Here is a 57,671-nt window from a genome sequence, read left to right as displayed (position 1 = left end):
TGCTTATTTGGAAAATTCCTTCGGAATTTTCTCGCGTTCGTTTTTGTTTACTAAATTAGTTGCTGAAACACGCAACTAACCATACACAAAACCGTTGGCAATAATTATGAAGAAACTGATGAACAAGCTATTTTATCTTTCGTTTTTAATGATAAGTTTCCTTGCTTGTAAAACGGAAACTAAAACTGGAATTGAAAATCTGGAGCAACTGAAAACCGAAAAGATTAATAGTTTAGGAAATCGCTATCTTGAATTAAACCGATTTAGTGGAGTTATATTGGTAACTAAAGGAGATTCAATTCTATACAGTAATAACTTTGGTTTAGCCGATTATGAAAACAATAAACCTTTTTCAAATAAAACCTCTTTTAGAGTTGGCAAAATTTCGGAATTAATAATTGTTAATATTATTCGTGAAATGGTTATTGAAGACAAATTTCAATTATCAGACAACATATCTAAATACATTCCAGAAACAAAATCTGAATTAACAATAAATGACTTACTAAATCATAAACCCAATTCAGTAATAGAATCTTCGGGAAAATCTGAGGAGAGTGATTTAGACTATAATAGTTTAGGATTACTTATTGAAAACATAAGCGGAAAAAGTTTCCAAGAAAACATTGAGGAATATAGTAACAATTTGGAATTGGAAAATACATATTTCCAAAAGGCAAGTTCGGATTTAGCTATTGGTTATCTTTATCATAACTATCAAGGCAATGGACTTGAATTACAAAAATCACCAGTTTCAAATTCGGAAAACACATTCAGCAATGGACTAAAATCAACGGCAAATGATTTGGCAAAAATCATTAGTTCAAATTCCGAAAATAAATTAGAGATAGAGGGTTATATAGAAGATGATGGCTTCAGTTATTCAGCAGTAAATAATCCACAAAATAAAACATCAATAATTGTTTTAAGCAACCGAAGGCATCCTGTTGCAAAGGAAATTTCAAATAGTATTGGTTCAATACTTGAGGATAAAGAATATAGACTTCCTTTATCAAGAATACCATTTGATATAGATAAAACTATTTTGAAAGATTTTATTGGTAACTATTCGCTAAATGAAAATGTAAATTTTGAAGTACTACATTCAAATGATAGTCTATTTGTGTTAATGGGACCTAACAAAACATATCTTGTACCCCAATCTACAAATCAATTTTATATGCAACAAATGGATGCTTCTATGCGATTTTTGAGAGATTCGACAGAAGTAGTTAATAGAGTTGCTCTTTTAAATGGATTTATTGAAAGTGAACAAACGGCGAATCGAATAAAATAACTATTGCCAACAATGTGTATAATTCATTGCTAGTTAGAGCTTACTTACGAAAATTCCGCTGGAATTTTCTATCAGTGATTTGTTTGCTAACTTTATTGCTGAAACACGCAACGAAACCATACACGAAGACGTTGGCAATAATTATGAGCAACTTTTCGAAAAATATAAAATATCTAGCTCTCATTAGTTCATTTTTCGTCAATTTTAGCTGTAATTCGGAATCTCAACCTGAACTATTAGAATATAATTCTAGTGAATGCCAAGAAGAAATATATTTTGAAAATTTATATAAATTACAAAATCGAATTTTAGAGATTAATAAGGACAATGATTATCATCTATACAAAATTTTTGCAGTAGCTAACTGTATTGGAACTCAAGAAGGCGAAATCGAACTGAAAAATGACACACTAAATTTAAACTTTCACGGTAAAAGAGAACGTCGAATTTATAAAGAGAAACAGAGTGATTCTACTGAAATTATTACTGAAGAATGGACTGAACCACGAGCCGATTGTGATTGTGTATTTAATCTATCTTATAAGATAAGTGGACTTGAAAACAAAGATTATGTTATAATTCTAAACGGAAAAAAAATAACCCAATCTAAACATAAATTTAAAGTAATTAGAAAACGACCAGCATTTTCAGTTATAGACAATGATACCATAAACTTTGTTGACATTTTCGGCTTAAAACAAGGATTACATATTCATAATAGAAAAGACGGAAAACAATATTCGAGAATTGAATATGTAAATGATGAAAAAGTAAATGGGTTAACAAATACTCATTACAATTTTGAAGGGTTTGACAAAGTAGAAACCTTTATGAAAAATAGAAAATATACCATCAAAAAATATTATAAAAACGGAAAGTTAATTAAGACTTGTGATACTGATGGTTCTTTTGACGAAGGAACTAATTGTAAATATGAAAAATAACTATTGCCAGCAACGTGTATAGTTCATTGCTCGGAAATTCCTATCGGAATTTCTTTCGCTTCTGAACAATGGGTTCTCCTCTATTTGCTATCTTAGTGCAGATGCAACGGCATCATACACGAACACGTTGCCATTCATTGGCGAAAAAAACCGAAAAACTAACTAAACTTAATTTTATGACAACAAAAAACAAAAAAACTTTATTCTTAATATCTGGAATTTTAACTGGAATAGTATTTATTAGCTCGATTTTCGATTCTGAACCTGGTTCATTATTTGGAAGTATTTGGCTTTTTAGATTAGGATGGTTAATTATGACTGTTTCATCTTTTGCAAGTTATTACAATATAAAAAAGTCTGAAAAAGAATCTAGTTAAACTCTGAATTCTCACTCAAATGTTGATTAAAGTTAATTCTGACTTTTTAGCTTGCTTGCGGAATCAGAATTTGATTTGAAAAAACCTAATTGAAAGCGGAATTTAGCAAGTTGCGGAATATAACGCTGACCGAATTCACTTAAATACTGAAAATCGGAAATCGGAACTGAATTGGAAAATTTGAACTATGAAAAACAACGAAATGGCAACAACGTGTATAATTAATTGCTAGTACTCGCCTACTTACGAAAATCCTCACGGATTTTCTATTCGGTTTGTATTTACTAATTTAGTTGCTGAAACACGCAACGAAATCATACACTAGACCGTTACCCAACATTTGATGAAACTAATAGAATTTTTACAAAACATTGAGGAAATTGATGAAGAATCTGTTCTTTATGTCAAAAGAATTGGTGATCAGTTTCTTCCTGATTCAGAAGTTACGATCCTGAATTTAACTGAAGAAGAGTTGGAATGGAAAACTTTTGAAGTCACAGAAAAGAAATGTCCTGGTTTCGAATATTTTATGGAAGCTTTCTTAATAAAAGAATTTATGGAAGGTGTATCTCCACAATATCCCACTCTTGAAAAAAAATGCGACCGATTAATACATTATGTGGAATTTGATGCTTAATAATTGAAAAAGGAAAACCTCGAACAAAGTTTAAGAGAAGCCACTTCTTCCCTATTAGAAATGGCGAGAAATTCTTGTTGGAATAAAATTTCAGATAATACTAGTTACATAATTTCGGAAATAATAAATGACGAGCGGAACTTTTTTGATAGACGAATTGAACGTAAAAAAGTAAACGAAAAGAAAAAAACCAAATCGCTTGAGCAAATAACGGCTGAATTAAAAGACATTTATGAAAATCTGTACGATATAAACTTGTACGTATATAAAAGCAAAAAGGAAAGTACAATAATTGAAATTCAGTACTATCCGAAATCATCACTTGAGTCTGACTTTTATGAAACAGTAAAAGAGAATAATCCAATGTTACATTGTAAAATCGGACTTCCAAATTATCGAAAAAATGATACCAAAAAATTTGACGTGAATTGGGAATTGGGCGGAATTCGTCACGAATGGAATTCATTTTGGAGTCGATTGAAATTCAAATGGAAATATAGAAATCGAATAAAAAACGTTGGTTAACACCGTGTATAATTAATTGCTAGGTTACTACCGACTTACGAAAATTGCTGCGCCAGTTCGCTTCACTCGTGTCCGCTGGAATTTTCAATCTGTGATTTGTTTACTAACTTAGTTGCTTAACCACGCAACTAACCATGCACAATACCGTTGGCTATAACTCAAGGACAACCGAAAAATCATTAAACAGATGAAAGTGAAATTGAACATATTTATTTTTTTCAACGCATTGATTTTATTGACATCTTGTAATGGACAGACCTCAAACAAACAAGTTAAGACTGAAAACATTGTTAAGGGTGATACTGTGTCAGTACTTGGTAATAGCGTAATGGTAATTTTTCAAGACAGTAAGAACGATTATTGGTTTGGTAGCTGGGAAACTGGAGTATATAAATACGATGGAAAAACAATAGTTAATTACACAACAAAACACGGTTTGCTAAACAACAGAATAGATGAAATAAAAGAAGATAAATTTGGCAACATTTATTTTTCAAGCGCAAACGCAACCTCGGAAATATCAAAGTTTAACGGAAAGATATTCACAACTTTGAAGGCAATTCCCAGTGAGAACTGGAAACTTGATTCCACAGATATGTGGTTTAAATACTCTTATGGAAATACAGGGAAAGTATATCGTTATAATGGTACTACTTTATTTGAATTGCAGCTGCCAAATCCACCAAACCTCTCAAACCCTTTTGCTGTTTACAGTATCTACAAAGATAAAGAAGAGAATATTTGGTTTGGTACAAACCCTGTTGGAGTTTGTCGGTACAATGGAAAGTCGTTTGACTGGATTACAGAAGAAGACATAACCGAATTTCGCAACGAAGGTGCAAACGGAGTACGTTCAATTGCGGAAGACAAAAATGGCGACTTTTGGTTCAATACCGAATATCGTTATAGTGTTTACGACGGCACAACATTAAAAGGCAACAAGTTTTACACAAGACATCAAAGCATAGGCAGTTTGGATGGGAAAAAGGATAGCGGTTTGGATGAGTATCTTTCAACAGTAAGTGACAACAATAATAATTTGTGGTTTGTAACCTATCTTGATGGTGTTTGGAAATATGATGGAACGAAAATTACACATTATGCCGTTCAAGACAATGCCAAACAGATTGCTTTATTCAGCATATACAAAGATAACAAAGGTGACCTTTGGCTTGGAACTCACGAAAACGGAGCATATAAATTCAATGGAACAACATTTGAAAAATTCATAAAATAACGAATGAAAAAGCCACAGCTAACACCGTGTATAAATTATACACGAAGACGTTGTAAACAATTAAAATAAGACAGAAGTATTCATGCGAATTTCACCCGAAAACATTCAAAAAGTTCTTTACGAACTTTTCGTTAAGTATAAATTCACCACAGAAAAAGCCCAATTAATTGCTAATATTTTTACAGAAAGCACATTAGATGGTGTGAGTTCTCATGGAATCAATCGTGTGCCTCTTTTTATTGAATATATTGAAAAAGGAGTAATTAAAATTGATGCAGAAGCAGAAAAAGTGGCTTCTTTTGGCAACATAGAACGTTGGGATGGTAATCTAGGTCCTGGTATTATAAATGCAACAAAGTGCACAAAAAGAGCTATAGAATTAGCAAAACAGCATGGAATGGGAATGGTTGCATTGCGCAACACCAATCATTGGATGAGAGGTGGAACATATGGAAAACAAGCCGCTAATGACAATTGTATTTCGATTCTTTTTACAAATACTAAACCAAATATGCCGCCTTGGGGTGGAAAAGACAGCAGAATAGGCAATAATCCCTTTGTTGTATCCATACCAAGAAAAAAGGGGCATATTGTATTAGACATGGCAATGTCACAATTTGCATTCGGTAAGATTAACGATTATAAATTAAGAGGTCAAAAGTTGCCTTACCATGGAGGTTGGGATGACAACAATGAACTCTCTAATGATCCTGAAAAAATTTTATTAAAAGAACGCGGATTACCAATCGGTTACTGGAAAGGGTCTGCCCTTTCTATTATACTAGATATGTTGGCCACTATACTATCTGCAGGAAACTCTACCTGCAAAATAAGTTCAAAAGAAATTGAGACCGCCATTTCTCAAGTTTATATCTGCATCTACCCTGAAGTTTTTAATGATAAAGGGCTACAGCAAAAACTAATAGAAGAAATCATTGATTTTACTCATGACGTAGAACCTATAATCCCGGGAGACAATATTTACTATCCAGGAGAACGAAGTTCACAAACCAGAACTAAAAACTTAAAAGAAGGGGTTTTGGTCAACGAAAATATTTGGGAAAAGATTATGGCACTATCAAAAAAATAAGTAAACAAACAACTTATTGAAAGCATATTGTCAAAAACTATTTACAACAATGCATAACAGCAATTACAGCAGATTCGACTACGTCCGAATGCACTCGGAATTGCTAAAGTCTGTGCCAATCCGAAAATAAACGCTAATTTAACCCATAACTAAAGGTTATAGGAGACTATTATGGTTAATGCCGAAAACCTACAAATTTGAATGAACAAAACAATATTTGAAATTACGAAAATGGACTGTCCATCGGAGGAAAATTTAATCCGTATGAAATTGGACAGAATTTCGAGTATTGTGAATTTGGACTTTGACATTCCGAATAGAAAGTTGACCGTTTTTCACAGCGGGGAAATTGACCAAATCGAAAAGTCAGTTATAGAACTGAATTTAGGCGGAAAGAAAATCTCAACGGAACAAACCGACCAAAAAGAATTTAAAGAAAATGAAAATCAGAAAAAACTACTTTGGTCTGTACTTGCCATAAATTTTGCTTTTTTTATAATCGAAATGACAACTGGAATTATTTCAAAATCAATGGGACTTGTTGCCGATAGTTTGGATATGCTTGCAGACAGTTTTGTGTACGGAATTAGTTTGCTTGCCGTTGGCCGAACGTTGATAAAGAAAAAGCGGATTGCTAAACTTGCCGGTTATTTTCAAATTACTCTTGCGATTATTGGATTCGTAGAAGTTTTAAGACGGTTTTTAGGAGACGAGAAACTTCCTGATTTTTCGACAATGATAATCGTTTCGATTTTCGCACTTATTGCAAACGGAATTTGTCTTTACATTTTGCAAAAGTCAAAGAGCAAAGACGAGGCACATATGAAAGCAAGTATGATTTTCACCTCGAATGATGTGATTATCAATTTAGGTGTCATAATTGCAGGACTTTTGGTAAATTGGTTAAGTTCAAGCAAACCTGATTTGATAATTGGAACAATCGTTTTTGTTTTGGTAATTCAAGGTGCAATTAGAATTTTAAAATTGAGCAATTAAGCAAAAAAACACTACTTACAACACTGTGTATAATTAATTGCTTTGGCAAGTGCTTATTTGGAAAATTCCTTCGGAATTTTTTCTGGTTCGTTTTTGTTTACTAATTTAGTTACTTAACCACGCAACTAACCATACACAACAACGTTTAGCAAAATTTGAATGAAACGAATTGTAGGCTACATATTATTTACTTTATTGAGTGGTTGCTATGTTCCAAATGATATTCCGAATTCGGAATTCAGCTTCGAATTTAACGGTAGAGTTGAGAAATTGGAAGATGCTTTTTTCAACTCTAACTTGAACTATAAAGATATTCCTTCAAACGGATTTCAAAAAAGACCTGAATACAAATTCCATATCAAAAGAAATGATTCTATAATTGATTACAATGTAGCATTAAGTGATTGTCAATCCATTTATTCATTGGTCAAATGGAATGATGACTGGAATTGCAAATCGAGTTACTTACAAGTATGGAATTTCACGCATAATCTCGATTCACTGTCGATTAAAAAAGCAAGAGAAATTTTCAATGACGAAGTAATCACGAAACTGAAACCTATTTTTAAAAGTCTGACTAACGTATACAGATGGGAAGTTAAAAGATTTAGTGAAGATTCCGTTTATGTAGACATATTGAACCAAAAAGGTGAATTACGCAAAAGACATTATTACTCGATGGACACTATCGAAAATTCTATTGTCAACAAGAAAATCGTGAGCTTTGTGGGCGATTCTGTGACTATCTATAGAAAGAACGCATCACAACGATATATGTATTTTGAATCCAAAAAAACTTTGCACAACAACTTGTATAATTAATTACTAGTTTTAGTATAATTACGAAAATTCCACTGGAATTTTCTACCTGTGATTTGTTTGCTAACTTAGTTGCTTAAACAAGCAACCATACACAAACACGTTCGCAAACATTTGAATGGAACAACGAAAGAAAATATCATCTAATATAAAATTCCGAAAATACTTCCTTTCTTGGTTTGTGTTATTACTAGCTTTTATAGTAACTGAATTTTTTAATTTAAGTCGATTTTGGGGTTATACAACTTGGATTATTGCATTACTAACGTTCACCTTGTTTATAGCTTTAAAGAAAGTAGAATTTTCAAAAAGTGCGGTTTATTTTGACAATAAAAGAGTTGAATACGAATCAATAATTGATTTAAAAATATTCGAAGTTCAGCAGAGACCTTTCTATCTTTTTAAAACAAACTCGGAGAATATATTCAAACGATATTACCTCACTCAATTAGGAGGTATTGGTTATTTTTCCATTATTAAAATTTTATTTTCGAGAAAAAATGCATCTGAATTACCACTTGCTGAATTTTTAGCTCTTTTGGATGAGAAATCGAATATATCAAAAAACTAATAACGAATAAAAAGCGATTTGCTAAAACCGTGTATAATTAATTACTAGATCACTGCAGAATTACGAAAATTCCGCTGGAATTTTCTATCTGTGATTTGTTTGCTAAATTAGTTACTTAAATACGTTAGCCTCAATAAACTTCAATAAAAGAATGAAAAAAAATACTCTTATAATATTAACAATCTGTTCAATATTTATTTTGCATCAAGAAATAATCGGACAATCAGAGACAATCGAATTAGAAATTGTAGATAGCCTATTTTCAACATCACTTGAGGAAAATCGTGAATTTTGGGTAAAGCTTCCTGAGAATTACGAACCAAATGGAGACCAAAAATATCCTGTGGTGTATTTACTAGATGGATTCTCTCTACAAAATACTTTGGAAACTGTATATGATAATTATTGGGGGCATTATTTACCTCATATGATACTTGTTGGGATTTCAAATAAAAATAATAGAATAAAAGACCTAACCACTTCCCAAGTTAAAATGAGACGAGGAAGTAGCATGGACGCTGAAACAGGAGGAGCAGAAATATTCACTCAATTTATAGAGAGAGAACTTATTCCACATATTGACAATACATACCCTACAACACCATATAGAACCTTAATTGGCCATTCCTATGCTGGCTTATTTACCATAAACACGCTCATCAATCATAATCATCTATTTGAAAATTACATAGCAATAGATCCAAGTATGGATTGGGATGATCAAAAATTATTGAAACAGGCGAAAGAAAAACTAAAGACAAAAAGTTTTAAAGGAAAATCACTTTATGTATCTCTTGCCGCAGAACAACTCCATATGTTCGATGAAAAAATAACAATAGATAATATTATGACCGATACCTCAGAATATACACTGTTTGCTCGTTCAATAATCGATTTTTCAAAATTTATGGAATCTCGGACTGAAAGTGGATTAAATTTCTCTTGGAAAATTTATCCGGAAGACCTACATGGAACGGTACCCTTACCTTCAATGAGAGATGGATTTATTTTTCTTTTTAACTGGTATCAGTTTAAAACCCCAGAGAAATATAACAACCCGGACACAACCGTGGAAGAATTAACTGAATTATTAAAAAAACAAGAAGAGATATATTTAGCCCATTTTGGTTATCATGTACCTCCAATGATTGAGGAATTGTTAAATGGTTATGGCCATATGAATATGCAAATGGGGCAAACTGAAAGGGCACATATGTTTTTTAAAATGAACGTCCACTATTACCCCAAAAGTGCAAATGGCTATGATTCAATGGCGGGTTATTATGAAGCTCAAAATGATATTCCTAATGCACTAAAGTTTGCTCAAAAGGCTGCTGAATTAAGTGATAATGAATACTATAAAACTAGAATTCAAGAATTGAAAAATAAATAACAGAGGCTAACAATGTATATAAGCCATACCCTTCGGGATACGACTCATACACAAACACGTTGTACCCAAGCTGAAGAATGAAATACGAAAGAAACAAAATAGAACTAGAAGAAAATGGATATTCCGTTTTAGCTGACTTGTATTCGGACAACGAAATAAGCGGAATTTTAGCTTGTATCGAGAATACTGAACAAGACGGAAATTCGTTTATGAAAACAAAGGATTTGTTTGCGATTAGACAATTAATCAAAAATGTACCTGAATTGAGTAAGTTGTTGTTTAACAGAAAACTGACTGAATTAATTGCTGACCTTTCCGAATCCGAATATTTCCTGACAAAAGCCATTTATTTTGACAAACCAAGCGAATCTAATTGGTTTGTGGCTTATCACCAAGATTTAAGCATTTCAGTTGACATAAAAGCCGATTTGGAAAATTATAAGAATTGGACTTTTAAAAAAGGACAACACGGAGTTCAACCACCAATTGAGATTTTACAAGACACAATAACAATCAGAATTCATTTAGACAAAACGGACGAAAACAACGGAGCATTAAAAGTAATCCCAAAATCTCATTTAATGGGAATAGTTCGTGCTGACTCAAAAGATTGGAACATAGAAAACGAATTTGTTTGTGAAGTAGAAAAAGGAGGTGCAATGCTAATGAAACCTCTGACTTTACACGCATCAAACAGAACAACAAATAGAAAGAAAAGACGAGTAATACATTTAGAATTTAATAAACATAATCTGACTGAACCGCTGGCTTGGTTAGAACATTATGAAATAAAGGCAAGTCCACAACAATGGCTATAAGTAATTCCATGTTCTCGTTTACTTCTGAAAATTTTTGCGGATTTTCAGTTGGGTGTGTACTTGCAATGTTAAGTGCTAAACCATGTAATTACTCATAGACAAACACGTTGTACGCAAGCTCAAAAAATCGTTATTGAAATGAAAAATGAACCCAATTGAAAAGTTTAGAAAATGGTATTATAAAGAGACTGAAAAAAGTTCGGTAAAAATACCTTCTGCATGCTGTCTATCTTCTATTGGTATGGACGGATATCCAAATTCGAGATTTGTTTCACTTAAGGAAATTTTAGATAATAAGTTTGTCATAACTGGCCCTCTAAATTCAAAAAAGGGAATAGAATTATTATCTAATCCGAAAGCCTCTCTGACTTTTTGGTGGACAGAAACTGAAAGGCAAATAAGGATACAAGGTGATGCTGTACAAATTGAAGATGAACTTGCAGATAAATATTTTGCAGAACGAAATAAAGAATCACGAATAGTTAGCCAAATAAGTAAGCAAGGTACCGAAATAGAAAGCCTAACAGAACTTATTACATTATTTGAAGAGCAAAAGATTAAGTATGATACCGTTGAAATAAAAAGACCGAATGACTGGTCTGGGTTTTATATTATTCCAAAACGAATTGAATTTATGGAGTTTAAAAAAAACAGATTTCATATTCGTGAATTATTTATTAGGGAAAACAACAATTGGGACAAAATATTGTTACAACCCTAAATACCAGTACATGAAGACGTATATTAGTTGTAAGTAGTAATAAACTCAGAATAAATGACAAAATCAAATAAAACAGTATTAATCATAACGATGCTGACGTGTTTTTTATTCTTTAAATCTTACGCACAAAATTTAGAAATGCACAAATGGAAGAATAGAGTTTTAATCGTTAAGACGTTGGATGCAAATTCTGAAAAGTATCAAGATCAAATAAAAGAATTTAAAAACTCAACTAAAGAACTTATTGATAGAAAATTTGTACTGTATCAGATAGTGACAAAAGATTACGTACTGATAAATTATCAAAATAATGAGTTAAATCATTCTGGCAAAATATCAAAAAAACTTGCTGAAGAAATTTTAAATGAAAAAGCAAATTTTGAAATCATTTTAATAGGTTTAGACGGAGAGATAAAACTGAAACAAACAGAAGTATTGATGAAGGAGGATCTTTATAAAATAGTAGATTCAATGCCAATGAGAAAAAATGAATTAAGAAGAAATAGAACAAAAAATTGAAAACTTAAAGTTATGAAAAAGACAATTTTTATTATAACAATATTGATTTGTGCTCTAACATCTTGCAAACAAAGTACTGCAAGTTATGAAGCGTCGTCAATAAAAGAAACAAAGAAAGTATTTGAAGAAATTAGTTTTATAACCAAGGACAGTATAAAAGTTTATGGAGACTTATACGAAAAAGATAAATCTGCTCCTACTCTTTTGATATTTCACCAAGGTGGTTCTAACACCAGAGCAGAATATAAATCCATAATTCCTGTATTAGAAAAAGAAGGCTTTAATATCCTAACCATAGACCAACGTGTTGGTGGTCAATATTTTTATGGAGGCTATAACAGAACTGTTGCCGAAATTTCTAAAAACGAGTTTCACTATTGTGACGCCTATCCAGATATGGTATCTGCCTTAGAATATATAATAAATAAGGGTTTTACAGGTAAAAAAATACTTTGGGGAAGTAGTTATAGTGCAACATTAGCACTGCAACTCGCTGATGAAAATAAGGATGTTATAGATGGCGTTTTAGCATTCTCTCCGGCTTCTGGAGACGCAATGAAAGATTGCCAACCAATTCCTTATATAGAATCTCTAAAACTGCCTTTACTTTTAATGAAACCTACTTCCGAAATGCAAAGTGAGCGTTCACAAGATCAGATAAAACGAGCTAAGGAAAATGGACATGAAACTTATATTGCAGAAAATGGAGTGCATGGTTCTTCTATGCTAGATGATAATCGGGTTGAAGGTAGCACCGATGATGCTTGGCACATTGTGAAAACTTTTTTATCTCAATTTAAATAATATGCCAAAAGTCCTATATCGTATCTATGTTATAGAATTATCTAAGCGTGTATTTACAGAGAATGCCAAATTTAGAAATGCTAATCCACAGTTTAATGGTGTATTAGAATGTCTCTATGTAGGCATGACGAGCAAGACTCCCAAAGAACGTTTTAAACAACATAAAACAGGTTACAGGACTAAGAAAGGGCATAAAATATCATCCAATATTGTTGAAAAATATGGTTTATATCTGCTCCCTAGTCTATATAATCATATTGACCCATTTTTTACAAGAGCCGAAGCTGTTATTGCTGAAGAGCAAATTGCGTTAGAATTACGCAGAGCACGCTATGCGGTTTGGTATAACTAACTAACTAGAAATTTTTTTAGAGTTTCTTCATAAATCGCTTCGTACATTGGCACTATATTATGCAAATCGAATTTCTTAGATTGCGTTTTAGCATTGGCTTTAAAACGATTTAAAGTATCATTATCTGATAAGATTTTTATCGCATTTCTAGACATATCCTCAACGGCATTTACTTCGCTTAAATATCCGGAATATCCGTCTTCATTAACCTCTGGTAACCCACCAGTATTTGTTGAAATTACGGGTACGCTACTTGCCATGGCTTCTAGAGCTGCCAAACCAAAACTTTCAGTTTGCGAAGGCAATAAAAACAAATCACTAAAGCATAGTATCCTGTCAATCTCATTACTATTTCCAAAGAAAACAACCTTGTCTTGTATGCCAAGTTTTTCTACTAATAGCTCTGCACCTTCTTTCTCAGGCCCTTCACCGACCAACATTAATTTTGCTGGTAATTCTTTTTGAATATTGTAAAAAATCTTTATCACATCAGGTATTTGCTTCACTTCCCGCATATTACTTATATGAGTAATAATACGCTCGTTATCATTAGCCATCATTTCGCGTTGGCAATCTGTAAAGTTATTTAAGTGTTTGTCTAAGTCTATAAAATTTGGTACTACATTAATATCTTTTTTAATATCAAACAAACGCAACGTATCCTTCTTCAAACTTTCAGAAACCGATGTTACGGCATCAGACTTATTAATACTAAAAGTTACTGCAGGTTTGTAGAAAGGGTGGCTTCCAACAAGTGTAATATCGGTACCATGCAATGTGGTTACAATAGGAACAATAATACCTTCATCTAGAAGCATTTGCTGAGCCATATAAGCTGCATAAGCATGAGGGATAGCATAATGTACATGTAATAATTGAATACCATGTAATTTTACCATGTCAACCAATTTACTGGACAAAGCTAATTCATAAGGCTGATAATGAAATAATGGATATTCTGGTACATGTACTTCGTGAAAGTGAACATTGTTACTCAATAGTTCTAATCTAACTGGTTGGCTATATGTTATAAAATGAATTTCGTGACCACGTTTTGAGAGTTCTAGACCTAATTCTGTGGCTACCACTCCACTACCACCAAATGTTGGGTAACAAACAATTCCTATTTTCATGCAAAATTTTTAAAAAATTAAAGTTAAATAAAGTTATAAGTGTCTAAAGTTAAAAATTGCCTAAAGTTTTATGTAGTGTTAGTCAGAGGTTGTTCTTATTACTTACAATTTCGAATACTACTTATTCAATAATAGCTTCGTAGATTAAACGTTGAATCTCGGTTCTAATATTTTCTCTTAGCAGTAAATTTTTACCAGCCTGTGGATAGGTTCGGTTGGCCAAGAAAATATAGACGATTTCTTCCTCAGGATCTGCCCAAGCGTAAGTTCCCGTAAAACCAGAATGCCCAAAACTTGTCATAGATATACAACCACAAGTAGGTCCTTCTTCTCCTAACTGTGGTTTATCAAAACCTATACCTCGTCTATTATCTGCGTGGCAGTAATGGCATTTGGTAAATTTATCTAAAGTTTTGGTTTTAAAATAACGCTTACCTCCATAAAAGCCTTTTTGCATATACATCTGCATTATTTTGGCCACATCATTAGCATTACTAAAAACACCTGCATGTCCACCAATTCCGCCTTGCATTGCTGCTCCCATATCGTGCACATAGCCATGTATCTTCTTGTAGCGATAATAATTATCAACTTCTGTAGGTACTATGTCTTTAAGACTGAATTTTCTTCGTGGATTGTATGTTGTATAATTGGCACCTAAAGATTTATAAAAGCGATCTTGTGTAATTTCATCCAAAGATTTATCATAAAAACCTTCAAGGTAATTTTTAAGAATATAATAAGGTAAATCACTATAGCGATATCGTAATCTTGATAGTAGCTCACTCTCAAGTATTGTTTTTTGAATAGAATCCTTGTAATCATTTCGCATAAAAAGTGTATTCGTCACTTCTACATTAAATTCTTTACTACGCTTTTTTCTATAATATTTTGGGTCTGGTTTTTTTGTTACTGTATCTAAAGTTGAATAGTAAAACGGAATCCAAGGCTTTAATTGTGCATAGTGTGATAGCATTTTTTTGAGTGTAACATTCTTTTTATTTGAAGTTTTATACTCAGCAATTAAATTACCCAATTTGTCATCGAGTGATACTGACCCCTTTTGTTCTAACTCCATTAAAATTGGAAGAGTAGCTAATATTTTTGTCAAAGAGGCAAGATCATAGATATCATCTGAATCAACTTTGTTTTTTTTAGAATAGGTATGATAGCCAAAGTTCTTGTTATATATCACTTTACCTTTTCTTGCTACTAATAATTGAATACCAGGTGTCATTCTATTATTTACTGCATGATTAGCTATAGAATCAATTCGGCTAAGACGTTGTGAGTCCATACCAACACGTTCTGGCAATCCATAACTTAGGTTTAATAGTGCGTTGTAGGTTTCTCCTGTTCCAACCGGGAAAAATTGACCTGTACTAACCGGCAACTTTCCTTTTGCACCAATAGCACCAAAAATAAGTTGTGCTGATTTTTCTTGAGCAATCTTGCTATTTTGATAACTCATTACTATACCTTCAATATTTTCAATAGATAGTAAATCATTTAACGCATAAGGTCTAGCAAAAACATCTAAAATTACAGTATTAGTTCTTGCGATTTCATATAACCAAGCCATTTCCTTTTGTGAAAATTTATATCTCTCCCAAGGGTCATCATTAGATTTATGAAATCCAACTATAACAGTATTATAATTTTGAAGTTTAGTAATTACCCCATCAAGCTTGTCAGCTTTTATTTGATGCACTTTAGTGTATTTTTTTAACTCATCCAAAAAAACTGAGCCTTTAGCGTCACCAAGTGCTACATATGCTATTTTTTTAGTTTCTAAATCACGAAGTGGTAATAACGAAGTTGTGTTTTTTACAACAGTAATTGCACTTTCCATAAGTTGCTCATACAAGACGTCATCTTTTACCCTGTTTAGTTCTTTAGATAAATTGTACAATCCTACCGGAGAATAATTGTGCAATCCAACCTTATACTTAGCCATTAATATCTTCTTAACTGAATGCGATAAACGCTCTTCAGTAATCTCACCTTTGTTGTAAGCTTCTAGGATTTTTTTAGTACCAATTCTAACATCCTCAGACATTAAGAGTACATCATTTCCTGCTAAAAACGCAGCTAAATCTATTGCTCCGGTTTCGTTAAAGTTAGCCGCACCTTTCATGGTTAAAGCATCTGTAAAAATTAATCCTTCAAAGCCTAGTGAGTCTTTTAGAATATCGGTAACAATATGTTTAGAAAGAGAAGATGGTAAGCCAGATTGTTTCTCTAAACTCGGCACATTTAAATGCGCAACCATTACACTAGATAATCCTTCCTTTATGAGTTTTTTATAAGGATATAGCTCAATTGAGTCTATACGCTTGGCACTAAAATTGATTGTCGGTAATTTATGATGAGAATCGTCTTCTGTATCACCATGACCTGGAAAATGCTTTGCATTAGCCAATGTACCGGCACTTTGCATGCCTTTCATAAACGCCAATCCTTTTTCAGTAACATTATCTCTATCTTCACCAAAAGAACGGTTACCTATAATTGGATTTTTAGGATTAGTGTTAATATCCACAGCAGGTGCAAAATTAAAATGTACTCCTAATCGTTTGCAATGCTCCCCAATTAGTCTTCCGGTTTCTTCTACTAATTTATTGTCTGAAATGGCTCCAAGTGTCATATTCCAAGGAAACGCATAAGTAGAATCTAAACGCATACTCAAACCCCATTCTGCATCCATTCCAACTAATAGTGGAATTTTGGAAGCAGCCTGCAACTTGTTATTTAACTTGGCTTGTCGGTATGGTCCACCATTAGAATAAATAACTCCTCCAATATGCTGTTTTTTAATAAGATCAACAACTTTGTCATTAACAGCATCGCTATTTTCGGACATAACTTGAACCATGTATAGCTGACCTATACGTTCTTCAACTGACATGCTATTGTATAAGCTATCAACCCATTTTTGCTGTTGAATAGGATCTTGAGATTGTAAAGGATTACTGATTTGTTCTTGTGCACAATTAAATTGAAAACAAGAGCATATAAGGATAAGGGACAAATAGCGCATTGATATCTTTTATTATTTATAAGTTCGTTTATATGAACTAATATTGTGCCAAAATAGCATAATTAATAAGAAGTTAAAAGACTTTAGGATACTTTTATAAACTGCTTAATTAACAGTTTTAGTCAACATAAAAAGCGTTTTAAACTAAATCTATATGACGATCATGGTATCCTAATAAATATAAAACGCCATCTAAACCTATACTAGAAATAGAACTTTGTGCATTGTCTTTTACTTTAGGCTTTGCATGGTAGGCAATCCCTAAACCAGCAAGGTTTAGCATTTGTAAATCATTAGCACCATCTCCAACAGCAATTGTTTGACCTATATCTATTCCCATATTATTGGCAAGTAATTTGAGATATTCAGCTTTTTTGTTACCATCAACAATTTCACCAATATAACCACCTGTTAGAGTACCATTTATAATCTCTAATTGATTAGCATACACAAAATCGATATCTAATTTTTCTTGAAGATAATGTCCGAAATACGTAAATCCGCCTGAAAGAATGGCTGTTTTGTAACCATAATAATGGAGTGTATCAATTAATCGTTTTGCACCTTTTGTAATAGGAAGATTTTCTGCAACATCATGCAAGACCTCTTCGCTTAAGCCTTCTAAAAGTCTCATTCGCTTTTTAAAACTTTCGTTAAAATCAATTTCACCTTGCATAGCCGACTCTGTAATAGCTCTGACTTCTTCACCTACTCCTGCCCTCTCTGCCAGTTCATCAATGACTTCAGTTTGTATTAAAGTAGAATCCATATCAAAACAGACCAAACGTCTGTTACGTCTAAACATACTATCTTCTTGAAAAGCAATATCAACATCCAATTCCTTAGATATCTCCATAAATTTTGAAGTAAACTCAGTTTTATCACCCAATTTACCTCTTATTGATAATTGAATTGAAGCTCTAGGATATTCCTCCTTTTTAATCAAAGAAGTACGACCAGTAAGACGCTTTATTGAATCGATATTAAGATTCTTTTCTGAAATTACCTTAGTGACCTCTGAGATTTGCTGTGCAGATAGCTTTTCTCCTAATATTGTAATGATGTAACGGTCTTTACCTTGAAGATTAACCCATTTTTCATAGTCGTCTCCAGAAATTGGAGTAAACTTAGCCGTAATACCTAACTCGTAGGCTTTAAAAAGCAAATCCTTTAAAACAGCTGCAGATTTTTTTCCAGATTTAATTTCGAATAATATACCGAGTGATAATGTATCATGAATATTTGCCTGACCTATATCTAATACTTTGGCATCATATTCTGATAGTACACCTGTAAGACCAGAAGTTAAACCTGGTTTATCCTGTCCTGAAATATTTAGTAAAAAAATATCTGTAGCCACTTTTTATAGTTTATGATTGTGGGTTGTAAAATTGACTATTCTATCTGAAATAAGAAAATTTTTTTATGACGTATCACTTAACAAATCTACTATGCCAGCTTTCACTGGCTGGTACTTCCCAATTGTCATTAAATTCTGCGATGTTATTAACTAGATTATTAAATACAATAGTTTTTTTTGATACCGCTTTTTGCTGTGCCATCTTTTTGAAATCAATCAACGGCTTATAAGCAATAAACTCACCTTGTTTGTACGATACATTCATTTTATCCATTAAATCCACGTTGTATTGCTTTTCTAATTCTTGGATAAAATGAACTGAGGCATCTATTGAACAACCAGTAGCACTATTTAAGTTTTGATTTAAAGCAATAACTATAAAGCGCTTATAGACAATTTTATAGCCAGATTGCAAATCTTTTCCATGAGCAGTCCATGCTTCAATAAACGTATCAAGCTGTTCTTTAAGTTGCTTTATTTCTTCATCAGAAAACGAACGGTTGGCTTGGTAGATCCAAACTCTAGACTCTACTGGTAAAGTATCAAAATCAACTAGCATATTATAGCGCTTCTAACTTAGTGATCACTTTCTTGGTGATATATTGCTTCTCACTTAAATCGAATAACTCCACCTCTTTATAAGTTATGGTAAATGATTTACCAAAATTAGATTTTTTGAGCAATTCATAGCCTTCAAACTCTTCTGTAATTAAGAAAATATGGCTTTTATCAAAATCATCCTTAGTTTCAATATATGATATAGCATCATTATTCATAGATTGCAATTCAACTTCTATAGAAAGATTGTCTTCATCAGAACTTTTAAATCCAATGGTATCTTCTTCTTCGTCTTCGATAATATCTACCAATTCTTCAGAAGAAAAAATTGATAAAAATTCCTCTCCACATTTTGTAGCCATTACCATACCAACTTCCTCACCAATTTTCTCAAAATTAGCTGTTTTTTGTTTGCTAAAGTATCTAGACTTTGATTTATGTTCGTTGTAGCTTTGAATTAAGCATAGACCTAATGCCATCTGCTTTTCATCCATGGTATCAGAAGTTTTTATCTTTTTCTTAGAAAGACACTGACATGTATCTTCTGCCATAAGATCAAGGACTTCTTCTTTTGATTTTTTCTGTGCGTTAAGGTTTAATCCTATTAGTAAGACTAGAGCGATTGTAATTCTTTTCATTTAGTTATTATTTAAGCGTTTGCAATTAATTCAGCAATATCCATTACTGATATGTCGTTCTCTTTTTCTTTGGCTTTTATACCATCTGTCATCATAGTGTTGCAGTAAGGGCAACCTGTAGCGATAATTTCAGGATTTGTTTCTAAAGCATCTTGGGTTCTGAGTACATTAATGTCCATATCACCTTTTTCTGGTTCTTTGAACATTTGCGCGCCTCCTGCACCACAACAAAGTGCTGTTTGCTTATGACGCTTCATCTCTACTAAAGTCGCATTAGTTTTACTAAGAACGTCTCTAGGTGCATCATATTCATTATTGGCTCTACCTAAGTAACAGGGATCGTGAAATGTTATACGTTTGCCTTTATAAGTATTGCCTTCTAAGGTTAGGCGACCAGAATCCATCAATTCTTTTATATATTGAGTATGATGAATCACATCATAATTTCCACCTAAACTTGGATATTCATTTTTTAGACAATTGAATGAATGTGGATCGCAAGTTACGATGCGTTTTACTTCATAAGCATTAAGCACTTCAATATTCATAACCGCTTGCATTTGGAATAAAAACTCGTTTCCAGCACGCTTAGCCAAATCACCTGTATTACTTTCTTCTGTTCCTAATACAGCAAAATCAACATTGGCTTTATTCAAAATCTTTACAAAGGCCTTAGTAATTTTTTTAGCTCGGTCATCATAGCTACCAGCTGAACCAACCCAAAATAAAATTTCTGGTTGCTTGCCTTCTGCCATAAATTCTGCCATTGTTGGCACTTTAAGTTGCTCGCTCATATAGCTCAACATTTATTTGTTAAAAGTTAATGCGTTGATTTATTCATCTTTCCAGTTCAAACGGTCCATTTGGTTATAAGGCCAAGGTGCTCCGTTATTTTCAATATTGGTCATCATGTTATTCAATTCCATCGGTGCAGCACTTTGCTCCATCACTAAATAACGACGCATTTCTAATATAATTGATAATGGATTAATACTCACAGGACACTCTTCTACGCAAGCATTACAAGTCGTACAAGCCCATAATTCTTCGTTTAGTATATAATCACCGAGTAGTTGTTTACCATCATCTTTAAACTCACCGTTATTGGCATCAATATTTTTACCGACTTCCTCTAAACGATCTCTTGTGTCCATCATTATCTTACGAGGCGATAACTTTTTACCTGTTAGATTTGCAGGACAAGCGGATGTACAGCGTCCACATTCTGTACAGGTGTATGCATTTAGCAATTGAATTTGGTTTAAATCCATAACATCACTTGCTCCAAACTTAGCTGGTACTTCATCATCTGCAGTTTCAGCTGGTGCAGCATAAGGATCTGCATCTGGATCCATCATTAGCTTCACTTCGTTGGTAACAGCTTCAAGATTATTGAATTTACCCTTTGGTTCAACGCTACCGTAATAAGTATTCGGAAAAGCTAAGAGTATATGCAAATGCTTAGAGAAGTATAAATAATTTAAGAAAATCAGAATTCCAACAATATGTAACCACCAAGCTGTACGCTCAATGATATGAAGTGTTTCTGGCGCCACATCACTAAACCATGGTGCTATAAATTGAGAAATGATATTTCCATAATTCATATCTTGAAATGATGTATCTGTAGCGTTCATCAGTAAGAATAAACACATTAAAACAACTTCAAAATATAAGATGATATTACCATCACTTTTTGGCCAGCCTTTCATCTCATTAGCCATAAAACGTCTTAGTTTAATGACGTTTCGTCTTAACCAAAATACAACTACTGAAATTAGTACTAAAACCGCTAATATTTCGAAAGCATCAATTAAAAATCCGTAAACTGATACTGGTAGCACTTCTAAACCTATACGATGTGTTCCGAATAAGCCATCGATAATAATTTCTAAGACTTCAATATTAATGATGATAAAACCAACATAAACAATAATATGAAGAAACCCAGCAATTGGTCGCTTTACCATTTTACTCTGACCTAATGCAATGCGCGCCATGTTTTTCCAGCGTTGCGACTTATTATCGCTAGCATCGACCTTTCGACCTAGTTTAATATTACGGATGAGTTTTCTAATATTCTTGGCAAAATAGCCAACACCAACAAAAAGAATTATGGCAAAAATTATATTTGGTAAATATTGCATGAAAATTGACTCTAATTATTTTTTAATTGCTCTTGAGTTGGTTCCTCGTAAGGAATCTCTTTTTTCGATAAAATACGTCTATATCTTGCAGGATGTAGTTTAATATCTAGTAACAATAATTGTAATTCTTTTGAAGCTTTATCTAAGTTTTCGTAGAGAGACGCATCTTTGAGAAGCTTACCTATAGTGCCTTCTCCACTATCTATACTAGATAACATGCTTTGCATACTCACTAAGGTTTTATCGAGGTCTTCAACAGTTTTAGAAAGTCCTGCATTTTTTAATTCTGTAGATAATTCACTTAAATCTTTACTAGTTTTATCAAAATTATCTAAAATGGACGCTATTTTCTTATCGTTCTCTTTTATTACTCCTTGTATGGAATAAGATAAATCTTTAAATGATTTTAAAGTAGAATTTAACTCTGATATGGCGCTTTTTAAACCCTTATCAGAATCATCGATTAACAAAGCGTTTAAGCTATTTACCAATGTATCTGTAGAACGCAGTGTTCCATCTAAGCCTGCTGTAACTTTAGGCAAATCAGTTTCTATGGTAGACATTAACCCTTGCTTAATTTCTGATTCAATAAAATCTCCTGACTTTGCCAATTGTCCGTCATCGGCATCCATTATTTCCAAGGCATTTCCTCCCATTAAGCCTGTTGGATAAAGCCTTATCTTACTGTTCTTAGAAAATTTTAGTTCAGGCGCTACGGTAAATTCAACACGTGTTTTACCAGAATCAAAATCGTATTTAATGTCTTCAACTTTACCTACTTTGTTTCCTTTTATTGTCACTGGTGAAGAAGTACCTAGTGCGTTATACTCAAATTCGGTATAATAGGTATCTGTATCGGAAAACAAGTTTTTTCCGTTGAGGAATGTAAATAAGTATATGAAAAGAGCAATACCAGATAATACTAAGATTGCTGTTTTGACTTCTCTAGAAACTTTCAAATGGTTTGTCTTTGGTTAGAAACAAAATTAGGAATAAATATATGAATAATGATTCTAATTAGAAGCAGATTTTAATTTGAAGTAGATTTCAATTTAGGTTGTGATTTTAACACTTCAGCCAGATCGGTTTTTTCATTACCCTTAAATGCTACAATAAAAGCATCAGAATAGCCATTGGATTTAGCCACACTTTGGAGTTCTTCGATTTTGTTATAATCTGAAGTTTTTCCACTAAAATACTTGTATATATTCCCTTCTTTTTGTCTTGAAATATCACGCAATCCTTTGAAATTATAAGACTTTGCTTCCAATTCTTTGAAACTTGCCGCTATCTGTACTTTAAATGTTATATTTTCATAAATCTTAGGCTCATTCTCTTCTTCAGTAGTGGTTTCAGTACCTTCTACCCTAATATGGTTTCCAACATTTTGGTCTAATTCTTCTTTGTAATCGATGATGGCGTCTTTAATGGCAGTCGCAATTTTAGTCTGACCCGTTTTTGAGTTTAAATATGCTCCTTCGTTTTTATTCGTTATAAATCCTGTTTCAATCAATACACTAGGCATATAAGTGTTATGCAAAACCCATAGACTTAATTGTTTTATACCTCTACTCTTTCTCTTAAGTTTTCCTCCAAAATTATCTTCAACTTTACGTGCAAGAATAACACTCTGTTCTACATAAAACTCCTGCTCAACATCTAGCGCAATTCCAGACTCTGGTGAGCTAGGATCAAATCCGGCATAGTTTTCTTCATAATTATCTTCTAAAAATATAACCTCATTTTCAGCTTTAGCAACTGCCATATTTCGTTCTGAATTCTTAGCACCCAAAACATAAGTTTCGGTACCATAAGCTTGTGTATGATGTGCATTACAATGCACAGAAATAAACAAATCGGCATCTGCTTTATTGGCAATTGCAGAACGTTCACGAAGTTCTAAAAACACATCTGTTTTTCTGGTGTAAATGACTTTAAAATCAGGATTCTTTTCTAATTGTTTACCTATTTCTAGTACTACTTTAAGTGCTATATGTTTTTCTTTATAACCATTTTTAGTAGGACGACCAGGATCTTTACCTCCATGACCAGCATCTAATACCACAACAAATTTATCATCTTGTGCATATAATGACGCGTTAGATGTTAAAGAAGTGATAAATGTAATCACTAAGAATACTATTATATATTTAGGCTTCGTTTGCATATTTAATTTAACGGTTAATTGGCTTGACTTATTACACGTTCCACAAGTAAAACAGTATTTTTAAACTTTATTATTTTAGTAAACTAATCATAAAAAATAGCTGTACTTTTGGCGTTTCAAAAACCGAGCCATACTTTTACAAAAATACATTTAAAAGGATTGCGTACAAATAGTCTATACATACTTTTTGCCTTGAGTTTTACAGTGTTTATCAACACTTTTAGCTTCGCACAAGAAATAAAAATAAAGAAGCCGCCTATTCCTGCTGAGAAAGTAAAGGATTCTACAAACATTTCTGCTAATTCTATTTTAAATAAACCTCTAAATACAAAGCAGGTCGATTCTACTAAACAAGATTCATTAAAACAGAATGAGTATTTAAAGGATATTGTAAAGTATAAAGCAACAGACTATGTCTCTATAAATCAAAAACAACAGAAAATATTCTTATACAATGAAGCCGAAGTTTTGTATGAAGACATGCAAATTACTGCTGGTGTTATTGTCATTGATTATAGTAAAAACTTAGTCTATGCAGGTCGTTTAAAAGATTCAACAGGTTATTCTCAACGACCAGTTTTTACGCAAGGTTCTAACGTTATTGAGCCAGACTCTATTATTTTTAATACCGATTCTAAAAAAGCCTTAGTCTATAATACACGTACCGAACAACAAGGTTTTAACGTCTATTCTCCTAAAACCAAAAAAGAGAACGACTCCACTTATTTTATGGCAGATGCGCGTTTTACGACAGCAGAAGACGAAGATGATCCAGAATACCAATTTGTGACTTCTAAAATGAAATTTGTTCCTGGAAAAAAGATGGTTGTCGGTCCAACCTATATGGAAATTTATGGTGTACCTACACCAATTGCATTGCCATTTGCGTTTTTTCCTATGACCAAAAAGCAAACTTCTGGTATTATCCTTCCAACTTTTGGTGAAGATACTGGTAACGATAGAGGTTATTTTTTACAGAATGGTGGATATTATTTTGCCATAAGCGACTATGTAGATTTGGCTGTACTTGGAGATTATTACACCAATGGTAGTTATGGTCTGCGTTTAGAGAGTAGCTATGCCTTACGTTATAAATTTAGAGGAAACGTAGGCTTTAGATACGAAAATCTATTAACTAGCGAACGTGGCTTCCCAGACTTTGCAAAAAACACAATCTATAATATTAGGTGGTCGCATAGTCAAGATTCTAAAGCGAGTCCTAGTTCTCGTTTCTCGGCTTCGGTTAACTTAGGTAGTAGTCAATATTACCAACAATCTGTCAACCAGATTAATCAGGCTAATTTTTTAAATAATACTTTGGCGTCTTCAGTATCGTACTCAACAGTATTTCAGGGAGAACCGCAAGTTAATCTAAGTCTCTCTGCAACACACTCACAAAACACCAATACACAGGCCATTAATTTAACCTTGCCAACCATGCAAGCGTCTATGAGTAGAGTTTTTCCTTTTGCACCTAAAACAGGAACTAAAAAAGGAGCTATTCAAAATATTAATTTTCAAGTCAATACCAGAGGTGAATATCGTATTAATACAACTGATTCTTTATTCGGAAAAAGTGAAATGTTTGACGATGCTGTAGCAGGCATGCGCCATAGTATTCCTCTAACGACAAACTTTAAGGTTTTTGATTATTTTAGTGTGAGTACCAGTGCCAATTTTGAAGAAACCTGGACCTTAAATACAGTGAATAGATCATGGAACCAAGCAGAGCAACAAGAAATAGAAATTAACCAAAACGGATTCGATCGTTTTCTTACTTATAACTTAGGAGCCAGTGTTGGGACAACGGTTTATGGTATGTACGACTTTACAGGAGAAGGCAAAGACCCAAAAATACAAGCGATACGGCATGTTATGAGGCCATCTATAAGCTATTCCATTAATCCTGCTTTTGACCAATACTACGAAACTTATGATGTCATTGATGCCGATGGTACAACGACTGACCAAGTAGAATATACACGTTTTGAAAATTCATTATTTGGAAGACCAGGCAACCAATATTCTAGTAGTTTAGGAATATCTATAGGTAATAATATCGAAGCTAAAATACGCTCTAAAGATTCTACTAAAACTGAACCTGAAAAAGTATTTTTACTGAATAATTTAAATTTTTCTACAGCTTATAATCTAGCTGCAGATTCCCTGAACTGGAGTCCTGTACGTGTTTCTGGTGGAACACAAATTTTGGACAAAAAAATGAGTATCAATTTTGCAATGACGCTCAATCCTTATGCTCTAGATAGTAACAACAATGTTATAAACACTTTTAATATTGATAATGGTGGTAGTTTATTTCGTTTAACTTCTGCTAATATTAATATGAGCTATACACTAAGCAATGAGAGTTTTTCTGGTGAAGAATCTGATGATGATAAAGCCTCAGCTCAAGAAGCTGCACGTTCTGGTGGAAGAACCGACGGTCTGTTTGGTAAAACTCAAGATTTTGCAGACAAAAGACTTTCAGATAAAAAGAAAGACAAGGGAGATGAAGAAGAAAACAACGACTTTTACACTTACAAACTGCCTTGGTCTATTCGGTTTGCGTATGCAGCAAATTACACCAATACACGACGGCAAAACCAAATATCCTCACATTCGCTAATGTTTTCTGGTGATGTAGAATTGTCTCCACGCTGGAGTGTTGGTGCATCTTCTGGTTATGACTTTTTAAATCAAGGATTTACCTATACTCAATTACGTTTTGAACGCGATTTATTGAGTTGGCGTATGAATTTTACATGGATACCTTTTAGTACGCGTTCGTCATGGAATTTCTTTATTGGTATTAAATCTAATATTCTTAAAGATTTAAAATACGATCAACGTCGTCAACCAGACCAACGTGTTGGGAATTAAATATTTACTTACCACAAAATTTTTGTCATTCTGAACTTGGTTCAGAATCTAAACACCATAAAAAAGAGATGCTGAACCAAGTTCAGCATGACAAGAAGAGAACTTTGAATGTTTGAGAATTCAGTACTAACCTTAAAATCATTAAAAACTATTACCTAAATTTGTATTCATATCAACCATTAATAAGAGTCCTGCTGTCGTAGGAAGTAAACATGAAAAAAATAATAAACACCACAAAGGCTCCTGCTCCAATAGGACCATACAATCAAGCTGTTTTAACAGGAAACACATTATACACGTCTGGGCAAATTGCCTTACATCCTGAAACTATGGAATTGATTACTGACGATATAAAAACAGAAACCAAGCAAGTGATGGAAAACATGAAAGCGGTTTTAGCAGCGGCAGACATGACCTTTGAAAACGTTATTAAGTCATCCATTTTTATTAGTGACATGAATAACTTCTCTCAAATAAATGAGGTCTATGGTAAATATTTTGATGAAGCTACTGCACCAGCAAGAGAAACCGTTGAAGTCGCTAACTTGCCTAAGTTTGTCAATGTTGAGATTAGCATGATTGCGGTGAAGTAATGCAAAACGCTTACTATCATTCAAATTGAATGTCGCCATCTTGGTTTATTATAGGTTTAAACCATTTCATGTAACTAAATGCGTTCTTTCTTATGTAATACATTAAATAAATTCCAACAGATAGAATTACACTATATATCAAAGCAAAAATATATCCAAATTTTAAATCCGCATCTTCTACTAAATCAGGTGCACCTAATTCGCTGAACATACGAATAATTGTAAATGAAAACCAAACTATTCCTGGCAGGAAAAAACGACCATCAAATTTCCAAATATTAAAAGTAACATACATTGAAAGGAGAAGTGAGGCTAATAATTTAATATCAAATGACATCATGAGGTCAAATATTCCGGTTAGCTCAAAAAGAATAAAAACTCCCCAAATAAGTGAAAGCATTAGATGTGCTACTTTAAATTTCTTCCAGTGTTCGTAAGAAGGTCTTGTTGCTAATATGCTTCTTAATGTTTCATCTTTAATTTCTGTTTTGTAGTATTCATAAAGTGATGACTTTGACTCACCTTGACTAATTCTTTTTGTAATCTCTAATCGTATCTCTTTTTCTGTCATAAATATTATAAAACTACATGCCATTGTATTCGTCCAAAATATAAGAAACTTAATTAAATTACATAGACTATTAGTACTTAAATAGATTGCTATAACCATTTATTAATAAAACAATTTTGTATCTTATAACTTAAGAACTCGTATTTTTATAGTAACAAAATTTTCTCTCAAAATGCGCATAGAACACGATATAAAACTAGGCTTTAAAGACGTGATGATTCGTCCAAAACGCTCTACACTAAAAAGTAGATCTCAGGTCACTTTAGAGCGTAGTTTTGCCTTTTTAAATAGTACAGCCACTTGGAAAGGCGTCCCAATTATGGCAGCCAATATGGATACCGTTGGTACTTTTGAAATGGCTTTAGCCTTAGCAGATCAAAAGTTATTTACTGCGATACATAAGCATTACTCAACAGAGCAATGGAACAGCTTTTTATCCAAAGCTCCAGAAGGCATTGAAGATTATATAGCCATTAGTACAGGTTCTGGTAACGATGATTTAAAAAAACTCAAAGCCGTTTTTAATAACAACCCAAAGCTAAAATTTATATGCATTGATGTTGCCAATGGCTACTCGGAGCATTTTGCAGACTTTGTACAACAAACACGAGAGCAATATCCAGAAAAGGTGATTATTGCTGGTAATGTGGTCACAGGTGAAATGGTAGAACAACTCCTCCTCTCTGGTGCAGACATTGTAAAGGTAGGTATTGGTCCTGGCAGTGTATGTACCACACGTGTAAAAACAGGTGTAGGTTATCCGCAATTATCAGCTATTATAGAATGTGCAGATGCAGCACATGGTTTAGGTGGACAAATTATTAGCGATGGTGGTTGTGCCACTCCTGGTGATGTTGCCAAAGCTTTTGGTGCAGGAGCTGACTTTGTAATGTTAGGAGGCATGTTTGCTGGCCATACCGAAAGTGGTGGAGAACTCATTCTACGCCATGGTGAGCAATACAAACAGTTTTATGGGATGAGCTCTTCTACTGCTATGGACAAGTATGTTGGTGGAGTTGCAGATTATAGAGCTAGCGAAGGTAAAACTGTTGAAGTTCCTTTTAAAGGAGATGTAAAAGACACACTACAAGATATTTTAGGAGGTTTACGTAGCACGTGCACTTATGTTGGTGCACAACGTTTAAAAGAGTTGACAAAACGGACGACTTTTATCCGGGTAGCTGAACAAGAAAACCAAGTTTATAATTCTTAAATTTAAAAGCATTAAAATAGCTAGTTAATAATATGGATGATATCATAGTAAAGAAGTGGAATTTATCTCAGAGATTTTTTTTAAGATTCATTTTTCTTTATTTTATACTTTATGTCTGTCCATATGGCTTAGAATACATCTACAAGCTAAACACCAATAGTTTTACTTTCTGGAATGATATTACCATATGGTTTGGTGAGTTAGTCTATAACTGGGAGTTCAATAAAGACTACCTCTACCCTTTTTCTGACTCAAAATTTGAGTATAGCAGATTAACTTTAATTATTCTCATATCTTCTGTAGGATCGCTTATTTGGACGTTCTTAATTGATTTAAAATTCAAAATAGATTACGACACTAAACTCAAAACTTTATTAATAACACTAATACGATATCACGTAGGTTTCGTATTAATCAATTTTGGGCTCTCAAAAGTGTTTGGCATTCAGTTTGGAGAAATGAGTTTAGATACACTCGAAAGTCAAATTGGAGATAATTATGGAATGACATTACTCTGGAGTTTCATGAGTTATTCTAAATTCTTTACCTATGCAGCAGGTTTTTCGCAACTCATAGGTGGTGTTCTCTTACTCTTTAGAAAAACAGCTTTTATTGGTGCCTTAATATGTTTTATAACAATGGTTAATGTTGTTCTAATGAATATTGGTTACAACGTCACCATAAAAATAGTAGCTATCCATCTTTTAGTAATGACTATTATCTTATTACAACAGCATATAAAACGAATGATAGATTTTTTCATTCTTAATAAACCTACATCACCACAGATTAGGAGATGGTTATTTGATAATACTAGGTTTAAAAAAACTGGTCTTATTCTAAAAATTATTGTGCTAGGATACTTTACTATTACGAAGTCCTTTAGTCTTAACGAGTCATTAAATTCTTATGTAAAAAATGATTATGAGTATATGACCGCTTTCCACAAAATTGAAACTTTTGTAGTTAATGGTGATACCATACCAGATACAAAATCGAATAAAGACCGATGGAGATCACTATCCTTTAATGGCACATCTTATTATCCTGAGGTATTTGCAGTTATAACTAATAACAAATGGAACCCAAAGCGCTATACATTTAAAGCAGATACACTCAACAAAACTATTACCTACTATCCATTAGGCACTTCAGAAAAGGAGCTAGAGCATATCACTAAAAATCAATTAACATATAAGATTGTACCAGGAAAAAGGGAATATATATTTAATGGCATCCATGAAAGTGATACAATATGGTTTAAAACCAAATTTAAAACTGTAGAAGACTATGAATTGACGAATCCTAATAACAAACTCCATTGGATTGTCGATTAATAGCATAAAAAATGGCAACTCATAGTATATACGAATTGCCATTTACTAACTAACAATCTAAATCAACCTTAAAACTTATTTCTTTTTCATAGCAATTTTTTCAAGGCAATGACAAAACCTAAGACGGTTAAGTTCATTATGGATTTATAAACCCAAAACTAGGGCTTCTATCTATATAACAACTGAGTCTATGATTCTCCTCAATAAAAGAGAAATTATTTTGTGAAGTTGATTTGTAATTGAGAATTGGTATTATACCTGACCTATTCGTGAATAAAGAACTATCAGTTATATAAGTTGTTAGGTGTAGTTTTAGTAATAGACTTTTTTTAAATGATACTTTTTGGCAATATCAAAATCAATTTCATTAATAATCTTATATAGTTCCATTGTTATTTTTTCCACATACTTGAAATCGAAGTTTAAATATAAATCTTTTTCAAATTCTTGACTTGGAAATTCTTGCACAAAATTCTTCGAAATTTTCGCTCTGTTATGTACTGCTAAATTTCTCTGTTTCACAAGAAGGTTTATTTCTTTGAAATTTTCTTTAAAAATCTCAATGTTCAATTTTTTTAAAAAATAATCTTTAATGTCATTAATCCCATGATAGAAGAGCGATTCAACCTTTTTCTCGGTTATAGCATTTACTAACTCTTCGAAATTTTCAAATGATAAAATAAACTCAAGAGTTTCTTTTTCGTTTGATTTTAGTATTTGTGGTTTTGTAAGTACAACTTCTGAGATAATTTCTTTGAAATAATTTATGAAATTATCAATAGTTCTAATATACATCATAGTTGCTAGTGAATGCTCATAAGTTTCTATGTTTAGAAAGTCCTCTTCTTTTGCTCTATAAAAATTATATGGAACTTCTAATTTTTCGTTGTACTCTTTAAGTTTTTTTATTGAGAGTTCAATATTATCATTGATGCGGAAATTACTAACTTTAAGATAAAGTAAAATTCGTTCGATCCTTTCGAATTCATTTGCCGAATTAACAAACGATTGAGTAGCTCCAGTTTTATTTTCTTCCATTATTTTTTTTAGAAATAACAATGACAGTTGTCGCCATGAGTAGTTTCATGATTTAGCAGTTAAAAGTACAAAACAAGTTGAAAATTCCTGCGGAATTTTCAAAGTAGGCGAGAACAAGCAATTACTTATAGCCATTTTTGGGTACAGTACTTTTATTCGTTTTTGTCAATTATAACTCTTCTTTCAAATTCATAAGGATAGTGTTTACGTTCTCTTTTAAACTCTCCTTTATCTGTTAAAAAGTTCAAAAACTTTTCTAAAGTGTCTTTCATAGCTTGGTTGATACTCAATTCTTCATTTTCCTTAAATACAACCCCATCATTCAGCATTTCGTTGATTACTGACCAGTCTTCTCCACCAATTCTGTATCTTCTATATTCTTTACTTTTGACCTGTTCCGAGAGTTCCTTATAGGTGTCATTTAATTCTTTGTCATTTTCAATCAATTTTGACATTCTCTTAAGTTCAAAACCGCCATTATCTAAATATCTGTCAAAAATGGCGTCATCCATTCTTGTGTATTGATATGTTTTTAAATTTTTAAATTCGCTTAAATTTTTCTTTTTTCGTTTCTTTTCCCTTGTTGAGTCAATTTTTTGGGATGTTAGAGCAAAAACAGCAATGATTAATATAGCTATGATGAAATATGAAATCAATCGTAGTAATTGTGTCCATACGTTACCGTAATATACTTTTTTCAAGAAAGTCATTTCTTCTTTTACATCAACTGCATTAACGACATCAATTTTTTGTTGTCCTGCTATTTTTCCATAAGATTTAATTTGAGGAATGTTACTGTTTTTGTGTAAGACGAGTAGTTTGATAGTGAAAAATTCACCTGATTCAATTATAACATTTGAAAATAAAAAGCCTTCGTTTTCGGTTTTAATAAACTTTACATTTCTTTTTAAATAATCATTACTTGATTGAATGATTTCTGGTTTTTCAATTATCTTACCTGAAGTTATTTTAATACCAACAGGTTCATTTTCATCGTAGAATTCTTTGATTATGTTTTCTTGTCCGTTGTTGACTATTTTTACGGTGTAAATTCTTAAGTTTTCGCCAGTTTTTTTTAGACTCGTACTATCGTAAAGTACTTCAAGTTTATTGATGTCGGCATTAAAGTCAAGTACATTTGTATTAGCGATTATTTCGTATCTTAAGTCTACACTTTTCTCTTGCCAATATGCGTAGATTGTCACAAAGGCTGCGACTAAACCAAATAACGTAATTATTGTTTTTGACGCATAATTATCTAAATATTTTCCAAAAGTATTTTCGCTCATCTATTTGTTTTTCGTATTGTACCCAACTAAGTGATATGACGCCGTTTTAATGACTTATATCAGACGTTACTGAAACAAGTTCAGCACAAGTAAGCGAAGTTAGTTTTTTCCTAGTAGATTATCAATACGTAGAACTACGTATATTTTTATAAAAACTTGGTTTATTTTTGTTGCACAAATAAGATCTTAGCATTGAAACTCAAAAAAGCAGAACTCAAAGATTTCCTAGACACTAAAGTTACGCTTTATAACCATCCAAAATTTATTGAGAGCGACCCAATACAAATACCACATCAATTCTCTAAAAAAGAGGATATAGAAATCGCTGCCTTTTTAACCGCAACGATTGCTTGGGGAAATCGTAAAAGCATTATTAATAATGCCAACAAAATGATGGAGTTACTAGACCACTCCCCTTTTGAGTTTGTCACCCAACACCAGGACACCGACTTAGACCGTTTTGAGGGTTTTGTACATCGTACCTTTAATAGTGAGGATTTAAAGCAGTTTGTTAAAAGCTTACAACATATCTACAAAAAGCATAAAGGCTTAGAACACCTATTTGCCAAACATGCAAAGGAAAAATCGCTTCAACCGAGTATTCATCAATTTAAAAGCATCTTTTTTGAGGTACCACATTTAGAGCGTACTAAAAAACACGTCAGTGATCCGCTTAAAAATTCGGCTGCCAAACGTATTAATATGTTTTTGCGTTGGATGGTTCGTAACGATACTAATGGTGTGGATTTTGGGATATGGCAAAGCCTCTCTCCTGCCCAACTCAGTTGTCCTTTAGATGTACATTCTGGTAATGTTGCTCGCAAATTAGGCCTACTAAAACGCAAGCAAAATGATGGTAAAGCCTTAGCTGAGTTAGATAAAGCCTTAAGACGATTAGACCCAAATGATCCTGTAAAATATGATTTTGCATTGTTTGGTTTGGGAGTTTTTGAGGGATTCTAAGTATAAGGTTTTCTTGTTATCTTTAAATTTTAAAAATAGATTCTGAAACAAGTTCAGAATGACAAAGATTTAACAAGTCAACAAATAACTAACTTGTCATGCTGAACTGGTTTCAGCATCTCAAAGAAATAAACGATACACATGAAATTCCGCTTCACAATTTTACTTCTTACTTGCTTTACATTAAGTTTTTCGCAAGATTTAAAAATTCCAGTCGATACAACTGTTGTAACTACAAATTCTGTAACTATTAAAGGTAAACAGATTAACTACACAGCAGAAACCGGATTTCAACCTGTTTGGGATAAAGATGGAAAGATCATTGCGGCTTTATATTATACCTACTACAAGCGCACTAATGATGCAAAAGGGAATAACAGACCTATCATCTATTCATTTAATGGTGGACCAGGTTCTGCTTCCGTTTGGATGCATATTGCTTACACAGGACCAAAAATTTTAAAGATTGATGATGAAGGCTATCCTGTACAACCTTATGGTATAAAAGACAACCCGAATTCTATTTTAGATGTTGCAGATATTGTATTTATAAACCCAGTAAATACAGGTTACTCAAGAAAGGTAGCAGATAAGGATGGCAAAATGCCAGAGGATAAACTCTTTTTTGGAGTCAATGCTGATATTAAATATTTAGCAGGTTGGATGAACACCTTTACAACACGTCATAACCGTTGGGAATCTCCAAAATATATTATCGGAGAAAGTTATGGTGGTACACGTGTTATGGGCTTGTCTTTAGAATTACAAGAAAGTCAATGGATGTATCTTAATGGAGTTATTATGGTCTCACCTGCAGATTATAAAGTGTTGCGTGTTGGTGGACCATTATCATCGAGTTTAAATTTACCTTACTACACAGCAGCAGCTTGGTATCATAAGATGTTGCCTTCAGAATTACAGAATAAAGACTTACTAGATATTCTGCCAGAAGCAGAAGAATTTGCTGTTAACGATTTAATGCCAGCGCTTGCAAAAGGTGGTTTTATTGGTGAAACAGAAAAGAATGCCATTGCTAAGCAGATGAGTTACTATTCAGGTTTATCTGAAAAGGTCATTTTACAACAAAACTTAGATGTACCCAATCGTTTCTTCTGGAAAGAATTGCTAAGAGACAAAACCGGAGAAACTATAGGGCGTTTAGATTCCAGATACATTGGAATTGACAAAGTAGAAACTGGTACGAGTCCTGATTATAGTGCCGAATTAACGTCTTGGTTGCATTCTTTTACTCCTGCTATTAACTACTACATTCAGAATGAACTCGGTTTTAAAACCGACGTAAAATATAATGTGTTTGGTAATGTAGGTAATTGGGATAGAACCAATGATAATACAAGAGAAAACTTAAGACAGGCTATGGCCCAGAATCCGTATTTAAAAGCACTGACACAATCGGGTTACTATGACGGAGCAACAACATATTTCTCTGCGAAATACTCACAATGGCAAATAGATCCTAGTGGAAAAATGAAAGATCGTTTTTCTTTTGAAGGTTATAGAAGTGGCCACATGATGTACTTACGAAATGAGGATTTGATAAAAGCTAATGAGGATTTGAGAGCTTTTATTGAAAGCTCTTCACCTAAAGGGAAATCTGCTAAGTATTAATGCCTTTTGTCATGCTGAACTAGTTTCAGCATCTTAAACTTAAATTGATCCCTAAACAGACTAGATCCTGAAATAAATTCAGGATGACAAACAAAAGGCTTGTAGTTTTCATTAGTTAAATGTATGACACACAATAGTTGTCATGCTGAACTGGTTTCAGCATCTTAAACTAACCATCAGCATCTAAAAACATAGACAGTGCCAAAAAGAGATTACCATAATTATTGGGTTTACATAATAACTAACAAACCAAAAGGTGTTTTATATACAGGTTTTACAGGTGGTATTGATGATAGAATGGAAAGACATAATGATGGTCAAGGCAGTTCATTTACTTCAAAATATAGATTAAAAAGACTCGTTTATTTTGAAGAATTTCAATATGTTGAAGATGCTATTAAACGAGAAAAGCAGATAAAAAATTGGAGACGTCAATGGAAAATTAATCTTATTGAGAAGTCTAATCCCAATTGGGATGATTTATGGAATCGATTAGACTCCAGATCCTGAAACAAGTTCAGGATGACAAACCTTTAACTTTTTCGTTTCATTAAATAATAGTAATAGCCAAAACCGTTGTCATGCTGAACTTGCCTGTGCTGAACTGATTTCAGTATTTCAGCATCTTGAACATAGAACTATATTAAACTAGATCCTGAAACGAGTTCAGGATGACAAACAAGAGGCTTTTCGGCTTTCATTAGTTGAACTTATAAAACACAATCATTGCATATTAATTTAGTTCAGCATCAAAAACACAAACTAACCAACAAAAAAAGGCTTCCATTTGGAAGCCTTTAATTTTATAATAAATATATCCTAACCTTTCAGCCAAGCTGCTCTCAATGCTTTCTGAGCATCAGTAGCATTTTCATCTTCAATCAACCCTTCGCTCAATGCTGTGGGTTTAGTTAATGTCGCTTTGATTGTAACTGGTTCACCATTACGTTCCAAATCCATAGTAATCTCCTGACCTTCTGTCCAACTAAACATACCTGTGATAACTTGGTTTGCATTTGTTAAAGTTAAATCCTCACCATTTACTTTTAATATAATATCATCTGCTTGCACGCCTTGAGATGCCCAAAACGAATTCTTTAATGCCATTGGTGAAAATTTAATTAACCCTCTTCCTTGGTCTGCATCAAAAACAACATTTTGTCCACCAGCAAAAATATAATTGGTTTCAACTTGGGTTTCACCTTTTATTAATCCTGCCATTGCAAAAAATTCATCATAGTTAATAGGCACATCACCTTCAACATGTGTTTTTAAGAATTCACCAACACTTGGATAAGTCATTGCTGTAATTTCTGCTATAATATTATCATCTACGAATGGCTTTTCTTTACCATACTTTGCAGATAGCTCTTTCATTAAGGATAACATACTTCTGTTACCATCACTTTCTTTTCGCATTAAAATATCAATACACATGCCTATTAAGGCACCTTTCATGTATACATTATAATAGTTTGAAGCATATGGCTCATCTAAGACGTTCTCACTCATAATAGTAAAACTCATAGCATCATCCATACGTCTAGAGGTATCGATTTTAGACATCATGGTATTATAAAATGTAGCATTATCAACTAAACCTTCATAAACTTGGAAGTGTTGCGCAAAATATTCTGTTACACCTTCATACATCCATAAATGCTTAGAGAATGTTGGTTTGTTATAATCAAAATAGTGAACGTCTTCAGAATGCACAGATAATGGAGTTACGATATGAAAAAACTCATGCGCTACCACATCAATTATTGATGCTGCCAAACCTTCTTTACTAGAAGATTCTGGTAAAACCACTACTGTAGAAGTATGATGTTCTAAAGCTCCCATACCTTTTGGAGCCGTTTCAGAACCGTCAGATAAATAAAGGTAAATGTCATAACGCGGAGTACTATTTACATCACCCAAATATTCTTTCTGAGCTTGCATCATCTTAAAAACAGTCTCTTTCTGACTTGCCGCTGTATGTACTTTATTTGGTGAATAAACGCTCAATACGATCTTAATATCACCAACCATAAATTCTTCTACATCTAATTTCCCATACATCATTGGGTTATCTGTGATATCGAAATAGCGTTGTGCAAAATAACTGCTAGTAATGGCTGTACCATCTGCACTAGATTTCATACCCTTGTCTTCTAAAGCAGAGGTTCTTACAAACGTAGCTGGAGCAGTAACATCTAAAGCGTACTGATTATTCTTTAATGAATCGAAATAACCAATAAATCCATGAAGGTTTAAAACGTAGTTATCCTCTTCTATATTAGTTCCTGCTGGCGAAAATGGGTTTTCACCACCTATTCCACCTGTAGATTCAATATCAAAAGTATCATTGACATAATATTGAAGCTTATCTAATTTAGTAGCATCTGCAATAGTCCATGTATTTGTATCAGCTTTAATTACAGCCAATTCATTGCCATCATAATCTAAAGCTTTAAAATCGTCAATATACTTTCCGAAGTCACTAACAGAATACGTTCCCTGTACTACTCTTGGTAATCTGTAAGTTACAGTTTCAGTAGTAAAACGACCAGGATTAATAGTCACTGGTACTTTATCATCTACAACTGCTGTTAAATCTAAGGCAGTTTCTATTGGGTTGCTTACTGCTAAATCATCCATTTTTGGTTTTGCTGATCCACAACCTACCAAAATTGCACTTAAGCCAATAATGGCTAAATAATTCTTCATGCTAAAATTTTTAGTTTTTTTACTAGTGTTGCAAATCTACAATCTGTTACTACTTAAAATCTAAAGGTTTTGTTAAATTCGCGGTATGTCTCAACCTCTAGTTAGCATTTTGGTCCCTTTTAAAAATACAGAAGCTTTTATTTCTGAATGTATAGACTCCATATTAACGCAAACCTATACAAATTGGGAGGCTGTTTTTGTTGATGATGGTTCTGAGGACTCATCTTATGCTATTGTTGAAAGGTTTAGCAAAAAAGACAAGCGAGTTATACCTCTTAAGAATAAAGGTCAAGGCATTATAAATGCGCTCCAAACAGCTTATAATAACTGTAAAGGCGAATATATTACCAGAATGGACAGTGATGATAAGATGACACCAATTCGGTTACAAGTTATGTTGGAAGGTCTTGAAAAACATGGTTTAAAACATCTAGCACTTGGACAAGTAAAGTACTTTAGAGCTGATGGCCTTAGCGAAGGCTTTGCTAAATATGAAAAATGGCTAAATAGACTCACCAAAACCGGAAGCAATTATTCTGAAATCTATAAAGAATGTGTCATTCCTTCTCCATGTTGGATGCTACACAGAGAAGATTTTGAAGCTTGTGATGGTTTTAATCCAAGTCGATACCCAGAAGATTATGATTTGGCATTTCGGTTTTACAGAGCTGGTTACACTTGTATTCCTTGTAACGAAGTCCTACTCTATTGGCGCGATTACAGTACAAGAACTTCAAGAACTCATGAGCATTATGCAGAAAATTCTTTTCTAGATCTTAAAGTAGATTACTTTTTAGAGTTGAATTATGATGCTTCCAGACCTCTGGCAATTTGGGGAGCTGGCACAAAAGGAAAAAAACTTGCTAAATTACTTCTGAAAAACAACATTCCATTCTACTGGATCTGTGACAATCCAAAGAAAATAGGAAAGCATATTTATGGAGAAGAGCTCTTAAATTTTGATTATCTCTCAGAGCTAAATCATCCGCAAAGTATTGTTACAGTTGCAAATGAAGATGCCCAAAAGGAAATCAAAGCCTATTTTGAGACTCAAAACATGCAATCTATGATTGATTATTTCTTTTTCTGTTAAAATTCTCAAAAGCGAAATGCAGTTATCGTTTTGCATTTTCTATATTTGAACTATTAAGACAAACCAAAAAAAGTCTTTAAATAACAAGGAATGCAGTTTAAGAATCCCGAATTACTTTACGCTTTATTTTTACTGGTTATTCCTATCCTTATTCATCTATTTCAATTACGTCGTTTTCAGAAAGTTCAGTTTACCAATGTAAAGTTTTTAAAATCTGTAAAACTTCAAACTAGGAAAAGCTCGCAACTCAAAAAATGGTTAACCTTACTCACTAGAATGCTCCTTTTAGCATGCGCTATTTTAGCATTTGCTCAACCATTTATTCCAAATACCAAAGATTTTAACGAAGCCCAGGAAACCGTTGTTTACCTAGACAATTCCTTTAGCATGCAAACCAAAGGAACTAATGGTACCTTATTAAATGAAGCTATTCAAGATATTATAAATACTTTGCCAGAAGACGAGGCAATTAGTCTATTTACTAACGATAATACTTATAGAAATACAACAGTTAAGGCATTAAAAAATGATTTAATTCAGTTAACGAACTCTCCTACGCAACTTAATTACGATGCTGCCTATTTAAAAGGCAAACAGTTGTTTTCTGATGACGAAGCTTCAACCAAAAATTTAGTATTAGTATCCGATTTTCAGCAAAATAGTAATCCGTTAAACTTTGAAGAAGACAATACTATTGAACTGAAATTAGTGCAGCCAAAATCTAATTTGGTTTCGAATATTAGCATTGACAGCATATACATTTCAAATACTACTGCCGAAACTTTAGATATTAATGTTATACTTTCAAATCAATCTCAACCCATAGACAATGTTTCTATTTCTCTATTTAATGAGGAAACTTTACTAGCAAAGAGTGCTATTAGCATTAAGGATAAAGAAGAAGCTACATTTACGGTTTCCAATAATATTATTGTAAATGGAAAACTCGTTATAGACGATGCGAGCTTGCAATACGATAATTCGTTCTATTTTAATATCAATTCGAAACCAAAAATTAAAGTTTTAGCTATAAATGGAATAGCTGATGATTCCTACTTAAAACGTATTTATACAGATGATGAATTTGACTTTAAAAGTTTCAAACTAGAGGCTTTAAATTTTAATTTAATTCCTGATCAGAATCTTATTATTCTAAATGAACTAGATGCTATTTCAAATGCTCTTAAATCAGCAATTGATGCTTTTAAAAATGATGGAGGAAGTATTTTAATTATTCCTTCAATAAAAATAGATTTAAACTCTTATAATCAATTTTTTAGAAGTCAATCAATTTTCAATATTAATGATGTAAATTCTAACGAAAAACGCATTACTAGTATTAATTATAATCATCCACTTTTGGCCAATGCTTTTTATTCTAAAGTAAGTAACTTTCAATATCCAAAAGTTGATATGTCTTATCGATTTTCTTCAAATGCAAATAGTGTTTTATCCTATGAAGATGGCTCTCCTTTTTTAGTAGGTAATGCTAATTCATATGCATTTTCTTCAGCATTAAATACAAACAATTCTAACTTTAAAAATTCGCAGCTTATTGTTCCGGTATTATATAATATGGGTCTTCAGAGTTTAAAGCTCTCTAAACTATATTATACAGTTGGTGAACCAAACTCAATAGCAATTAGTGCAGTAATTGGTCAGGATGATATTCTAACATTAACTTCTGAGGATGCTTCAGTGATCCCGTTGCAAAAAACATATAGCAAATCTGTAGTTATTGAAACTAATGATTTTCCTAATAGAGCTGGTATTTTTAATGTAAAGAATAAAGATGTTACTATTCAGAACCTAAGCTTTAATTACAACAGAGATGAAAGTGTGCTTAGTTATTATGATTTAAATCAATTAGAAAACACAACAACCGACTCTAGTCTCGCTGCAACTATCAATACTATAAAAAGTAACACAAATGTTAATGCGCTATGGAAATGGTTTGTTATTTTTGCACTAGTATTTTTAATTATTGAAATGCTACTACTAAAATATCTTAAATGAACGCACTCATAAAATCTGCAACCATCGTTGATTCTAAAAGTGATTTTCACAATGAAACGGTTGATATTTTAATTGAAAAAGGTCGTATTTCTAAGATCTCTAAACGAATTTCCAATCCAAAAAATTATAAAGAAATAAAGCTAGATAATTTGCATGTTTCGCAAGGTTGGTTTGATAGTAGTGTGTCCTTCGGCGAACCTGGTTATGAAGAACGCGAAACGATTATCAATGGTTTAAAAACTGCAGCGCGTTCAGGTTTTACTGCTGTTGCCTTAAATGCCAATTCTAATCCTGTTATTGATAGCTATGCAGATATTACGTTTGTGAAATCTAAAGCCAATGATAACGCCGTTAACCTCTATCCTATTGGAGCTTTGACACAAGGTAGTAAAGGCGAAAATTTAGCAGAATTGTTTGATATGACCAATGCTGGTGCAGTTGCATTTTATGATTACCAAAAACCCATTTCTAATCCTAATCTTATGAAGATTGCAATGCAATACGCAAGCAATTTTGATGGTTTGGTTTGTTCATTTCCGCAGGAGTCTAAGATATCTGGACTTGGTGTTGCTAATGAGCATATTAATAGCACCAAACTTGGATTAAAAGGAAATCCGGCTTTAGCTGAAGAATTACAGGTAGCTAGAGATTTATTCCTATTAGAATATACCGAAGGTAAATTGCATATTCCAACCATTTCAACTGTAAAATCAGTGGAGTTAATTAGAGCTGCAAAAGCTAAGAAATTAGATGTAACATGCAGTGTTGCAATTCATAACCTAATATTTACAGATGAAGTACTCAACAGTTTTGACACTAATTTTAAAGTGTTGCCACCTCTAAGAACTCAAACAGATTGTGATGCCTTAATTGAAGGCCTAAAAGATGGCACTATTGATATGGTAACCACAGATCACAACCCTATTGATATTGAAGATAAAAAAATAGAATTCGATTATGCTAAATACGGAACTATTGGATTAGAATCTGCTTTTGGCGCACTACAAAATATATTTACAACTAAAAAAACTATAAGTCTTTTAACCCAAGGAAAATCTAGATTTGGAATTTCTGAATCTAGTATAAACGAAGGTGAAAAAGCTAATTTAAGTCTGTTCAATCCAGATAAAGATTACATATTTAAAACTACTCACATCTCTTCCCGATCTAAGAATAGTGCCTTTTTTGATAAAACACTCAAAGGTGAAACCTATGGTATTATTGCTAACAATAAAATTGTATTAAAATAATGAATCAAAACACTATTGAAGAAGGTAAAACCTTAGCATTAGTTGCATACTTAACACTAATAGGTACTTTGATTGCTTTTTTTATGAATCAAGAAAAGCGAAATACATTTACTACATTTCATACAAGACAAGCTTTAGGCTTAGGGCTTCTTTATATAGCTATAGGTTATATAATAAGTAGTTTGGATAGTATGATGGTAAGTATGTCGTTTTGGATTTTTTTTTCTGTTTTATTTCTTTATGGCATTTTTGGTGCACTTACCGGAAAGGAAAATAAAATACCGATTCTTGGTGATTTTTTTCAAAACCTATTTAAATCTATCGGTCAATAAGTATGACAAACCTACATTACATCAAAAGACCTTCTACTTTAAAAGAAAACGCTCCGCTATTAATTATGTGTCATGGTTATGGGAGTGATGAAAATGATTTATTTTCATTCGCCTCAGAGTTACCTGAAGAATTAATGATTATCTCATTAAGAGCTCCTTACGCTATGCAACCTTATGGTAATGCCTGGTATGCTATTAATTTTGATGCAGAAAAAGGTAAATGGAGTGATGATGAACAAGCTAAGCAGTCTGTAGGCTTTATTTCAGAATTTATTGATTATGCATGTAAAACATATGCTGTAAACTCAGATAGCATAACACTTTTGGGCTTTAGTCAAGGTACTATTTTGAGCTATGCTGTAGCACTCACCTATCCTGAAAAAATAAAAAATATTGTGGCTTTAAGTGGCTATATAAATGAAGCTATTTTACCAGACTCTATTGAAGAAAAAGATGTAGCACATTTAAACTTTTTCTGTTCACATGGCTCAGTAGACCAGGTTATTCCTGTGGATTGGGCTAGAAAAACACCAGCCTTTTTAAAAGCTTTAGATGTTAGCCATGTTTACAAAGAATATCCTGTTGGACATGGAGTTGCACCACAAAATTTTTATGATTTAAAGGATTGGTTAAAGCAGTATATTTAATTATTAATCTTCTGATATAATAAATGCTCAGCCAGTTTGTACTTTAAATTGTTATCTTCATCAATAGAATACGTAACAAATATTTCTCCCCAATATTCTCCATCTGTAAAGTTTGCTAAAATCCATTTGTGATTAACTATTCTAATTTTATTGATTAGCAATTTAGAATCTGTTAAAGATACGTAAGGCACTATTGGATGATCGTCACCCTCATAATTATTCATATTATAAAGCCCCTCTGTGATTGCTGTAATTAACTCATCTGCATTATAACCTTGAGCAATAAAATAATCTAAGGCATTGTCATTACGATCAATGTTAAAGTAGTTAAGGTCAAAATTTTCCTCTTCTAATTCAGCAATAGATTTTTCGTTTTCAGCAATTTTAGACTTGAACGTTTTTATATCTTCTTCGTACTTATCTATAATGTTTTTTGAATTCACATATTGAAAAATGATTAACAACACTGAGAAAATAAACAAATACATAAAAATTCTACTCTTCATATCTATATGGTAATTTGTAAGTTATCGTATGCTAAAAAAACGTTGTCAGGTAATTTTTGTTGTACCTCGTTATGGAATCCTAAAAGATGACTAATGTGTGTTAAATAAGCTCGTTTCGGTTTTACACGTTCAATAAATTTAAGTGCTTCTTCTAAATTGAAATGAGATATATGTGGCTCGATTCTTAATGCATTTACAACCAGAACCTCTAAATTTTGAAGTTTTTCAACTTCATCATCCGCTATTGTTTTCATGTCGGTTAGATAAGCAAATTCTTTAAATCGGTAGCCAAATACCTGAAGTTTGTAATGCAAACCTTCCACAGGAATAACATTGAGCTTTCCTGCTAAAAAAGGTTCATTCTTTACTTCATTCTTGGTGACACTTGGGACTCCAGGATATTTCTTTTTAGTTGTGAAAATATAGTCGAAACGCTTTTCTAAAGCTTTGAAAACGCGTTGATGTGCATACAAGGGAATATCTCCTTGTCTAAAGAAAAATGGTCTAATATCGTCTAAACCCATAGTATGGTCTGCATGCTCGTGTGTAAAAATGATGCCATCGATTTTTGAAACATTTGCTCTTAACATTTGTTGTCTAAAATCTGGTCCACAGTCAACAACAAAAGTATAATCATTCCATTCTACTAGAATAGACACACGAAGTCGCTTGTCTTTAGTGTCTTCGCTTAGGCATACAGGATGTGTACTTCCAATTATCGGGATTCCTTGTGATGTACCTGTTCCTAAAAACGTAATTTTCAACGCACTTTCAATTTGAAACAAAAATAAACTTATTTTTTTGTTTGCAATAGTAAAATAGTACCTTTGCGCTAATGTTGTAAACCCAATCTATATGAAGGACATAACGTATACAGGCGACTCGGATTTTGAAAATATACCGTCATTAAAAGACAAAGCTTTACGTATTAATCTTAATGCTGACATTTATGGTACCTTTTCAGAAATTGGTGCTGGGCAAGAAACTGTACGTCAGTTCTTTAGAGCTGGTGGAGCTTCAGGAACTATAGCTAAAGCGATGTCTGCATATGACAAGGACTTTAGTGATGCTATCTACGGTATTGAAGATGATAAACGCTATGTTACCGAAGCGAGACTCCGTAAAATGTTGAACCACGAAATTGGTTTAATGGAGCAACGTATTACCAGAGATAACAATCCTAATAAAATATTCTTTACCTACGCCAATACAGTGGCTACTATAGATTTTGCAAAAAAATATAAAGGTCATGGTTGGGTCGGTATTAAATTTCAGGTAAGTCCAGATGGTGAGTACAATGACATCATTTTGCATATAAGGTTTAAGGAAACAGATGCTCGTTTACAGCAAGAAACACTAGGTAAATTAGGAACTAACTTAATTTATGGTGCGTTTTACAAATACAACCAACCTCGTAAATTATTACGTTACTTATATGATCATCTAGACCAAGACCAATTAGAAATTGATACCATTAATTTTTCTGGCCCTGTCTTTGCGACTGTTGATAATAGACTAATGAGTTTGCAACTGGTTAAAAATGGAATGACAGATGCTGTAATGTTTGCACCAGACGGTAATAATGTATTGCCTGCTCGTGTACTTTACAAAAAGAATATCTTAACACTTAGAGGTAGTTTTAGACCTGTTACCAAAGTAAATATGGACATGTTTGAGAAATCTTACGAAATGTTCGTTAAAGAAAACAAAGTTGATAAAGAAAAAACACAGGTTATTTTTGAAATTACTTTATCTAACCTAAGGGCTGAAGGAAAAATTGATGAGCAAGATTTTATGGATCGCGCCAAACTATTGTGTTCTCTTGGGCAAACGGTTTTAATATCTAACTTTCAAGAGTATTATAAATTAGTGGAATACTTCTCTCAATACTCTAAAGCACGTATGGGATTAGCTATGGGAGTTAACAATCTAGTAGACATTTTTGATGAGAAATATTACCGTCATTTAAGTGGTGGGATTTTAGAGGCCTTTGGAAAACTATTTTACAAAGATTTACGTGTTTACCTCTATCCTATGCAAAATGAAGATGGTAGCTTAACTACAAGTGAAAATCTTAAGGTACATCCAAGGATGAAAGAACTCTATAAATTCTTTAAATACAATGGTAAAGTTGTTGATATTGCAGATTTTGATGCTTCTAACTTATCGGTATTCTCGAGAACAGTATTGAAAATGATTGCCAATGGCGATGAAGGCTGGGAAGAAATGCTTCCTGAAGGCGTTGCGAAACTAATTAAAGAGAAAAGCTTATTTGGTTGTGAGTCTGAAGAAGTGATACATAAAAACTAGTTAAGAAAAAGATTAAATAAAAAGGCGACCAATAATTGGTCGCCTTTTTATTTAGGTTAATTATTCAGTTAAAATCTGTTCTGTATGAGCCTTCGTTTTCACTTTAGTAATAACACCTTCTAAAATACCGTTTTCATCAATAACAAACGTTGTTCTATGAATACCGTCATATTCTTTACCCATAAATTTCTTTGGCCCCCAAACTCCAAAAGCTTCAATAACGGCTTTATCTTCATCTGCTAATAATGGATATTGAAATCCATATTTATTCTTAAAATTAGATTGACGTTTGGCACTATCTGCACTAACTCCTAAAATTTCATAACCATGTGTTTTAAACCTATCGTAATTATCATTAAGATTACAAGCTTCGGCTGTACAACCTGGTGTACTAGCTTTTGGATAAAAGAAAACCACTAATTTTTTTCCTTTATAATCAGATAAAGAAATTGTATTTCCTTGTTCATCTTTTGCTGTAAAATCTGGTGCTTTGTCTCCTGCTTTTAAATGCGTCATAATTCCTTAAATTTGTTTTTTGTAAAAATACGATGAATGACTAAACAAGAAAAGGTAGATTTTGTTATAAATACGTTAAATGAACTCTATCCAACAATACCAATTCCTTTAGAGCACAAAGATCCTTACACCTTATTAATCGCAGTTTTAATGTCTGCTCAAAGCACTGATGTGCGTGTTAATCAAATCACACCTCTGTTATTTCAACGTGCTGATAATCCTTATGATATGATTAAGCTTAGTGTAGATGAGATAAGAGAAATTATTAAGCCTGTCGGTTTATCTCCTATGAAAAGTAAAGGCATTCATGGCTTATCACATATTTTAATAGACAAGCACAATGGAGAAGTTCCAAAGACTTATGAAGAACTAGAGGAATTACCGGCTGTAGGTCACAAGACTGCCGCTGTGGTTTTATCTCAAGCATTTGGTATTCCAGCATTTCCAGTAGATACCCACATTCACCGTTTAATGTATCGTTGGAATTTAACTAATGGAAAAAACGTTGTTCAAACCGAAAAAGATGCTAAGCGTTTATTTCCAAAAGAATTGTGGAATGATTTACACCTACAAATTATTTGGTATGGTAGAGAATATTCGCCAGCTCGTGGTTGGGATTTAGATAAGGATATTATTACTAAAACGATTGGCAGGAAAACAGTTTTAGACGACTATAGTAAAAAGAAAAAATGAGGAGTTTTGGAACAATTGTTGTTAAATAAGAAAGAAACTTTTACTTATGAAAAATACCATTATTGTATTACTTCTAATTTCAATCACGTCTTGTATCCCTGTGAAAATTGCACCAAAATTTGATGGTCACAAAGTGATGGCTGCAAAAAAATTTAAACGTAAACTACCAAATGAAACTTCTTTCATTTTTAGAGACACCAAAAATGCTGAAGAATTTTATACTTATATCGATAAAAAGTTTAAGCTTAATGATGCTAATGTAGATTCTAATCTACCCTTTGAAATTGATGGACAAACACTCTACTTATCGTATCTTGAAGCAGAAAGAGAAGACAAAAACTATAATTTAGGTTTAGCCTTAGTTGACGCCAAGAGAGAATCTAACGGAAACGATCCACTATTCGAAGATAACTATGTAAACAGAACTGGATATTGGTATATTATCATAAACGTTTATGACAATAACCTTAAGAATTGTCTAAAAGATGACCACCCTTTAAAATCTAAAACAATAAAATATTTGGAAAATTTAATGAATGAGTATCTTACTACACAGAATTACGAAGAACTACTTTTTACAAAAAAATCCTGATGTTGTCTGACATCAGGATTTTTTCTTCAACTTAATTTAGAAGTGCTTCAAACTTCAATTTATTATAATTTATAACACTTAAAGCCTTTGAATAATTCAAAAGGAAACTTATCGTTTCATCTTTTGGTTTTAGGTTATCGTTTTTTGGGGAAGCATTAGAGTAAATTTTTGCCATATTTAAAATTTATGTTTTATATATGACTAAAACGTAACTCGAATTACTTTATTGTATCAATTCGTTAAAACTATATTATTTTGATCTATAACCTTGCGCATATTAATAAGTGCGTAACGCATCCGTCCTAATGCTGTGTTAATACTCACACCTGTACGTTCAGAGATTTCTTTAAAACTCATATCTTGGTACATACGCATCACTAAAACTTGTTTTTGATCTTCAGGAAGCTCTTCTATAATGCGACGTACATCAGATTCTACTTGATCCTTAATTAAACTTTTTTCAGCATTTAAGCTAGAATCACTAAGTACAGAGAAAATACTGAATTCGCCAGTATTACTGAATTTCGGCATACGGCTGTTTTTTCTAAAATGGTCAATCACCAAATTATGAGCAATTCGCATCACCCAAGGCAAAAATTTACCTTCTTCGTTATATTTCCCAAGCTTTAAAGTTTTAATGACTTTAATAAAGGTATCCTGAAATATATCTTCAGTAATATCTCTATCATATACTTTAGAATAAATAAAGCTATAGATTTTTTGTTTGTGCCTTTGGATTAAAATTGAGAGTGCTTTCTCGTCTCCTTTAATGTAGCTGCTAACCAACTCTGCGTCTTGGATAAGTTCTTTTTTCATAATATTACTCTTAGTAGTAAGAAGCGCGCTTCTTAACAAGGGGTTAAATTCTCTAAAGTAATATTATGCTATACGCAGTTGTGTTTTAAATGATTATGTGGTAAATATAACAACAATCATTCCGAAAAAACAAAAAAAAATGGGAAAATTTAACATTTTATCGGATAAAGTGTTCCTTTTATAGATGAAATAGTTATAGTATCTTTGCAAACTTAGATATCGAAAAGAACCTATGAATACTACTGTTTTAGATGTAAATCCAAAGGAAAACATCATTATAAAAGGCGCAAAATTACATAACCTAAAAAATATTGATGTTGTTATCCCAAGAAATAAATTAGTAGTTATTACAGGTTTATCGGGCTCAGGCAAGTCTAGTTTGGCTTTTGATACGCTCTATGCAGAAGGTCAAAGACGCTATGTAGAAAGTCTTTCGAGTTATGCACGTCAATTTTTAGGTAGACTTAATAAGCCAAAAGTAGATTATATAAAAGGTATTGCCCCTGCAATTGCTATTGAACAAAAAGTAAACTCTACCAATCCTCGCTCTACAGTTGGAACTACTACCGAAATTTATGACTATCTAAAATTATTATTTGCAAGAATAGGAAAGACCTACTCTCCTATTTCTGGTAACGAAGTTAAAAAACATACGGTTACAGATGTGATTAAATACATTTCAAAATTTGAGGAAGGTGCGAAATTACTGCTACTGTCTCCTATTATTTTGGAAGAAGGTAGAACTATTGAGAACAAACTGCAAACACTACAACAGCAAGGTTATGCGCGTATAAAAGTAAAAGACGATGTCTTACGAATTGATGACGCTTTAAAAACAAAAATAAAATCAGACAAAAATCTATTTCTTGTTGTGGATAGAATTGTTTTTAAAAATGACGAAGACTTTCTTAATCGTTTGGCCGACGCAGTAGGTACAGCTTTTTATGAAGGTGTTGGTACTTGTATTATTGAATCACTTGCAGATAAGAAGCAAACACTGTTCAATAATAAATTTGAATTAGATGGTATGTCTTTTCTTGAACCTAACTCGCATTTATTCAGCTTTAATAATCCTTATGGAGCTTGTCCAAAATGCGAAGGTTATGGTGATGTTATTGGTATAGATGATGATTTAGTAGTCCCAAATACAGCATTATCTGTATATGAAAATGCAATTTTTCCTTGGCGAGGAGAAAGTATGAGCTGGTACAGAGATCAGTTGGTTAACAACTCCCATAAATTCGATTTTCCAATTCATAAACCTTATTTTGAACTGAGTGACAGCCATAAGGCCTTAATCTGGAAAGGCAATCAATATTTTGAAGGATTAGACGGTTTCTTTGCTGAATTAGAATCTAAAGCCTATAAAATTCAAAATAGAGTAATGTTGTCGCGTTATCGTGGTAAAACTAAATGTAATATTTGCAAAGGTAAACGCTTACGCGTAGAAGCTAGCTATGTAAAAATTGATGATGCAACCATTACAGACTTAGTGGATTTACCTTTAGATGAATTGAAAGTATTTTTTAGTAAATTAGAATTGAATGCATATGATACAAAAATTGCAAAGCGACTACTCACAGAAATCAATACCAGACTAGAATTCTTATCTAATGTTGGCTTAAACTACTTAACACTAAACAGAAAGTCAAACACCTTATCTGGCGGAGAAAGTCAGCGTATTAACTTAGCTACTTCATTAGGAAGTAGCTTGGTTGGTTCTATGTATATTTTAGACGAACCAAGTATTGGCTTACATCCAAAGGATACTGAGCGGTTAATTGATGTTCTAAAATCACTTAGAGATTTAGGCAATACAGTTATTGTTGTTGAGCACGATGAAGATATTATGAAAGCTGCAGACGCAATCATAGATATTGGACCAGAAGCAGGGACTTTTGGTGGTGAAGTCGTTGCCGTTGGTGATTTTAAAGATATATTAGTTTCGGATACCTTAACAGCGAAATATCTTAATGGTCTATTAGAAATTGAAGTACCTAAAAAACGAAGAACCTCAAAATATCAAATTGAAATTGTTGGTGCTCGTGAAAATAATCTAAAAAATATTGATGTTACGTTTCCGCTAGAAATGCTAACAGTAATTACTGGAGTCTCAGGTAGTGGAAAAAGTACGCTGGTAAAAAAGATTCTATATCCCGCTATCCAAAAGAAATTGACTGGTTTTAGTGATAAAATTGGTCAGGTTACTGAAATGAAAGGTAATCACAGCATTGTTCAGCATGTGGAGTTTGTAGATCAGAATCCAATAGGACGTTCCTCGCGTTCTAATCCTGTAACCTATATTAAGGCTTATGATGATATTAGAGCTTTATTCTCTTCTCAAAAATTGAGTAAAATTAGAAATTATGCTGCAAAGCACTTCAGTTTTAACGTCGATGGTGGACGCTGCGAAACCTGTAAAGGCGAAGGCGAAGTGACTATTGAAATGCAGTTTATGGCAGATGTGCATTTAACTTGCGATACTTGCGGAGGTAAGCGCTTTAAAAAAGAAGTGTTAGAAGTTAAGTTTGAGGGTAAATCTATTGATGATGTTTTAAACATGACTATTGATGATGCTATAGATTTCTTCAAAACACATAAGCAAACTAAGGTTCAAGGAAAATTACAACCACTGCAAGATGTTGGTCTAGGTTATGTTACATTAGGTCAGTCCTCTTCTACTCTTTCTGGTGGTGAAGCGCAACGAATTAAGTTGGCAACATTTTTAGGAAAAGGTAGTAAGAACAATAATGCGTTATTCATTTTTGATGAACCTACAACAGGATTACACTTTCATGATATTAAAAAGTTATTGAAATCATTTCAGGCTTTAATTTCTAAAGGGCACTCTATAATTGTAATTGAACATAATATTGATTTAATTAAGTGTGCCGATTATGTTATTGATCTTGGACCAGAAGGTGGAAAACATGGTGGACAACTCGTTGCCACAGGAACTCCCGAAGAAATTGCCAGAAATAAGAATTCGGTTACTGGTAAATATCTTCAGGAGAAACTATAAAATGAATTTGCCTGAAGGATTTCATAGAGAAGTTATTGAAGCTAGAAAAAACACTGTTGAAGATAATAATGATATAAAATCTCAGGTCTCAACTTCGCCATTAAGCTCTGGTGGCGCAAGTTTTAAAACTCATGTGCTTATACGAGAGTCAAGTTCAAAATTAGTTTATAAACCTTCTATTGGTGTAGCAATTTTCTGTTTTATCTTTTTAGCTGTTGGTTTAGGAGTTCTGTTCTTCAATACAATTCATTTATTTAAATCTAATTTTGATTTTGAAATGGTTAATTGGTTCTTAATCATTTTTGGACTTATTTTTTCTAGTGTAGGTGGCTTTATGTTTTATTCCTTCTATAAACCGCGTGTTTTCGATAAACAATTAGGGTTTTATTATAAAGCATACAAACCTGAAATCCACAATAGAAAAAATAACATTTCAAAATCACATGTTCTGTTAAAATCTATTATAGCTATTCAGCTTATTGGTGAACATATAAAAAGTGATAAAGGGTCTTATAAAAGTTTTGAACTAAATTTGGTTTTAGACGATGCTTCTAGAAAAAATGTTGTAGACCATGGCAGTCTAAAATCAATTATTGATGATGCTCAAATATTGAGCGACTTTTTATATATACCGATTTGGCATGCCAAATCGGATGAAGACTAATAAAACATAAATGCAAATAATCCTATTATTATGGCAGCAGTTGGTATTACAATAGCCATAAACGTAAACGTAGCGACGCTACCTTTAAAAAAGGTTAAAAACCAACCCTGTCCATAAAATCGTTTTAGTGCAATTATAAAATAAATAAAAGTAGAAAATGCAACTAACCAATCTATCCAATCTGGAATATCCCAAATTAGATTAATACCAAAAATAATACTGAATACTGTAAATAAATAAGAGAAAAAGTAAAATCCAAAAACCAAATGATGTGCATAACGACCTTTTCTGTAATAGAGTATTTTAATGATTAGTGCAAATATTGGCAGTAAGAAAAACAAAGCTATTGGTATAGTGTCATAAAATGCTTTAAGTACATTACCTCCATCACGCGCTTTGTAAAACTTTAAAGCTTGAGTATACATTTTTCTTCGAAACCAGCCATCATCTTCTTCTAGTCCCATAGTCTTATAAATTTCCTTATCTGAAGCATTTGCTTCAATTAAAGAGTCGATTTCCTTCTCATTAAAACCGAAAGAAATATCGTTCTTTTTAGGTAAATTTTCTAGATTAACGATAGAGTCAATTTGTTTATCACTCATTCCCGTAATAAATTTATTGCTCTTAAGTGTTTTTTCTATTTCTTTTCTAGTTGTAGAATCCTTGACGTGTGCTATAGAATCCCTCTTTCTTATTTCAATCGAATCTAAAACGACAACTTCTTTACTGTTTAAAGTCTTTTTCAGTTCTCGGTTAAGTGTATCTGTTTGTTTCCTAACAGTAAATGAAAAGATAAAAAAGAATACAACCGAAATGAATAAATACATCTGAGCAGGATGTAAATACAACAAGCGCTTACCTTTAATAAACTGTTTTGCCAGATAACCTGGTCTAAACATTAAAGGAATAAAACTTTTTAAGAAGCGAGCATCAAAAGAAAAATAGTTGCTAATGGTGTTGTAGAACAAAACACCAATAGTAAGTTCGTCATTGGTCTTCTGCCCACAATGCGGACAAAATTGAAAACCTTCATCATAAAGTTCTTCACAATTTTGACAATTAAGTTGGTTGGTATTCATAGCAGAAAACAAAAAGTTTTAAATATCTCAAAAGATAATTACTATATCTAAGAAAACTTAAAAATGTTTCGATTAATATTCAATTTATAAAGAAACTATTTCATCTTAATTGCATAATTCTGATGTGACTTCCCTCTATATACATTTCCATTTTCATCTCTTTCAAATACCATAGTCTCACCTAATTCTCCGTTATCCTTTATTCTTTTAAATGTATCTCCCTCTATGTGTTTATATATAGATGATCCACTCAAAGGGTTATCTGAAGGTAGTCTTATACTCACCAATTTACCATTCCAACTTCCTATATAATTTTCACTTCCCCATGGTTGCCCACTATAAAAACCAACATAGTCATCTAGATTGACATCCGATTCTGACTCTGATATTACCTCAGTTTTTCCCATTATTGTATTAATTGCTCTCAAATATTTGCCAGGATTAGTTCCACCAGCATTTATCATTACCGCATATGCCATTTTAGATCTTAAGTTAAGTTGAAGCGTGCTTCTATAACCTGGACAACTTCCGCCATGGCCAACCCATTTTGCTCCATCATCGCCTTTATAAACTGAAAAACCTAAACCCCATGTTAAATCAAAATCTGGATCTGTCCAATGTACGTTATGCATGTTTTTTAATGTAGAAGGCTTAAGAATTTCCTTAGCTATAGTATCTCTTAATCTAAATTGCCAAGATGCAAATTTTGCTAAATCTAAAACATTCGAAGAATAGCCTGCCGCTGCTGTTATACCTTTTGCATCAAAGAGTGGGACTTTTTCACGATTAAGTTTTCTATCTAATGCAGAGTATCCTATTGCTAATTCTTTTCCATGAAAGTCCTTAGGCATTTCTGGTCTGGTATTATTGAGTTTTAAAGGGCCTAAAATATGCTTAGTAACATATTCTTCATAAGACATTCCAGATAATTCAGCAACAACCTCACCTAAGAGTGATAAAGCCAAATTACTATACTGAAAATTATTAGAAGCTGGATACAACGTTTCTTGACGCTTCATTGCTTCTTTCATTTCGTCTACTGTAGGAAAAGGAAAATCTGGTGCGGACCAATATGCAACTTCAGATTGTCGAGGCAACCCAGAGGAATGAGTTAATAGCGAACGAATAGTTATCGGTCCACTATCAGCAAATTGCTGTTTTAAATCAAACCATGGCAATACATCTTTTAATTCATCATCTAAACGCAGTTTCCCATCATCATATAATTTCATAATAGCGACAGAAGTGAATAATTTTGAAATCGAACATATACTGCACAACGTATTAGCAGTAGCATCAATATTGTCTTCAACATTTGCTTTTCCGAATGCACCACTCCAAAGAATATCTTGATCTTTGACTATAGCTACTGAAATTCCTGGTAATAATTCGAAATCTTTTTGAGCTTCTAACCATACCTCAATGATTTTAAATGCTTCGTCATAGTTTTTCTTTCCTTTTTGCGAAAAACTATCAAAAATTGTAAAAAACAAAAGAATAAATAGAGTGATTTTCTTCATGATTAATAAGAGATTTTAATTTATAGCTAAGTAAATATAACAAATTAAGCAGATACGTAATGCTATATTTTAAAAATATAAATACATAAAAATCTATGAACCAAAAGGTTATAATCTTGGCACGTTAATTGAAAATCACTAAAACAATAGCGTAAGCCGAAAAGCTAAATATGAGTAGGCACAATCTAAATACAATAACTATGAAAAAAATAGTTTTACTTTTTACAGGACTGTTAATGGGATTAACAACTGTAACCGCCGCAGAAAAAGTTTCTGCAACACAAAGTGTAGATTTAGATCTTACATCACGCTATCGTTATGCACAACCTATTTTGTTTGTAGAGCGTGGTGTAGAATTCTTAATCTTTGCTGATGGTAGCTTCGATTTTAACACAGATTTATTTTCTACAGTACCAGATGACGACAATTATTACTACAGACGTTCTAAGACAAGAACAAGACGAAGTACAAACAGAACTCATGGAGCTCCTGGCACTACTTATCACAACAGAGAAAGAGGTGTTTTAGTAACACATGATAGACTAGGTCGTGTAAGACGTATCGGAAACGTATTCATCAATTATGATAGACAAGGAAGAATAAAACGAGCTGGAACCGTTTACATGAGTTACAGAAGAGGTCAGTTAAAACAAGTTGGTGGATTACGTATTCTGTATAACAGATATGGTGAAGTCATAGGAACAAGAGGTTTTGTTAATCATAGCAATCAATCTTGTGGTATATGTGGAATCTCAGGATGCACTGTAGACCATTACGATAGTCAATCATATGGCGACGATTGGGATGACGACTGGAATGATGATGACGACCATTACTATTACAAAAAGAATGGTAAAATTAAAAAACGAAAAAAACTTAAAGATTGAGATTTTGATTTGTTTAACCATTAAGTTCTACTTAATGAATTATTTAAACCCTGAATGTTTCCCCAAACATTTTCAGGGTTTTTTCTTTTCTTAAAATTAATATCTGATTATCAGTAGTTTATGTTTTTGGCACGCTGTTTGTTTTATAGTTTGTAATTAATATTTAAAACCCAGAAATTATGAAACGGATACTATTTTTATTTGCAGGTTTAGTTGCTTTGAGTAGCACTGCATTTGCAACCACCACAACAACATCAGAAGCAGAAGCTTCAATTAATAACTACGTGAGAGGTTATGGTAATTCTTTCATATTTACTGAAGCTGGTATCGAATTTTCGGTATATGCAGATGGTCAATTCGATTTTTACATGCCAAATTATGGCCCAGATGTAAGTGTTGGCTTGGATACACCAGGTTTCTCTTTGAGCTTTAACTCTGGATATAACTATAACCCATATGTTCAGTACGATAGCTTTGGTGCTATTATTCAAATTGAAAACACACCTGTTTATTATGACTTCTATGGTCGTGTAAACCAAATTGGAAACATTTTTATTAACTATAACAGTCGTGGTAGAATTACTAGACTTGGAGGTTTAAATGTTTATTATAGAAACAATGCGTTCTGGAGATATGATGGGTTTATCAATATCTATAACAGAGCCTATGTTTACAGACCATGGCACAGATTTTATGCAATACCTGTAGCAGACTTTTGTATACTAAATGTAAATCCTTACAGACAGTTTTATGCACCAGTTAGGCATATATATTACAGACCATACACTAACAATGTTAGATATTACAACATAGGAAGACGTAATGGAAATAGAATAGCAAATCGTAGTGCTAGAAGAATTAGTAACAGATATGCGCAAAAGCCTAGAAACAAAAGGGAACGCAGTATTAGAAGTCGTGTGCAACGCAATAACGCTACAATAGCAGCTACAAGAGCTACACGAACAAGAGAAAGTAGCGCAAGTACAACTAGAACAACTCGTAATACTAATGCGACAACAAGAACAAGTACAAGACGTGTTTCTGATAAAGCGACGCCTAGACGTTCTAATACAAGAGTGACAACTCCTACTAGAACTAATAGGAGTACTAACGCTACTACTAGAACTAATAGGAGTACAAGAAATACTAAGGCAACTACTAGAACTAATACTAGAGTTTCTACACCAAGTAGAACAAATCGTTCAAGTAATGCAACACGTACAAGAAGTACAAGAGAAAATGTGACCAGAACACCAAGTTCTGTGTCTAACAAAGTAAAGAGAACAAAAAACACTTCGGTTAGAAAACCAAATGCGACTAAATCTCGTACATATAATAGAGCAACGTCGCAGAAAAGTAA

The 57,671-nt window shown here is 32.8% G+C and carries 55 protein-coding genes (1 of these 55 only partly in view); 35 read left to right on the top strand and 20 right to left on the bottom strand.

The window, feature by feature from the left end:
• Positions 1-106: 106 nt before the first annotated feature.
• From Q0822_RS17670 to Q0822_RS17595, 16 genes are all read left to right on the top strand, one after another.
• Positions 107-1,297 carry a serine hydrolase domain-containing protein gene (locus Q0822_RS17670; RefSeq protein WP_299126249.1) on the top strand — a complete coding sequence of 397 codons (1,191 nt, stop codon included), beginning with the start codon at positions 107-109 and terminating at the stop codon, positions 1,295-1,297.
• Between the two features lie 143 nt (positions 1,298-1,440).
• The gene (locus tag Q0822_RS17665; protein WP_299126248.1) at positions 1,441-2,241 is read left to right on the top strand and encodes a hypothetical protein; all 801 of its coding nucleotides are present in this window, start codon (positions 1,441-1,443) and stop codon (positions 2,239-2,241) included.
• Between the two features lie 176 nt (positions 2,242-2,417).
• Positions 2,418-2,618: a hypothetical protein gene (locus Q0822_RS17660; RefSeq protein WP_299126247.1), complete on the top strand. Its 201-nt coding sequence runs from the start codon at positions 2,418-2,420 to the stop codon at positions 2,616-2,618.
• A gap of 343 nt (positions 2,619-2,961) precedes the next feature.
• Positions 2,962-3,255, top strand: coding sequence for a hypothetical protein (locus Q0822_RS17655; protein WP_299126246.1), 294 nt, complete (start codon positions 2,962-2,964; stop codon positions 3,253-3,255).
• Between the two features lie 3 nt (positions 3,256-3,258).
• The gene (locus Q0822_RS17650; RefSeq protein ID WP_299126245.1) at positions 3,259-3,780 is read left to right on the top strand and encodes a hypothetical protein; all 522 of its coding nucleotides are present in this window, start codon (positions 3,259-3,261) and stop codon (positions 3,778-3,780) included.
• 193 nt (positions 3,781-3,973) lie between these two features.
• Complete coding sequence (locus tag Q0822_RS17645) at positions 3,974-5,017, top strand: two-component regulator propeller domain-containing protein (protein ID WP_299126243.1); 1,044 nt, start codon at positions 3,974-3,976, stop codon at positions 5,015-5,017.
• An 82-nt stretch (positions 5,018-5,099) separates the two neighbouring features.
• Complete coding sequence (yiaK, locus tag Q0822_RS17640; protein ID WP_299126241.1) at positions 5,100-6,107, top strand: 3-dehydro-L-gulonate 2-dehydrogenase; 1,008 nt, start codon at positions 5,100-5,102, stop codon at positions 6,105-6,107.
• A gap of 201 nt (positions 6,108-6,308) precedes the next feature.
• Positions 6,309-7,103 (top strand): cation transporter, encoded by a 795-nt coding sequence (locus tag Q0822_RS17635; protein ID WP_299126240.1) that lies wholly within the window; start codon positions 6,309-6,311, stop codon positions 7,101-7,103.
• A 159-nt stretch (positions 7,104-7,262) separates the two neighbouring features.
• Entirely contained in the window at positions 7,263-7,925 is a 663-nt protein-coding gene (locus Q0822_RS17630) for a hypothetical protein (protein WP_299126238.1), read from the top strand.
• 115 nt (positions 7,926-8,040) lie between these two features.
• A complete protein-coding gene (locus Q0822_RS17625; RefSeq protein ID WP_299126237.1) occupies positions 8,041-8,493 on the top strand; it encodes a hypothetical protein in 453 nt (150 codons plus the stop codon).
• A gap of 151 nt (positions 8,494-8,644) precedes the next feature.
• The gene (locus tag Q0822_RS17620) at positions 8,645-9,886 is read left to right on the top strand and encodes an alpha/beta hydrolase-fold protein (RefSeq protein ID WP_299126236.1); all 1,242 of its coding nucleotides are present in this window, start codon (positions 8,645-8,647) and stop codon (positions 9,884-9,886) included.
• 77 nt (positions 9,887-9,963) lie between these two features.
• Entirely contained in the window at positions 9,964-10,704 is a 741-nt protein-coding gene (locus Q0822_RS17615) for a phytanoyl-CoA dioxygenase family protein (protein WP_299126235.1), read from the top strand.
• Positions 10,705-10,849: 145 nt separating this feature from the next.
• The gene (locus tag Q0822_RS17610; protein WP_299126233.1) at positions 10,850-11,425 is read left to right on the top strand and encodes a pyridoxal 5'-phosphate synthase; all 576 of its coding nucleotides are present in this window, start codon (positions 10,850-10,852) and stop codon (positions 11,423-11,425) included.
• 54 nt (positions 11,426-11,479) lie between these two features.
• On the top strand, positions 11,480-11,944 hold the full coding sequence (locus Q0822_RS17605; RefSeq protein WP_299126232.1) for a DUF4174 domain-containing protein: 465 nt from the start codon (positions 11,480-11,482) through the stop codon (positions 11,942-11,944).
• 12 nt (positions 11,945-11,956) lie between these two features.
• A complete protein-coding gene (locus tag Q0822_RS17600) occupies positions 11,957-12,748 on the top strand; it encodes an alpha/beta fold hydrolase (RefSeq protein ID WP_299126230.1) in 792 nt (263 codons plus the stop codon).
• Position 12,749: 1 nt separating this feature from the next.
• Positions 12,750-13,100, top strand: a complete 351-nt coding sequence (locus tag Q0822_RS17595; RefSeq protein WP_299126228.1) for a ribose-5-phosphate isomerase — start codon at positions 12,750-12,752, stop codon at positions 13,098-13,100.
• Here the strand turns inward: Q0822_RS17595 and bshA are convergent.
• The 9 genes from bshA to Q0822_RS17550 all read right to left on the bottom strand — a co-directional run bounded on the left by bshA (position 13,097) and on the right by Q0822_RS17550 (position 24,143).
• On the bottom strand, positions 13,097-14,233 hold the full coding sequence (gene bshA / locus Q0822_RS17590) for an N-acetyl-alpha-D-glucosaminyl L-malate synthase BshA (protein WP_299126227.1): 1,137 nt from the start codon (positions 14,231-14,233) through the stop codon (positions 13,097-13,099). The two genes, Q0822_RS17595 and bshA, sit on opposite strands and share 4 nt — an antisense overlap.
• A 121-nt stretch (positions 14,234-14,354) precedes the next feature.
• On the bottom strand, positions 14,355-17,273 hold the full coding sequence (locus Q0822_RS17585) for a glycoside hydrolase family 3 N-terminal domain-containing protein (protein WP_299126225.1): 2,919 nt from the start codon (positions 17,271-17,273) through the stop codon (positions 14,355-14,357).
• A gap of 139 nt (positions 17,274-17,412) precedes the next feature.
• Positions 17,413-18,633 carry a phosphoserine phosphatase SerB gene (serB, locus tag Q0822_RS17580; RefSeq protein ID WP_299126224.1) on the bottom strand — a complete coding sequence of 407 codons (1,221 nt, stop codon included), beginning with the start codon at positions 18,631-18,633 and terminating at the stop codon, positions 17,413-17,415.
• A gap of 73 nt (positions 18,634-18,706) precedes the next feature.
• Positions 18,707-19,192, bottom strand: coding sequence for an ABC transporter ATPase (locus Q0822_RS17575; protein WP_299126223.1), 486 nt, complete (start codon positions 19,190-19,192; stop codon positions 18,707-18,709).
• 1 nt (position 19,193) lies between these two features.
• Complete coding sequence (locus Q0822_RS17570) at positions 19,194-19,829, bottom strand: hypothetical protein (protein ID WP_299126222.1); 636 nt, start codon at positions 19,827-19,829, stop codon at positions 19,194-19,196.
• Between the two features lie 11 nt (positions 19,830-19,840).
• Positions 19,841-20,623 carry a (Fe-S)-binding protein gene (locus tag Q0822_RS17565; protein WP_299126221.1) on the bottom strand — a complete coding sequence of 261 codons (783 nt, stop codon included), beginning with the start codon at positions 20,621-20,623 and terminating at the stop codon, positions 19,841-19,843.
• Positions 20,624-20,662: 39 nt separating this feature from the next.
• Positions 20,663-21,976, bottom strand: a complete 1,314-nt coding sequence (locus Q0822_RS17560; RefSeq protein ID WP_299126220.1) for a 4Fe-4S dicluster domain-containing protein — start codon at positions 21,974-21,976, stop codon at positions 20,663-20,665.
• Between the two features lie 11 nt (positions 21,977-21,987).
• On the bottom strand, positions 21,988-22,935 hold the full coding sequence (locus tag Q0822_RS17555; protein ID WP_299126219.1) for an MlaD family protein: 948 nt from the start codon (positions 22,933-22,935) through the stop codon (positions 21,988-21,990).
• 71 nt (positions 22,936-23,006) lie between these two features.
• On the bottom strand, positions 23,007-24,143 hold the full coding sequence (locus Q0822_RS17550; RefSeq protein WP_299126217.1) for an N-acetylmuramoyl-L-alanine amidase: 1,137 nt from the start codon (positions 24,141-24,143) through the stop codon (positions 23,007-23,009).
• 108 nt (positions 24,144-24,251) lie between these two features.
• Between Q0822_RS17550 and Q0822_RS17545 the strand changes: the two genes are divergently transcribed.
• Both Q0822_RS17545 and Q0822_RS17540 read left to right on the top strand, forming a co-directional pair.
• Positions 24,252-27,023, top strand: a complete 2,772-nt coding sequence (locus Q0822_RS17545; protein ID WP_299126216.1) for a putative LPS assembly protein LptD — start codon at positions 24,252-24,254, stop codon at positions 27,021-27,023.
• A 212-nt stretch (positions 27,024-27,235) separates the two neighbouring features.
• On the top strand, positions 27,236-27,616 hold the full coding sequence (locus Q0822_RS17540) for a RidA family protein (protein ID WP_299126215.1): 381 nt from the start codon (positions 27,236-27,238) through the stop codon (positions 27,614-27,616).
• Positions 27,617-27,632: 16 nt separating this feature from the next.
• Here Q0822_RS17540 and Q0822_RS17535 read toward each other — a convergent pair whose 3' ends face one another.
• Positions 27,633-28,187: a hypothetical protein gene (locus Q0822_RS17535; protein ID WP_299126214.1), complete on the bottom strand. Its 555-nt coding sequence runs from the start codon at positions 28,185-28,187 to the stop codon at positions 27,633-27,635.
• A 172-nt stretch (positions 28,188-28,359) separates the two neighbouring features.
• Here Q0822_RS17535 and Q0822_RS17530 point away from each other — a divergent pair, with 172 nt between their 5' ends.
• Positions 28,360-29,400 (top strand): GMP reductase, encoded by a 1,041-nt coding sequence (locus tag Q0822_RS17530; protein WP_299126212.1) that lies wholly within the window; start codon positions 28,360-28,362, stop codon positions 29,398-29,400.
• 32 nt (positions 29,401-29,432) lie between these two features.
• A complete protein-coding gene (locus Q0822_RS17525; RefSeq protein WP_299126210.1) occupies positions 29,433-30,737 on the top strand; it encodes a DoxX family membrane protein in 1,305 nt (434 codons plus the stop codon).
• Positions 30,738-31,049: 312 nt separating this feature from the next.
• Here the strand turns inward: Q0822_RS17525 and Q0822_RS17520 are convergent, their stop codons facing one another.
• Together Q0822_RS17520 and Q0822_RS17515 are read right to left on the bottom strand one after the other, a co-directional pair.
• A complete protein-coding gene (locus Q0822_RS17520; RefSeq protein WP_299126209.1) occupies positions 31,050-31,775 on the bottom strand; it encodes a hypothetical protein in 726 nt (241 codons plus the stop codon).
• Positions 31,776-31,927: 152 nt separating this feature from the next.
• On the bottom strand, positions 31,928-33,064 hold the full coding sequence (locus tag Q0822_RS17515; protein ID WP_299126208.1) for a hypothetical protein: 1,137 nt from the start codon (positions 33,062-33,064) through the stop codon (positions 31,928-31,930).
• 192 nt (positions 33,065-33,256) lie between these two features.
• Between Q0822_RS17515 and Q0822_RS17510 the strand changes: the two genes are divergently transcribed.
• The 3 genes from Q0822_RS17510 to Q0822_RS17500 all read left to right on the top strand — a co-directional run bounded on the left by Q0822_RS17510 (position 33,257) and on the right by Q0822_RS17500 (position 36,166).
• The gene (locus tag Q0822_RS17510; RefSeq protein ID WP_299126207.1) at positions 33,257-34,027 is read left to right on the top strand and encodes a TIGR02757 family protein; all 771 of its coding nucleotides are present in this window, start codon (positions 33,257-33,259) and stop codon (positions 34,025-34,027) included.
• 141 nt (positions 34,028-34,168) lie between these two features.
• Positions 34,169-35,656 (top strand): carboxypeptidase, encoded by a 1,488-nt coding sequence (locus Q0822_RS17505; protein WP_299126206.1) that lies wholly within the window; start codon positions 34,169-34,171, stop codon positions 35,654-35,656.
• 198 nt (positions 35,657-35,854) lie between these two features.
• Positions 35,855-36,166 carry a GIY-YIG nuclease family protein gene (locus Q0822_RS17500; RefSeq protein WP_299126205.1) on the top strand — a complete coding sequence of 104 codons (312 nt, stop codon included), beginning with the start codon at positions 35,855-35,857 and terminating at the stop codon, positions 36,164-36,166.
• A gap of 309 nt (positions 36,167-36,475) precedes the next feature.
• Here the strand turns inward: Q0822_RS17500 and Q0822_RS17495 are convergent, their stop codons facing one another.
• Positions 36,476-38,368 carry a peptidase M61 gene (locus Q0822_RS17495; protein WP_299126204.1) on the bottom strand — a complete coding sequence of 631 codons (1,893 nt, stop codon included), beginning with the start codon at positions 38,366-38,368 and terminating at the stop codon, positions 36,476-36,478.
• 85 nt (positions 38,369-38,453) lie between these two features.
• On the opposite strand from Q0822_RS17495, the gene Q0822_RS17490 reads away from it, so the two are divergent.
• The 5 genes from Q0822_RS17490 (at position 38,454) to Q0822_RS17470 (ending at position 43,706) form a co-directional block, all read left to right on the top strand.
• Positions 38,454-39,461 (top strand): glycosyltransferase family 2 protein, encoded by a 1,008-nt coding sequence (locus tag Q0822_RS17490; protein WP_299126203.1) that lies wholly within the window; start codon positions 38,454-38,456, stop codon positions 39,459-39,461.
• A 90-nt stretch (positions 39,462-39,551) separates the two neighbouring features.
• Positions 39,552-41,477, top strand: a complete 1,926-nt coding sequence (locus tag Q0822_RS17485) for a BatA domain-containing protein (protein ID WP_299126202.1) — start codon at positions 39,552-39,554, stop codon at positions 41,475-41,477.
• Positions 41,474-42,727: a dihydroorotase gene (locus tag Q0822_RS17480; protein WP_299126201.1), complete on the top strand. Its 1,254-nt coding sequence runs from the start codon at positions 41,474-41,476 to the stop codon at positions 42,725-42,727. The genes Q0822_RS17485 and Q0822_RS17480 overlap by 4 nt, the downstream gene beginning before the upstream one ends.
• Entirely contained in the window at positions 42,727-43,059 is a 333-nt protein-coding gene (locus Q0822_RS17475; protein WP_299126200.1) for a hypothetical protein, read from the top strand. Before Q0822_RS17480 ends, Q0822_RS17475 begins: the two co-directional genes overlap by 1 nt.
• A gap of 2 nt (positions 43,060-43,061) precedes the next feature.
• Positions 43,062-43,706 (top strand): alpha/beta fold hydrolase, encoded by a 645-nt coding sequence (locus Q0822_RS17470; protein WP_299126199.1) that lies wholly within the window; start codon positions 43,062-43,064, stop codon positions 43,704-43,706.
• Here the strand turns inward: Q0822_RS17470 and Q0822_RS17465 are convergent.
• The gene (locus tag Q0822_RS17465) at positions 43,703-44,212 is read right to left on the bottom strand and encodes a hydrolase (RefSeq protein WP_299126198.1); all 510 of its coding nucleotides are present in this window, start codon (positions 44,210-44,212) and stop codon (positions 43,703-43,705) included. The two genes, Q0822_RS17470 and Q0822_RS17465, sit on opposite strands and share 4 nt — an antisense overlap.
• Before the next feature lie 2 nt (positions 44,213-44,214).
• Entirely contained in the window at positions 44,215-44,976 is a 762-nt protein-coding gene (locus Q0822_RS17460; RefSeq protein WP_299126197.1) for an MBL fold metallo-hydrolase, read from the bottom strand.
• 91 nt (positions 44,977-45,067) lie between these two features.
• On the opposite strand from Q0822_RS17460, the gene Q0822_RS17455 reads away from it, so the two are divergent.
• Positions 45,068-46,522 carry a TonB-dependent receptor gene (locus Q0822_RS17455; RefSeq protein WP_299126196.1) on the top strand — a complete coding sequence of 485 codons (1,455 nt, stop codon included), beginning with the start codon at positions 45,068-45,070 and terminating at the stop codon, positions 46,520-46,522.
• 60 nt (positions 46,523-46,582) lie between these two features.
• Here Q0822_RS17455 and bcp read toward each other — a convergent pair whose 3' ends face one another.
• Positions 46,583-47,038: a thioredoxin-dependent thiol peroxidase gene (gene bcp / locus Q0822_RS17450; RefSeq protein ID WP_299126194.1), complete on the bottom strand. Its 456-nt coding sequence runs from the start codon at positions 47,036-47,038 to the stop codon at positions 46,583-46,585.
• Positions 47,039-47,074: 36 nt separating this feature from the next.
• Here bcp and nth point away from each other — a divergent pair, with 36 nt between their 5' ends.
• Positions 47,075-47,731 carry an endonuclease III gene (gene nth, locus Q0822_RS17445; RefSeq protein WP_299126193.1) on the top strand — a complete coding sequence of 219 codons (657 nt, stop codon included), beginning with the start codon at positions 47,075-47,077 and terminating at the stop codon, positions 47,729-47,731.
• 46 nt (positions 47,732-47,777) lie between these two features.
• Positions 47,778-48,323, top strand: a complete 546-nt coding sequence (locus Q0822_RS17440; RefSeq protein ID WP_299126192.1) for a hypothetical protein — start codon at positions 47,778-47,780, stop codon at positions 48,321-48,323.
• Between the two features lie 31 nt (positions 48,324-48,354).
• Here the strand turns inward: Q0822_RS17440 and Q0822_RS17435 are convergent, their stop codons facing one another.
• On the bottom strand, positions 48,355-48,498 hold the full coding sequence (locus Q0822_RS17435; protein ID WP_299126191.1) for a hypothetical protein: 144 nt from the start codon (positions 48,496-48,498) through the stop codon (positions 48,355-48,357).
• Between the two features lie 56 nt (positions 48,499-48,554).
• Positions 48,555-49,139, bottom strand: a complete 585-nt coding sequence (locus tag Q0822_RS17430) for a sigma-70 family RNA polymerase sigma factor (protein WP_299126189.1) — start codon at positions 49,137-49,139, stop codon at positions 48,555-48,557.
• A 232-nt stretch (positions 49,140-49,371) separates the two neighbouring features.
• Here Q0822_RS17430 and uvrA point away from each other — a divergent pair, with 232 nt between their 5' ends.
• Both uvrA and Q0822_RS17420 read left to right on the top strand, forming a co-directional pair.
• Positions 49,372-52,161, top strand: coding sequence for an excinuclease ABC subunit UvrA (uvrA, locus tag Q0822_RS17425; RefSeq protein ID WP_299126188.1), 2,790 nt, complete (start codon positions 49,372-49,374; stop codon positions 52,159-52,161).
• A 1-nt stretch (position 52,162) separates the two neighbouring features.
• Entirely contained in the window at positions 52,163-52,825 is a 663-nt protein-coding gene (locus Q0822_RS17420; RefSeq protein WP_299126187.1) for a hypothetical protein, read from the top strand.
• On the opposite strand, the gene Q0822_RS17415 is transcribed toward Q0822_RS17420, so the two are convergent.
• Complete coding sequence (locus tag Q0822_RS17415; protein ID WP_299126186.1) at positions 52,822-53,904, bottom strand: DUF3667 domain-containing protein; 1,083 nt, start codon at positions 53,902-53,904, stop codon at positions 52,822-52,824. The two genes, Q0822_RS17420 and Q0822_RS17415, sit on opposite strands and share 4 nt — an antisense overlap.
• 95 nt (positions 53,905-53,999) lie before the next feature.
• Positions 54,000-55,424: a serine hydrolase domain-containing protein gene (locus tag Q0822_RS17410; protein ID WP_299126185.1), complete on the bottom strand. Its 1,425-nt coding sequence runs from the start codon at positions 55,422-55,424 to the stop codon at positions 54,000-54,002.
• Positions 55,425-55,624: 200 nt separating this feature from the next.
• Between Q0822_RS17410 and Q0822_RS17405 the strand changes: the two genes are divergently transcribed.
• Entirely contained in the window at positions 55,625-56,311 is a 687-nt protein-coding gene (locus Q0822_RS17405; RefSeq protein WP_299126184.1) for a hypothetical protein, read from the top strand.
• Positions 56,312-56,490: 179 nt separating this feature from the next.
• Positions 56,491-57,671: the 5' portion of a hypothetical protein gene (locus Q0822_RS17400; RefSeq protein WP_299126183.1), read on the top strand. Its footprint extends 118 nt past the window's final position; the window shows 1,181 of its 1,299 coding nt (coding positions 1-1,181); it begins with the start codon at positions 56,491-56,493; its stop codon lies off the right edge, out of view.

Source organism: uncultured Winogradskyella sp. (assembly GCF_947496485.1).
Lineage (GTDB): Bacteria > Bacteroidota > Bacteroidia > Flavobacteriales > Flavobacteriaceae > Winogradskyella.
This window is presented reverse-complemented; position numbering and strand designations above follow the sequence as displayed.

What these genes read in the sequence shown, in the direction of transcription:
- uvrA (WP_299126188.1), top strand. Translation starts at nt 49,372, where the DNA reads ATGAATACTACTGTTTTAGATGTAAATCCAAAGGAAAACATCATTATA.
- Q0822_RS17430 (WP_299126189.1), bottom strand. Translation starts at nt 49,139, where the DNA reads ATGAAAAAAGAACTTATCCAAGACGCAGAGTTGGTTAGCAGCTACATT.
- bcp (WP_299126194.1), bottom strand. Translation starts at nt 47,038, where the DNA reads ATGACGCATTTAAAAGCAGGAGACAAAGCACCAGATTTTACAGCAAAA.
- Q0822_RS17465 (WP_299126198.1), bottom strand. Translation starts at nt 44,212, where the DNA reads ATGAAGAGTAGAATTTTTATGTATTTGTTTATTTTCTCAGTGTTGTTA.
- Q0822_RS17615 (WP_299126235.1), top strand. Translation starts at nt 9,964, where the DNA reads ATGAAATACGAAAGAAACAAAATAGAACTAGAAGAAAATGGATATTCC.
- Q0822_RS17575 (WP_299126223.1), bottom strand. Translation starts at nt 19,192, where the DNA reads ATGCTAGTTGATTTTGATACTTTACCAGTAGAGTCTAGAGTTTGGATC.
- Q0822_RS17475 (WP_299126200.1), top strand. Translation starts at nt 42,727, where the DNA reads ATGAATCAAAACACTATTGAAGAAGGTAAAACCTTAGCATTAGTTGCA.
- yiaK (WP_299126241.1), top strand. Translation starts at nt 5,100, where the DNA reads ATGCGAATTTCACCCGAAAACATTCAAAAAGTTCTTTACGAACTTTTC.
- Q0822_RS17480 (WP_299126201.1), top strand. Translation starts at nt 41,474, where the DNA reads ATGAACGCACTCATAAAATCTGCAACCATCGTTGATTCTAAAAGTGAT.
- Q0822_RS17505 (WP_299126206.1), top strand. Translation starts at nt 34,169, where the DNA reads ATGAAATTCCGCTTCACAATTTTACTTCTTACTTGCTTTACATTAAGT.
- Q0822_RS17560 (WP_299126220.1), bottom strand. Translation starts at nt 21,976, where the DNA reads ATGCAATATTTACCAAATATAATTTTTGCCATAATTCTTTTTGTTGGT.
- Q0822_RS17610 (WP_299126233.1), top strand. Translation starts at nt 10,850, where the DNA reads ATGAACCCAATTGAAAAGTTTAGAAAATGGTATTATAAAGAGACTGAA.
- Q0822_RS17525 (WP_299126210.1), top strand. Translation starts at nt 29,433, where the DNA reads ATGGATGATATCATAGTAAAGAAGTGGAATTTATCTCAGAGATTTTTT.
- Q0822_RS17660 (WP_299126247.1), top strand. Translation starts at nt 2,418, where the DNA reads ATGACAACAAAAAACAAAAAAACTTTATTCTTAATATCTGGAATTTTA.
- Q0822_RS17440 (WP_299126192.1), top strand. Translation starts at nt 47,778, where the DNA reads ATGAAAAATACCATTATTGTATTACTTCTAATTTCAATCACGTCTTGT.
- Q0822_RS17410 (WP_299126185.1), bottom strand. Translation starts at nt 55,424, where the DNA reads ATGAAGAAAATCACTCTATTTATTCTTTTGTTTTTTACAATTTTTGAT.
- Q0822_RS17600 (WP_299126230.1), top strand. Translation starts at nt 11,957, where the DNA reads ATGAAAAAGACAATTTTTATTATAACAATATTGATTTGTGCTCTAACA.
- Q0822_RS17625 (WP_299126237.1), top strand. Translation starts at nt 8,041, where the DNA reads ATGGAACAACGAAAGAAAATATCATCTAATATAAAATTCCGAAAATAC.
- Q0822_RS17530 (WP_299126212.1), top strand. Translation starts at nt 28,360, where the DNA reads ATGCGCATAGAACACGATATAAAACTAGGCTTTAAAGACGTGATGATT.
- Q0822_RS17570 (WP_299126222.1), bottom strand. Translation starts at nt 19,829, where the DNA reads ATGAAAAGAATTACAATCGCTCTAGTCTTACTAATAGGATTAAACCTT.
- Q0822_RS17495 (WP_299126204.1), bottom strand. Translation starts at nt 38,368, where the DNA reads ATGAAGAATTATTTAGCCATTATTGGCTTAAGTGCAATTTTGGTAGGT.
- Q0822_RS17455 (WP_299126196.1), top strand. Translation starts at nt 45,068, where the DNA reads ATGAAGGACATAACGTATACAGGCGACTCGGATTTTGAAAATATACCG.
- Q0822_RS17550 (WP_299126217.1), bottom strand. Translation starts at nt 24,143, where the DNA reads ATGCAAACGAAGCCTAAATATATAATAGTATTCTTAGTGATTACATTT.
- Q0822_RS17535 (WP_299126214.1), bottom strand. Translation starts at nt 28,187, where the DNA reads ATGACAGAAAAAGAGATACGATTAGAGATTACAAAAAGAATTAGTCAA.
- Q0822_RS17585 (WP_299126225.1), bottom strand. Translation starts at nt 17,273, where the DNA reads ATGCGCTATTTGTCCCTTATCCTTATATGCTCTTGTTTTCAATTTAAT.
- Q0822_RS17635 (WP_299126240.1), top strand. Translation starts at nt 6,309, where the DNA reads ATGAACAAAACAATATTTGAAATTACGAAAATGGACTGTCCATCGGAG.
- Q0822_RS17620 (WP_299126236.1), top strand. Translation starts at nt 8,645, where the DNA reads ATGAAAAAAAATACTCTTATAATATTAACAATCTGTTCAATATTTATT.
- Q0822_RS17520 (WP_299126209.1), bottom strand. Translation starts at nt 31,775, where the DNA reads ATGGAAGAAAATAAAACTGGAGCTACTCAATCGTTTGTTAATTCGGCA.
- Q0822_RS17655 (WP_299126246.1), top strand. Translation starts at nt 2,962, where the DNA reads ATGAAACTAATAGAATTTTTACAAAACATTGAGGAAATTGATGAAGAA.
- Q0822_RS17540 (WP_299126215.1), top strand. Translation starts at nt 27,236, where the DNA reads ATGAAAAAAATAATAAACACCACAAAGGCTCCTGCTCCAATAGGACCA.
- Q0822_RS17665 (WP_299126248.1), top strand. Translation starts at nt 1,441, where the DNA reads ATGAGCAACTTTTCGAAAAATATAAAATATCTAGCTCTCATTAGTTCA.
- Q0822_RS17515 (WP_299126208.1), bottom strand. Translation starts at nt 33,064, where the DNA reads ATGAGCGAAAATACTTTTGGAAAATATTTAGATAATTATGCGTCAAAA.
- Q0822_RS17565 (WP_299126221.1), bottom strand. Translation starts at nt 20,623, where the DNA reads ATGAGCGAGCAACTTAAAGTGCCAACAATGGCAGAATTTATGGCAGAA.
- Q0822_RS17605 (WP_299126232.1), top strand. Translation starts at nt 11,480, where the DNA reads ATGACAAAATCAAATAAAACAGTATTAATCATAACGATGCTGACGTGT.
- nth (WP_299126193.1), top strand. Translation starts at nt 47,075, where the DNA reads ATGACTAAACAAGAAAAGGTAGATTTTGTTATAAATACGTTAAATGAA.
- Q0822_RS17420 (WP_299126187.1), top strand. Translation starts at nt 52,163, where the DNA reads ATGAATTTGCCTGAAGGATTTCATAGAGAAGTTATTGAAGCTAGAAAA.
- Q0822_RS17490 (WP_299126203.1), top strand. Translation starts at nt 38,454, where the DNA reads ATGTCTCAACCTCTAGTTAGCATTTTGGTCCCTTTTAAAAATACAGAA.
- Q0822_RS17595 (WP_299126228.1), top strand. Translation starts at nt 12,750, where the DNA reads ATGCCAAAAGTCCTATATCGTATCTATGTTATAGAATTATCTAAGCGT.
- Q0822_RS17630 (WP_299126238.1), top strand. Translation starts at nt 7,263, where the DNA reads ATGAAACGAATTGTAGGCTACATATTATTTACTTTATTGAGTGGTTGC.
- Q0822_RS17415 (WP_299126186.1), bottom strand. Translation starts at nt 53,904, where the DNA reads ATGAATACCAACCAACTTAATTGTCAAAATTGTGAAGAACTTTATGAT.
- Q0822_RS17435 (WP_299126191.1), bottom strand. Translation starts at nt 48,498, where the DNA reads ATGGCAAAAATTTACTCTAATGCTTCCCCAAAAAACGATAACCTAAAA.
- Q0822_RS17470 (WP_299126199.1), top strand. Translation starts at nt 43,062, where the DNA reads ATGACAAACCTACATTACATCAAAAGACCTTCTACTTTAAAAGAAAAC.
- Q0822_RS17485 (WP_299126202.1), top strand. Translation starts at nt 39,552, where the DNA reads ATGCAGTTTAAGAATCCCGAATTACTTTACGCTTTATTTTTACTGGTT.
- Q0822_RS17670 (WP_299126249.1), top strand. Translation starts at nt 107, where the DNA reads ATGAAGAAACTGATGAACAAGCTATTTTATCTTTCGTTTTTAATGATA.
- bshA (WP_299126227.1), bottom strand. Translation starts at nt 14,233, where the DNA reads ATGAAAATAGGAATTGTTTGTTACCCAACATTTGGTGGTAGTGGAGTG.
- Q0822_RS17405 (WP_299126184.1), top strand. Translation starts at nt 55,625, where the DNA reads ATGAAAAAAATAGTTTTACTTTTTACAGGACTGTTAATGGGATTAACA.